Origin of the sequence: Kitasatospora sp. NBC_01560, assembly GCF_045208415.1 — a bacterium.
GTDB lineage: Bacteria > Actinomycetota > Actinomycetes > Streptomycetales > Streptomycetaceae > Kitasatospora.
The window spans coordinates 7,305,532-7,363,202 of sequence record NZ_CP109364.1 but is presented as its reverse complement, the minus strand read 5'-3'; the positions used below and the strand labels follow the sequence as shown (position 1 = coordinate 7,363,202).

Genomic DNA, 57,671 nt, shown 5'->3' with positions numbered 1-57,671 from the left:
ACGGCCGCCGGGAGGAAGCCCAGGCCGGCCTTCATCGGCGAGTAGTCGAGCGCCTGCTGCAGGTAGAGCGACAGGAAGTAGAAGGCCGTGGAGAGCGAGCAGCCGAGCACGAAGGCGGTGCCGCCCGCCGTGGCGAAGACGCGGGAGCGGAACAGCGAGAGCGGCAGCATCGCGTGCTCGGCGCGGCTCTCGACCACCAGGAACGCGGCCAGGCCGACGGCGGCGAGCACGAAGGCGCCGATGATCAGCGGCGACGTCCAGCCGCGCGAGCCGCCCTCGATGACGGCGAAGGCCAGCGAGAAGGCCCAGACGATGCCGAGGACGACCCCGGCCACGTCGAGGCGGCGGCCGCGCTGGGCCTGGGTGGCGGGGATGGCCTTCCAGGCGCAGAACAGGACGATCGCGCCGAGCGGCAGGTTGATGCCGAAGATGGTCCGCCAGCCCGCGACGTCGACGAGCGTGCCGCCGATCACCGGGCCGAGGGCGATCGCTATGCCGGAGAGGGCGCTCCAGATGCCGAGCATCTTCACCCGTTCGGCGGGCTCCGGGAAGAGGTGGGCGATCAGCGCCATGCACCCGGGGACGAGGACGGCCGCGGCGGAGCCCTGGACGGCGCGGCCGGCGATCAGCGCGGCCAGGTTCGGGGCGACGGTGCAGACGGCGGAGCCGACCACGAAGAGCGAGACGCTGAGCAGGAGCGCCGTCCGGTGCCCGAGCCGGTCGGAGATCAGGCCGCCGACCAGGAGCAGGCCCGCGAAGCAGAGCGTGTAGGCGTCGACCGTCCACTGGAGGCCGGAGAGCGACGCCTTCAGGCTGTCCTGGAGGGCGGGGAGCGCGACCATGCTGATCGACAGGTCGAGCATGGCGAGGAAGGCGGCTCCGAAGAGGGCCAGTCGTGCGGAGAGCGGGGGGGACGGCTTGACGGCCGCGGTGCCGGATTCGACGGCGGGCATGGGGACTCCCTGATGGGCAGCGGCCGTGCCGCTGCGAAAGGCTTGAGAATCAGCTTTGCAAAGTGTGTAGCTTTGCAAAGGCCCCCGTCAAGACGTGACGCCCCGTCGGACCGGACGGCCGGCCCGCGCTGAGGGTGCGTCAAACCGGCCGACGGCGTGGTGCCGTCGGCCGGGAGGGGGACTGCGGAGTCGGCGCCGGGCCGCTACTCCCCGGCCGGCCGGTCACCCGGCGCCGAGGGGATGATCGGGAAGATCCTGCTGATCACGGCCACCGGCGCGGCCTCCTGCGGCCGCGTCGAGGGCAGCCACTCGCGCGCCTGGTACGGGGCGAGCAGCCGCCGCACCTTGTCGCCGAGCTCCTTGATCTCGCCGGGCGTCAGGTAGAGCACCGAACTGAACGCGTCGTCCAGCCGCCACTCCTCGGGCGCCTGGTCGCGCTCGGCCAGCCAGCGCCGGTAACTCTCGTCCTCCAGGCCGCGGGTGAAGCAGGAGAAGCTCTCCGAGGCCTCCGGGCTCTCGGGGCTCTCCGGGTTCGCCGCGCCCGCCGGGCTCCCGCCCGCACTGCTCGCACCGGCCGCACCGGCCGCACCGCGGCGCAGCCGCCAGGGCCGCGCCCGGCCGCCCTGCTGCGGGACCTCCTCGATCAGCCCGGCCCGGCCGAGCTGGCGCAGGTGGAACGAGCAGAGGCCGGAGCTCTGGCCCAGCCGCCGGCCGGCCTCGTTGGCGGTCAGCACCTCGACCTGCCCCAGCAGTTCGAGCAGGGCGGCGCGCACCGGGTGGTCCGCGAGCGGAAGGGCGGCGGCGTCCGGGTCTCCCGCGGCGTGGCTGGGGTTCACATTGCCAGGGTCACCCTTTGCAAAGTAACGTGTCAAGCGGCCCAGCCGGCCCACTTTTCGTCTCCGCGCCGGCTGCCGCCCTTCTCCCGGGCGCGCACGGCGTCGAGGTCGAGCGCCCGCCGCATTCCGGAAAGGTTCTCGCGACCATGCCCAAGCCCCAGCCCGCCACCCCCGATGACCTCCGGGTTCGCGTCCAGGGCCAGCCCGTGGACAGCTACCCCGACTACGCGCCCGAGGCCAAGCGCGGCCGCGTGCTGCGCGTCACCGTGGTCGGTGAGGACATCCTCCACCGGCCCTGCAAGGAGGCGGCCGAGGAGTTCGGCACGCCCGAGCTGTCGCAGCTGATCGACGACATGTTCCTCACCATGTACGTGGCCGAGGGCGCCGGCCTGGCGGCCAATCAGGTCGACGTGGACCTGCGCCTGTTCGTCTGGGACTGCGGCGACGACGACGGCGTCCGGCACGTCGGGCACATCCTGAACCCGGTGATCGACGAGCCCGCGGGCCGCCGCCACCTGCTGGACGCCGGCGAGGGCTGCCTCTCCGTGCCCGGCCCCCGGCACGACCTGACCCGCGAGGAGCACACCGTCGTCCGGGGCTTCGACAAGGACGGCAACCCGCTGGTCATCGAGGGGGCGGGCTACTTCGCCCGCTGCCTCCAGCACGAGACCGACCACCTGAACGGCATGCTGTACGTCGACCGGCTCTCCCGCCGGCAGCGGCAGTCGGTGCTCAAGGAGATGGCCGTCGTGCGGGAGGACGTCTTCGCCGAGCGCCGCGCCCGCGCCGAGGCGATGGGCGTCCAGGACGCCCCGGCCGCCGGCTGATGCCCGTCGGGGCCGGGCCGCACCCGGCCCGGCCCCGCGAGGTCACCTCCGCAGCGGTGCGATGTTCAGCTCGCCGATCCGCTCGCGCAGCGCCGGGTCGGTGACGCCCAGCCCGGTCTTGGGGGCCAGGGCGAGCACGCCGACCTTGCCCACGTGCCCGTTCTGCTGCACCAGGCGCGCCGCCTCCTTGGCCTCCTCCATCGGGTAGGTGACGGAGAGCCCGGTCTTGATCGCCCCCTGGGCGATCAGCCGGTTGGTCTCCCACTGCTCCTGGAGGTTGGCGCCGTGGCTGCCGATCACGCGCTTGAGCCGCATCCACAGGTAGCGGTTGTCGAACTCGTGCGCGTAGCCGGTGCTGGAGCCGCAGGTGACCACGGTGCCGCCGCGCCGGGCGACGAACACCGAGACGCCGAAGGTGGCCCGGCCCACGTGCTCGAAGACCACGTGCGGGTCCTCGCCGACCGCCTGGCGGATCCGCTTGCCGAGCGCCTTGCCGACCACCATCGGGTCGGCCGGCTCACTGCCCGTCATCCCGATCTCCTGGCGGTTGATCACCGCGTGGCAGCCGAGGTCCCGGGCCTGCGCGGCCTTCTCCTCCGAGCCGACGACGCCGACCGCGATCCCGCCGCCGTTGCGGACGAACTGCGTGGCGTAGGCGCCGAGGCCGCCCGCCGCGCCCCAGATCAGCACGACGTCGCCCTGCTTGATCCGGGCACCGCGCTCGCCGACCAGCATGCGGTAGGCGGTGCCGGCGCACAGCGGGTTGGCGGCCGCCTCCTCCCAGCTCAGCGCCGCCGGCTTCGGCAGCAGCTGGTTGGCCCGGACGACGGTGTAGTGGGCAAGGCCGCCGAAGTTGGTCTCGAAGCCCCAGGCCCGCTGGTCGGAGCCCATCATCCCGTCGTGGTGCGTCGCCGGGTCCTCGTCGTCCACGTACGCCGTCCCGACCACCACGTGGTCGCCGACGTTCCAGCGCCGCACGCCGCTGCCGGCGCGCACCACGACGCCCGCGGCGTCCGAGCCGAGCACGTGGAACGGCTGGTCGTGCCGGGCCTGCCAGCCGCCCTGCTTGCCCATGTGGCGCAGGAAGCCGAAGGTCGGCGCCGGCTCGAAGGTGGCCGACCAGACCGTGTTGTAGTTGATGCCGCTGGCCATCACCGCGACCAGCACCTCGTCCGGCGCCAGCTCGGGCATCGGCACCGCGCCCAGGTGCAACGAGCGGCGGACGTCCTTGTCGTCCTCCCCGCTGCCCCGGAACATGTCGACGTCCTCGATCCGGGTGTGCAGCGCGGTGAAGTCCGCGGGCACCGGCAGGGCTTCGAGCTCTTCTCTGCCCGCGCCGTTCACCACGGCCTCGGCGAGTACATCCCTCATGCGTTCTCCTCAGTACGTTCCGTCTGTGCCATGTGTGCCGGGCCGGCCGGGGCGGGCAGCGCCGGGTGCGGCGGCGCGCACCCGTCCCGGTCCTCGTCCGGCAACCGGGTGGTGATCTCGATCCGGCCGGGGAGGTCTTCGCCCGGCAGCCGCGCGCGCAGTGCGGCGCGGACGGTGCCCGCGTCCACCGGCCGGGCCGCGTCGGCGGGCACGACGACCGCCGCCGCGGACGGGCCGCGCCTGGTCTCCCGCACCACCACCGCCGCCTCGTGGACGCCGGGCAGGCCGTGCAGCACCCGCTCCACCAGCGGGACGTCGATCACCCCGTGGTGACGCAGCCACCGCCCGCCGTCGGCGCCCAGGTACTCGATCCGCCCCTCGGCCGTGACCCGCCCCAGCCCGGTGCCGCCGGGCCCGCCGGCGGACGGCCCGTACGGGCCGCCGCCCGCGGTGATCCGGCCGGCCACGCCCTCGGGCAGCGGATCGCCGTGCTCCCCCCGGACCTCCAGAGGCACGCCGGCGACCGGCGTGATCCGCGGCGGGTCGAGCGGCCCGGCGCCGAGCTCCGCCCAGCCGGCCACTTGGTCCACGTCCAGGTACGGGGCCAGGTACGGGGCCTGGAGGAGGCCGCCGCGGGCCCGCCACTCCAGCAGCTCGCCCGCCGGGCGCAGCCCGTCGAGCGGGAGGACGAGCGCGCGCACGCCCCCGGGCCCGCCCGGGGCGGGCTGCCGCCGGACGACGGCCCGCAGGACGGCGAGCGGTCCGTACAGCCGGGCGACCGGCGCGGCCGGCCGGGCGGTGGCGTCCGGCAACAGCTCCAGGGCTGCGCCGCGGCGCCAGGCCGCGACCGCCTCGACGGCGAGCACGGCGAGCGGCGCCGGCAGGTGGGCCGCCGTCGGCGCGCCCTCGTCCGGGCCGGCCGGGGCCGCAGCGGAGGCAGAGGCCGCCCACAGGGCGTCCCGCCCGCCCGGCGGCCCGGCGAGCACCTCGCGCAGCCGGCCGAGCAGCCGGCCGGCCGCGCCCTCGTCGGCCGCTGCTCCCCCGGCTGCTTCTCCTCCGGCCGCTGCTCCCCGGCTGCCGGGGCGCCGGACGGCAGCAGCCGCGGCGCGAGGTCGGCGAAGGTGACCGCCCACCCCTCGCCGCGCAGGGCGACGGCGCCGGGCCGGTCGGCGGCGAGCCGCCGGAGCAGCCCGGTGAGCGCGGCACCGCCGTCCGCCCCGCCCGCGGGCGGGGCGGACGGCAGCGGCAGGCGCAGCGCGCGGCCGGACGAGCCCGGGCGGGTGACCAGGGCCTCGACCGCGCGGCAGAAGTGGTCGTTGAAGGCCGCGGCCTCCCGCGCGCCGGTGTTCTCCACCCGGTAGTCCAGCCGCACCCGGCAGTTCGGCCAGTCCGCCCTGACCTGCAGCGTCCGCTCGAAGGTCGAGGCGCGGTTGGGGGTGAAGAAGTCCCAGTCCAGCACCAGGCCGGGAACGGCCGGGTTGAGCCCGCGCGGCGGCCGGGGGAAGGAGACGCCGACCTGGCTCAGCAGCCGGGCCCCGCCCCCCGTCGGTAGCGACTTCACCAGCCGCTGGAACGGCACCCGGCGGAACCGCCCGACCCGCTCCAGGGCGTGTGCGGCCTCCTCGACCAGGGTCTGGCCCGAGGCGTCCGGATCGCTCTCCAGCAGCATCGGGACGACGTTGATCTGTGCCCCGGCGACCCCGGCCGTGCGGGCGTCGCTGACGTCCGCGGCGATGCCGAGCAGCGAGCGCCGGTTGCCGTAGCGGGCCAGCTGGAGGCCGAGCGCGGCCACCAGGGTGGTGAACGTGCTCACCCCCTGGCGTTCGGCCAGCGCGCGCAGCGCGGCCACGTGGGCCGGCTCCATCTCGACCAGCTCCGTCCCCGCCACCGGACCGCGCTGCCCGGTCACGGCGCCGGGCAGCGCCATCGGCTCCCGGACGTCGGCCAGCACCTCCGTCCAGTGCGCGACGGCCTCGGCGCGGACGTGCTCGTCGGCCTCGGGGGCCTCCGCCTCGGGCAGCGCCTCGCGGTCGAGCGGCTGCCCGGCGCGGACGGCGGTGAGGAAGCGGGTGAGGTCGGCCGCGACCAGGAACTTGCTCCGGCCGTCGAAGCCCGCGTGGTGGGCCGGCAGCGCGAGGGTCTGCCGCTCGCCGCCGTGCCGGAGCAGGACGAACTGCAGCGACCCCTCCGCGGCGAGGTCCCAGCGGCGCGGCGCCTCGTGGCAGGCCATCCACTCGCGCACCGACTCCCGCTCCGTGCCCGGCGGGCAGGGCAGCGGCACCGTCCGGAAGCGCAGCACTTCCGCGGCGTCGAGGACGAACCGCCGGAGCACGCCGTCGACCAGCCGGAGCACGGTGCGCAGCGGCTCGTGGCGGTGCAGGACGGCCTCGGCGGCCGCCCTCAGCTCGCCCTCGGCGACCCGGCCGGTGAGGGTGACGGCGAGGTAGCCGGAGTTGCTGCCGAGGTCGGCCACCTGCTCCTCCGCCCACAGCACCTGCTGGGCGGCGGTCGGTGGCAGGCCGGCCGTCCGGTCCCCCGTGACCGGGCTCACGTCGCCGACCCTCCGGGGCGACCGGCCGCCCCGGCCGCCCGGCGGCGGCGGATGTCCTCGGTGATCAGGCGCGCCACGGCGTCCCGGTCGGTCTTGCCGCTCGGGGTGCGGGGCAGCTCGGGCAGCACCGTCAGCGACAGCGGCACCGAGACGTCCGGGAGGACGTCGCGCAGGTGGGCGAGGGCCGCGGGCAGGTCGGGTTCCGGGCCGTCGGCGGACGCAGTGACGGCCGCGCGCAGGCTCCGCACGCCGGAGGCGCTCTCCACCACCACGCAGGCCGCGCCGTCGACGCCGGGGCGGCCGAGCAGCTGGACGTCGACCTCCAGCAGGTTGACCCGGATGCCCCGGATCTTCACGTCGCTGTCCAGCCGGTTGAGGAACTGCACCACGCCGTCCCGGATCCGGACGAGGTCACCGGTGCGGAACACCCGGGTGTGCCCCTGCGGGGTCGGGTCGACGGTGCGGAACCGCTCCTCGTTGAGCTCCGGCCGGTTCAGGTAGCCGAGCGAGACCGGAAGGCCCGCGACCAGCAGCTCCCCGACGCCGGGCTCGTCCTGCCCCGCCGGGTCGACGAGCAGCTCGCAGCCCGGCAGCGGCACACCGATCGGCGGCAGGGTCGGCCAGTCGCCGACCGCGGCCGGCAGGATGTGCGAGGTCACCATGGCGGACTCGCTCTGCCCGTAGTGGTTGACCAGCCGTGCCCCAGGCAGCCGCTCGAACATGGCGCGGATCTGCTGGGTGCAGACCACCTGCTCGCCGGCCGTGTTCACCTCGCGCAGCCGCAGGCCCGTCACGTCCGCCGCGGCGCCGACCGCGACGGCCAGCATCTGCAGGGCGACGTACGGCAGGAAGAGCCGCTCGATCCGGTGCTCGATCAGCCAGGCGAGCAGCTGGACGGGCTCCCGGCGCAGCCGCTCGGGGACGATCACCACGGTGCCGCCGCCGCGCAGCGAGCCGAGCACCTCCTGGAAGGAGACGTCGAAGTTGAGCGGGGCGAACTGGGCGGTGCGCAGGTCGGGCCGCGGCGAGTGGGCGGCCTGCCACTCGGCCATGTTGTCCAGGCAGCTGTGCGGGATCGCGACGCCCTTCGGCCAGCCGGTGGAGCCCGAGGTGTAGATGACGTAGAAGGGCAGGTCGGGGCGGCACTCGACGGGGCGCCAGGCGTCGCCGGCCCGGTACGGGCGGGAGCCCTCCGGCCCGGGGATCGGCACCCGCACCGCGGTGGACTCCAGCGCCGGCACGGTGCCGGTGTGCAGGAGCACCGCCGCGCCGCTGTCCGACAGCATGTGGGCCAGCCGGCGGACGGGGTACTCCGGGTCGAGCGGCACGTAGACGGCGCCCAGGGCGGCGGTGCCGAGCATCGCGGCCACCACCTCGGCGCCGCGCGGGCCGGTCACGCCCACCCGGTCCTCGGCCGTCACGCCGTGCCCGGCCAGCAGCGCGGCGATGTCCCGGGCCCAGCCGACCAGTTCGGCGTAGCTGACGGTGCGGTCGCCGTCGACCACGGCGATCGCGTCGGGCTGCTCGCGGGCCGTCTCCAGGAGGGCGTCGAGCAGGCAGCGGGGGTCGGCGGCGCCGCCCCAGAGGGAGAGGTCGCTCATGCCGCGGCCCCGGCCTTCAGGGCGGCGGCCAGCTCGGCGACGGTGGGGTGGTCGAAGATCATCCTGATCTGCACCTCGCCGCCGAGTTCGCGCTGGATCCGGGTGGCGATCGTGGTCGCCGCCATCGAGTCGCCGCCGAGGTCGAAGAAGTTCTCGTCCGGGCCGATGTCACCCATCCCGAGCGCCTCCTCCCAGATGCCGGTGAGGAGTTCGGCCAGGCCGGTGCCGGGCTGCGATGTCATTGCGTTCTGCCTTTCTGGTGGTTCGGGCGGGCGGACGACCGGCCGCCGCTGGGCGGGCCGGCCGGGGCCCGTCACTCGTCGAGGTCGCCCAGCGCGAGGCCGGGCGTGCTGGTCCAGTGCTCGGCGAGGGCGACGAGTTCCTCGACCAGCACCTCCGCCGCGTCCGGTTCGAAGAGGTCGGCCGAGAGCAGGAGCTGCCCAGACGACCGGTCGCGCCGGTGGTCCAGGTGGAGCTCCACCTCGAACCGGGTGACCAGCGGCGGGATCGGCCACTCGGCCACCGTCAGACCGTCGAACCCGGGCACCTCCGCGGGCCCGTGCAGGTCGAAGCCGACCTGGGCCAGCGGTGGCCGGTGCGCCTGGCGGGCCGCGCCGCTCAGCGCGACGACGCGCTCGAACGGCAGCGGGTTCTCCATCGCCCCGAGCAGCGCCTGCCGGGTGCCGTCGACCAGGTCGTCCAGGCTGGTGTCCGGCGTGCAGTGCAGGCGCACCGGGACGACGTTGACCAGGAACCCGACCAGCCCCGCGGCGTCCGTCCCGGCGGCGCGGCCAGCGGTCGGCACCGCGACGGTGATCTCCTCGGTGCCCGCGCACCGGCAGAGCATGCCCGCGTAGAGCGCCAGCGCCGTGACGAACGGCGTGCAGCGGTGGGCCCGGCCGAGGCCGGCCAGCCGCCGGCGCACCGGCTCGGAGAGGTCGAACCGCGCGAGGTGGGCGCGGCCGGTGCTCTGCCGGCCCGGGGGGAAGTCCAGCGGCAGGCCGGAGTCGGCCGGGGCGCCCGCCAGCGTCCGCCGCCAGTAACCGGCGGCCTCCGCGGGCTCCGGCCGGGACGCGGCCTGCTCCAGATGGGCCAGGAAGCCCGGCGCGGGCTCCAGCGCGGGCTCCGCCCCGGCCGCGAACGCGCCGTAGCAGGCGGCGAGTTCGCGGAAGAACACACCCATCGACCAGCCGTCGAAGGCGATGTGGTGGATGGTGAGCAGCAGCAGGTGCTCGCCGGCCCCGAGCGGGGCGAGCTCCACCCGCAGCAGCGGCCCGGCGGCCAGGTCGAACCGCCGGCCCCGGGCCTGCTCGACCAGCGTCCGGATCGCCTCGTCCTGCTCCGGGCCGGTGGCCGCGGCCACCGGTGCGCGCAGGTCGAGGACGTCCGGGCCGGCCGGGTGCACCTCCTGCCGGACGCCGCTCCCGGTCTGCCGGTAGGTGGTCCGCAGGCTCTCGTGCCGCTCCACCACCCGGGCGAGCGCCCGGCGCAGCGCGGGCACGTCCAGCTCGCCCGTCAGCCGGAGGGCGCGCTGGATCAGGTAGCCGCGGTTGCCCGGGGCGAGCTGCTCGCTGAACCACATCCGCTGCTGCGCGCTGCTGAGCTCCGCGGAGACGGCCGGGCCGGCCGCGCTCAAGCCGCGCCGCCCGGGAGCGGCGCGAGCCAGCCCGCCGCCAGGGCGGCGCCGTCCGGCTCGGTGCCCGCGGTCAGGGCGGCGAGCCGGCGCTGCGCGTCCGCCACCCGGTGCCGCGCCTCGGTGCAGAACACGTCGGCGAGGGCCTGGTCGTCCTCGTGGCCCCCGGCGCTCCGGCCGTCCTGGGCCGGGCGGCCGGCCGCGCGGGCGAGCACCAGGCTCATGGTGAGCAACTCCTCGATGGTCCGGCCGAGTTCGACGAGCAGCCGGTCCTGGGCAGCCAGCTCCCGGCGGTCCGGCCACTGCTCGACCAGCCCGGCGCAGGTACGGGCGAGGGCGAGGGCGCCCTCGGCCACGGCCCGCCAGTGCGCCCGGTTGCGCTCGGAGAGGCCCGTCGGGGCCTGCGCCGCCGCCGCGGGCTCCGCCTGCCCGGTGGGGAAGTAGCTGAGGGCGATCAGCGCGAGCCGGCCCTGCAGCAGCGACTCCACGCCGCCGGCCACCCGCAGGCCGCGGGCGTCGCGGTACAGCCGCTCCAGCGGGAGGGCCGCCGCCTTGCGGTCGGCCTTGCTGCCCGCGGTCTCGTAGCCCTCGCCGGCCAGCAGCGTCATGGTGCGCTCCACCGTCCGCCAGGCCAGCAGCGAGGTGATGTTCTTGGCCGCGAACCGGTCGAAGACCAGGTTGAGCGGACGGCCGCCGGCGTCGGCGAGAGTGCTCCACTCGACGATGCTCTCCAGCGCGTAGAGCTCGGCCAGGCTGCTCGCGACGACCCGCCGGATCTCGTCGTACTCCGCCAGCGGGCGCCCGTTCACCGTGCGCCGCCCGACGAAGTCGCGGGAGTGCTCCAGGCACTGCCGGACGATCGCGGCGGACGGTGCCGCGATGATCTGCAGCCGCCCGCCGGCGAGCGGGTAGCTGCGGTACGGCGTCCGCCAGACGCCCGGCTGCTCCTCGGCGAGGACCAGCTCGGCGGGGACGCGGACGTCCTCCAGGACGAGCAGCCCGCTGGGCATGCCGCGCAGCCCCATGTAGGAGTGGGTCGCGGCGACGCTGAACCCGGGCGTGGCGGTGTCGACGAAGAACTGCCGGATCCGCTTGCCGTCCGGCCCGTCCACGGTGGCCGTGACGGTGAGCAGGCCGGCGGTCGGCCCGTTCCCGATGAAGATCTTGCGGCCGTTCAGCAGGTAGGCGGCGCCGTCCTCGACCGGCGTGGCCGTCACCTGGCGCCCCGCGTTGGCGGCCCCGGCGGGCTCGGTGTCCGCGGCCCCGGTGAGCACGCCGTCGGCGATCGCCGCGCGCAGCCGGTCCAGCAGCGGCCCCTCCGCGAGCGCGGGGAGGTAGGCGGGCACGCCCAGGCCGTTGTGGAAGGCGAGCAGCAGGCCCGCCGCCGGGGACCAGCCGGCCGCCGCCTCGATCACCCGCAGCACGCCGCGGGGCGACAGGCCGGCCCCGCCGTGCTCGGTGGCGACCGCGAGGTGGAGCAGCCCGGCCGCCCGCAGCCGGTCGACCAGCCCGTCCGGCAGCGCACCCGTCTCCTCGACGGTCTGCGGGTCGCCGAGGTCGTCGAGGAGTTCGCGCAGCGCGGCGGCGGTCCGCTCGCTGTCGCTGCGGCCGTGCGCGTCCTCCTGCGGCCAGGGGTGGAGCAGGTCCTGGCGCAGGGTGCCGCGGACCAGGTCCTCGAACAGGCTGGGCAGGCCGGGGACGCTCATCGGGTTACGGGCGGGCTCGGTCATCGGCGTGGGCTCCGGGCTAGAGGTTCGGTTGCTGCTGACGGCGGCCGCCCTCAGCAGCGAGGAGGGGGCGGTTCGCCGCCTGGCAGCGGGTGAAGCGGGTGGTGGGCAGGCCGGGGGCGAGGACGGCACCGGGCCGCCGGCGCCGGCGCGCGGCGGCGCCGCGGCCGTTCACCAGGCACGGCTCCGGCTCGCCGTACGGGCGGGTGGTGACCACCCGCAGCAGGCCGCCGTGGCCGGGGCCGGCCTGCCGCGGGAAGTGCCGGCCCAGGCCGCCGTGCACGACCAGGACCACCGGGCCGCCGGCGTCGCTCAGCAGCTGGGCGCAGAACTCCTCGGCGTGCCCGGCCCCGGGGGCACCGGGCAGCGCGGCGAAGCGCAGCCCGCCGCGCCCGGTCACGGTGGAGATCAGGGTGACCGGCTCGGTGCCGGGGACGGCGGCGGAGCCCGCGAGGTAGAGCGCCCCGCCGTGCTGCGCCGCCTCGGCCCGCAGCTCCGGGAGCCGGTCGCGGCGCCAGTCGGCGAGCCAGTCGGCGTCGGCGTCCGGGGCCTGCTGCAGCGGGTGCCGGGGGGCGAGGCCGATCCGGTCCAGCGCGCGGCCCAGGGCCGCCGCGGACAGCTGCGCCCCGAGGACGTCGGCGGCGAGCCGGCCGACGGTCTCCCTCGTCCACAGCGCGCCGTCCAGCCCGTACTGCCTCGGCTCGCGGCCGATGACCATCGCGGCCAGTTCGCCGAGCCGGCCGGGCGTCAGGATCGGCGCCCGGCCCGGGGCCGGGCGCCGGTGCAGCGCCTGCTCGCCCTCGGAGCGGTACTTGGCCACCCAGGCGAACACCGCGGCCCGGGAGAACCCGAGCGCGGCGGCCACGTCCTCGGCCCGGACCCCGCTCTCCACCTGCTGGACGGCACGCAGCCGGATCGCTTCCAGCGTGTGCCGGTCGATCTTCCGGCCGTCGTTGTCTCGCATGCCCCGGGCCCCGCCGATCAGGAGGAGGCCGGGCCGGCGGTCTCGCCGAGCCCGAACTCGCGCATGACCTGGGCGAGCCGGCCGTAGGAGTTGCCGCCGTCCTCCTCGAAGCGCCGGATCACCCGCTCCTGGACCTCGGCCGACTTCTCCTGGCTGAGCTTGAACATGGCGTCCACCGACTCGATCTCCAGGTAGAACGCGCCGACCCCGGGGAGGATGCTGCGGAAGTAGTCCAGCGAGGTGCCGGCGTCCCACTTGTCGCCGAACCGCTCCTCCAGGGTCTCCACCGTCCAGCGGACGATCTGCAGCGTCTCCTCCTGGTCCTGGACGAGGCGCAGCCTGCCCTGGACGTGGACGGAGGTGAAGTCCCAGGTCGGGGCGGCCGGGTCGGTGCGGTAGACGGTCGGCGTGACGTAGCCGTACGGGCCGTCGAACATCATCCGGGCGCGGGTGCCGTCGGTGAGGGCCTGCCAGTGCGGGTTCGCCCTGGTCATGTGGCCGATCAGGGAGAGGCCGGCCAGCGGCGCGTCCTCGGGCGTGCCCGGCGGCAGCAGCGAGGGGACGTGGGTGGCGAACGGGGCGGCCTCGCCGTTGCTGGTCAGGGTGGCGAGCGGGTGGTCGAGCATGATCCGGCGCGGCCAGGCTTCGCCGTCCGCCCGGTAGAGGTCGGGAACGAACATCAGGTCTTTCCAATCGTGGGGGGTTCGGTGGGGCGTTCTGACGGCCCGTGGGGGCTCGGGGCGGTGGGCCCCGGCGGCTCAGGGCAGGGTGACGAGCTCGGTCAGCACCCCGAGGCAGTCCCGGGGGTGCAGGAAGGTCACCTTCGTGCCGCGCGAGCCGGTGCCGGGCGGGTCGAAGATCGGCCGGATGCCGCGGGCCTTGAGCCGCTCGGACTCGGCGTCCACGTCGTCCGTGCCGAAGGCGATGTGGTGGACGCCCGGCCCGTGCCGCTCCAGCCAGGCGGAGACCGCCGAGTCCGCGCGGACCGGCTCCAGCAGCTGGATGTACGACGCGGCGCCGTCACCGGTGGCGCCCACCCGCAGCATCGCCTCGCGGACGCCCTGGCTCTCGATGACCTCGACGTGGGTGAGCTCGAAGCCGTAGGTGGCGCGGTAGAACTCGACCGCCTCGTCGACGTCCCGGCAGACGATGCCGATGTGGTCGATCCGGCCGATCATCGGGCGTGCCCCGTCGCCGCGGCCGTCCGGGTGCCGGACAGGCCGAGGGCGATGGTGTCGGCGATCTCGCCGGCCCGGACGCCGATGTTCGACAGCAGGCCGGAGGAGATGCCGTGGCTGTGCTCGGTCGGGCCCTGGAGGTAGATGCCCGCCCGGAGGCTCTCCTCCGTCACCACCCGGTAGTCCCGGCCGACCTGGAGCAGCCCCCGGTCGTCCCGCTTGCACGAGGCGGCGAGGTCGCCGAGCAGGTCCACCGGGTCGCTCGGCCGGTAGCCGGTGGCGTAGACGACGGCGTCGGCGTCGAGGGTGGCGATCTCGCCGGTCGGCAGGTACTCGATCCGGGCCGAGACGCCGTCGTCGGTCGTCGCGACGTCCAGCAGGCGGGAGATGTTGCGGATGTGCAGGCGCCGGCGGCCCGTCACGTCCTCCAGGTACGAGCGCTGGTAGAGGTCCTGGATGAGGTCCAGGTCGACCACCGAGTAGTTGGTGTTGGCGTGGTAGCCGAGGAGCTTGCGCTTGACCTCCTCGGAGGCCTCGAAGTAGTGGTCCACCGCCGCCGGGTCGAAGATCCGGTTGGCGAAGGCGCTGTCGTCGGCGACGCTGTAGCCGTACCTGGTCAGCACGGCGTGCACCTCGGCCCGGGGGTACCGGTCGTGCAGGTGGGCCACCACTTCGGCGGCGCTCTGGCCGGCCCCCACCACCACCAGCCGCTTCGGGTCCATCGCGTCCAACTGCTCGGTGCGGCGCAGCAGTTCGCTGCTGTGCCAAGTCCGCTCGGCGTTGACCGCGCCCGGCGGGAGGACCGGGCTCAGACCGGTGGCGACCACCACGTTGCGGGTCCGCAGGGTGATCAGCTCGCCGCCCCGGCGCACCACCACGTCGAGGAGCTCGGTGACGCCCCGCTCGTCGGTGACGGGCCTGATCTCCTCGACCTCGGAGCCGTAGTCCACCTCGTCGGTGAACTGCGCCGCGGCCCAGTCCAGGTAGTCGTGGTACTCCACCCGGAGCGGGAAGAAGTTCTTGTTGTTGATGAAGTCGAGCAGCCGGCCCTTGGCCTGGAGGTAGGAGAGGTACCCGAAGGAGCTGGTCGGGTTGCGCACCGTGGCCAGGTCCTTGAGGAACGACACCTGCATCGTGGCGCCCTCGATCAGCATGCCCCGGTGCCAGCCGAACTGCGGCTGCTTCTCGACGAAGCGGGCCCGCACCGCCCCGCCCTCACCCGCACCGCCCTGACCCGCACCGGCGGCCTGCTCCCGCAGCGCCACCGCCAGGGCGAGGTTGGCGGGGCCGAACCCGATCCCCACCACGTCGGTCACCGTGTGCTCGCCCATCGACCGGACTGCCATTGATCCATCCCTCGTTTCGTTGCCCAGTGCGCATGCTCCAGCCGCACGAATGTCTGTTCCGCCCGCCGGGCATGCCGGCAACGGCCCTGCCGCAGGCGGGCCCTGACGTTGCGTCGGTCAGTGGTCGGTGGTCCGCCGGGGCACGCCGCGGGCGCACTGCCGCCGTGCCGGCGGCGCGGCGGCGGCCGTCCGGCCCACCGCGCCGGCGCCGTGCCGGGCCGGGGCGGCCGGCAGCCCCACGACGGGCGGCCGGGCAGCAGCGGGTGTCACAGCGGGGCTCCTCAACGGTGAACGGGTCGGTCGGTCCACGAACGCCACAAGGAGCGTCGGGAGGGGGCGCACACGAACCGGTGGCACGACCGACGGCAGCGGCGCAGCACCCGGGAACCGGCCGTCCGCCCGTCACAGGACGGGTCCGGCCGGCCCGGTCCGGCCGTATCCCCCGATCAGAAGCCTGCCGGTGATCAGCAGCGCCCCTCGTGGCCATCCTGCCGGGAGCTTGCAGACCAGGGCATGTTCATGGAGGATCGACCTCGCGCATGACGGGGATGCGAGGGGATCAGAAAGTATGTCCAATCCGGACTTTTACGATGTCATTGGGGTGCCGGCGCTCACGGATGTCGATGCGGCGGTCTACCACCACATCGCGGAGAGCAGCACCTCGGGACTGGCGCAGATCTGCGCCGACACGGGACTCGGCTTCGAACAGGTCGCGGACGCGATCGACCGGCTCAGCCGGCTCAGACTGGTCAGCCGCCTGTTCGAGGATCCGATCAGATTCACCGCTGTCTCACCGGACAGTGCCAAGGCCAAACTGCTCGACCACACCATCCGGGACCTCCTGGCGAGACAGCAGGAGGTGGACCAGGTCCGGACGGACTTCGACTCGCTGCGCGAGATCTTCGAGGCGAGCGAGCGGAGACGGCTGGAACAGCACGCCGTCGAGCAGCTGGACACCAAGGAAGACATTCGACTCACCATCAGACAGCTTGTGGCCTCGGTCACCTCCGAGCTGATCATCTGCCAACCCGGCGGGGCACATCCCGAGACCTGTATCGAACAGTCGCTCGCCACCACCGAGATGCTGCTCAACCGCGGCGTCCGCATCCGGACCCTGTACCAGCACACCGCCCAGTACAGCCTGCCGACCATCTCCTACGTGGAACGGGTCAGCAGCCGCGGGGCCGAGGTCCGCACGGTCAGTGACTACTTCGGCCGGCTCCTCGTCTTCGACAACGAGACGGCCGTCATCGAGCTGGCCGACAAGCCCGACGGCTTCGTCCTGGTCCGCGACCGGAGCCTCATCAAGTTCACCGTGGACGCCTTCGAGCACATCTGGAGCTACGCCAGGCCGTTCCTCGTCGACTCCGGGCCCAGCGTGGTGTCCTGGGCCCCCGACGCCACCAAGGCCACCATCGTCCGCCTTCTCACCGAAGGCCTGGAGGACAAGGTCATCGCCCGTCGCCTCGGCATCTCCCTGCGGACCTGCCAGCGCCACGTGTCGGAGATCATGGTCACCCTCGGCGCCAGGAACCGCTTCCACGCCGGCTACCTGATCCACCGGGCCGGCCTGCTCGACCAGATCGTCGCCTGGCCGCCGCTCAGGGAGCCCGCCCTGGCCCACGCCAAGGCCGGCTGACACCGCCGTCGCACCCGACGGGGAGGACCGGGGTACCACCAGCGCCACCACGGCTGCCATACCCCCGGCTCCTCTCCTCCACCAGTAGGAACGCAGCAGCACCGGCGCACGGTTCACCGTGCCCGCAGGAACGACCTCCCCCGGCGCAGGGCGGGTGGCCTGCCGTGTCGTCCTGCCGCGCCGGCCCGGCAGGACACCGCCGGGCCGGCGCCAGGACGGCACGGCAGGCCACCGGCTCACCCGGCGCCGCAGGGCGTTGCGGCCGCGGGGCGTCGGCCACTCGGCGTCACCCGCGTCACTCGGCACCGCCCGACATCACCCGACATCACCCGGCACCGCCCGGCGTCACTCGACGTCACTCGGCGACGAAGGTGCTGCCGCTCCACTCGAAGACGTCCAGCGCGATGCCCTCGTGGACGGCCGTCCGGCCGGTCCGCCGGAAGTGCTCGTACCGGTTGCCGGCGAGGACCTTGACCACGCTCTCGCGGGGGTCGGCCTCGTGCACGCGCGCGAACCGCGACCCCGCCGCGCCGCCCTCCAGCAGGATGTTCGCCTTCGGCTCCGTCATCGTGATACCTCCCGGGGGTGGCTTCGCCAGCGATACCTGACCTGAGCCCCGAACCTACGCAGCGCCCTGCGGCCGGATAACCCCTACCCGGGCCTTTGCCGGGTCGGTTAGGGGTTCCGGATTCAGCCGGTGGCGTCGGGCAGGAGGTGGGCCGGCAGGTCGGCCCGCCGGTTCACCCGCAGCTTGCGGTAGGCCCGGGTCAGGTGCTGCTCCACGGTGCTGACGGTGATGAAGAGCTTGTGGGCGATCTGACGGTTCGTGTGGCCGCGGGCGGCCAGCGCGACCACCCGGAGTTCGGCCCGGCTCAGCTCGCCGACCGGCAGCGGCTGCGGGGCCCGTGGGGCGGGCACCACCGCGAGGGGCCGGCGCCCGGCCGACCGGGGCATCCGGGCACCGGGCAGCAGCTCGGCCGGCCGGCCCGCCGGCGGGCCGACGGCCACGTGCGCGCTCCTGGTCGTGAGCAGCGCGCCGGCCACCACCGGCTCCCGGCCGCCGTCCCCGGACACCTGGCCGGCCCCGGCACCCGGCCCGGTCCGCGAACCCGCCCCGTGGCCCGGTCCCGCCCCGGTGGCGAAGGACGCGCCGGTGGGGACGGCCGCCCCGGCACCGGGGGCGCCACCGGCCCGTGGCACCGTGCCGGCGACCGCGCAGACGGGCTCGGCCGGGCCCGCGCTGCCGCCGACCGGTTCGGCCAGCCCGCACAGCTGGGCCAGCCGGTGCGCGCGGTCCTCCTCCGCCCGGGCCAGTGCGTCGACACCCAGCCGGGCGTAGGTGCGGCTGAGCTCCGTCGCCGCCACCATCTGCTCGTAGCGGTCGCCGGCGGCCTGGAAGTGGTCGAGCGCCTTGGCCAGCAGCCGGGCCCGTTCGCCGAGGTCGGCCGCGGCGGCGGCGAGCAGCGCCAGCACCCGCCCGTGGGTGCGGTGGTCGTGGCGGCCCGCGCCGGCCAGCTGCTCGTCCAGCAGCTGGCGGGCCTCCTCCTCGCGGCCCAGCCGCAGGTACGCGGCGGCGGCCTCGATCCGCCAGGCCACCAGATTGGCCGCGTCGAGGCCGAACTTCTCCATCAGCTCGCCGCAGCACAGGAAGTCGCTGAGCGCCGCCTGCACCCGGTTGTTGGCCAGGTGGTGGCGCCCGCGGGCGAGCAGGTAGAGCAGGCCGCAGGGGGTGCGGAAGACGATGTCGGGCACCGGGACGGCCAGGAAGCAGAGCGCCTCGGCGGGCCGGGTGGCCGTGGTGGCCAACAGCCCCACGGCCAGCGGGAGTCCGACGGCCGCGCCCCAGCTCTCGACCGGCACCAGGGCGAGCGCCTCCCGGGCGCACCGCTCGGCGGCCGGCAGCTCGCCGCGGCGCAGGTGGGTGAGCGACTGGAGGGCGGTGAGCAGCGCCGTCCACATCGGGGCGTTGCGGCTGGCGGCCTCCGCCGCGAGCTGTCCGCACCAGAAGGCGGCCCGCTCGCACTGGTCGGCGAGGATCAGCACGACCAGCGCGACGATGATCGCGCTCAGGGTGTCGTCGTCCAGCCGGGAGCCCTCCAGCACGGCCTCGGCGGTCTCCACCGCGTCGGAGCCGCCGTGCCCGGCCAGCACGCCGGCCAGCGAGCCCGCCGCGCGGACCTGGAGGCCGGAGCCGAGCTCGGGGTCGATCGGGTCGGCCCGCATCCCGGAGGGCAGCAGCCGGTCGGACAACTCCGGGTAGGCCTGGGAGATCATCAGGCAGACCGTCAGCTTGTTCCGGTCCGGGGTGAGGCCGACCGCGGCGAGGTGGCGGGCGATGGTGTCGAGGATCTCGGCGGCCTCGTCCAGCCGGCCGTGCCAGAGGAGCTGGCTCACCAGTGCGGACAGGTCACGGCAGTCGAGCCGGTCCTCCCGGGCGGCCGCGCACAGGTCGGTCAGGTGGCGGGCGGCCGCGCCCGGGTTGACCCGCCATTCGGTGCGCAGCAGCGCGGCCTGCACCTCGGCGCGCTCCTGGGGTTCGCGGCACAGCTCCAGGGCGCCGCGCAGGCAGTCGACGGCGAGGGTCACCTCGTCCGCCCGCAGCGCCTCCTCGGCGGCCCGGCGCAGCACGTCCGCGGCCCAGGGGGCGGTGGGCCGCTCGGCGGCCACCAGGTGGCGGGCGATGCGTTCCAGGGGTGCGCCGAGGTGGTGCAGCGCCTCGGCCGCCCGGGCGTGCAGGGCGGCCGAGCGGTCCGGCGGCATGCCGCGCAGGACGGCGGCGCGGACGCCGTCGTGCCGGTAGCGGCCGTCGCGCAGCAGTCCGACCGCCTCCAGGGTGTCCAGGGCGTCCGCCGTGGCCTCGGCGCCGAGGTCGAGGACGTCGGCCAGCACCGCGGTGCCGATGTCGGCGCCGAGCACGGCCAGGCCGCGCGCGACGACGCGGGTCGCCCGCTCGGAGTGGAAGAGGAAGGTGTCGAGCGCCCGGGCGAAGGCGTCGCCGAGCACCAGCCGGTCCGGTGCGGCGGCGGCCGCCCGGTGGTCGTCGGCGAGCGCCTGGACCAGTAACGGGCTGCCGCCGCTGATCCGGTGGCACTCGGCGGCCAGGGCGGCGCCGGCGACCGGCCCCAGCCGGCCGGCCAGCAGGGTCTCCACCCCGCCGGGACTGAGCGGGCCGAGGCGGATCGCGGTGCAGCCCGGCTGGTTCAGGAACTCGGTCTGCAGCAGCGCGTGCCGCAGGTGGGGCCGGCTGGACTGGGTGAGCACCAGCAGGATCGGGACGGTGCGCAGCCGGCGGGCGAGGTAGAGCAGGACCAGCATGGACGGGAAGTCGGCCTGGTGGGCGTCGTCGACGGCGATGACCACCGGACCGTCGGCGGCGAGGTCGAAGAAGACCTTGCAGAGCCGGTGCAGGGCCTCCGGGGCGATCCCCGGCACCTCGCCGCCGCAGCTGCCGGCGTCGAGCAGCTCGCCGGCGGCGGGGCGGCCGGGCTCGCCGCCCTGGCGGTCGCGGTGCAGGGCGGCGAGGATGCCGTCCAGGGTGGGCTGCAGCCCGCACGGGCCGTCGGTGGCGCGTCCCGCGCCGTACAGCAGGTGGCTGACCAGGCCCAGTGGCAGCGCCTGTTCGGCCTGGGAGCCGGTGGCACCGAGAAAGGTGCCGCCGGCCGCCACGGTTCGGTCACCGAGAACCCGTAGGAGTGCCGTCCTGCCGCTCGCCACCGGCCCGGTGACGATGGCGAGTCCGCCCGTCCCGCGCAGTGTTTCGTCGAGCAGCCGGCCGAGTTCGCCGAGTTCTCTGTCTCTTTCCACCAACCACATCAGCTACCATCCCCCGAATAGCATGTGTGACAGCATTATTTGACATTTGACTCGCACTTTACCGAATACATACGCGTGGAAGTCGCCGCGGCAACACTGCCGAAATTCGCCGGAACACCGTTGGTTCAACTGCGGTCCACCAGCCGTCCGTTCGGGAACTTTCCCATTCGTGCGTCCGGGCAGCATTCGGACCGGAACCCCGCCCCGACCAGCATCCGCACCGGAACGGAACAATCCCGGGAGCCGTGGTGATTCTGCCATGCATCCGGCGCGCGAATCCACCGACTCCGCAAACGAGTTCATTAACCATAGGCGGCGATTTCGGGCACATGCGCACACATCTTCCCCGGCCCGGACGCTTCGGTACGGCACACGAATGGTCCGTGGACTCCCCCGCGCCGGTGATCGCGACGGCACCGCCGGGAGCCTGGCAGAATGACCGCCGGAGGGGTGGTTACGTGCGCATCTGCATCCTGGGCCCGCTCGAATTGCTGGACGAAGCGGCCCGGCCCGTCGAGGTCAGCGGCCAGCGGCTGCGGGCGCTGCTGATCCGGCTCGCCATGGACGGGGGGCGCGCCGTCTCCACCGACCGCCTGATCGACGACCTGTGGGGGGACTCCCGGCCGGCCGTCCCCGGCAACGCGCTGCACACCCTGGTGTCGCGGCTGCGCGGCGTCGGCGGCCGCGACCTGGTCACCGCCGCCCCGGGCGGCTACCGGCTCGGCGTGGACCCGGGCGAGATCGACGCGGTGGCCTTCGAGCGGCTGGTGGCGGCCGTCCGCCGCTCCGCCGCCCCCGAGGAACGCGCCGCGACCCTGCGCCGGGCGCTCGACCTGTGGCGCGGGCCCGCACTGGCCGAGGTCGCCGACGCGGTCTTCGCCGGGGCCACCATCACCCGGCTGGAGGAGCTGCGGCTGACCGCCGTCGAGGACCGGGTGGACGCCGAACTCACCCTCGGCGACACGGCCCACCTGGTCGCGGAGCTGGAGGGGCTCTGCCTGTCGCACCCGCTGCGCGAGCGGCTGCGCGGCCTGCTGATGCGCGCCCTGCACGCCACCGGCCGGCAGGCCGCCGCCCTGGAGGTCTACCAGGACACCCGCCGGGAGCTCGCCGAGCGGCTCGGCGCCGACCCCTCCCCCGAACTCGCCGCCCTGCACCTGGCGATCCTGCGCGGCGACCTGCGCCCGCCCGCCCCGGCCCCCGCCGGCGGCCCCGCGCCGGGCCCGGGCAACGGCCGGCGCACCAACCTGCCCGCCCCGCTGACCAGCTTCGTCGGCCGCGAGGAGGAGTCCGAGCGGATCGGCAAACTGCTGCGCGAAGTCCGGCTGGTGACCCTCACCGGGCCGGGCGGCGCGGGCAAGACGCGGCTGGCCGGCGAGGTGTCCGCCACCCTGGTCGGCGAGTACCCGGACGGCGTGTGGCTGGTGCCGCTGGCCCAGGTCGGCTCGGCCCAGGACCTGCCGCAGGCCGTGCTCACCGCGATCGGCCAGGCCGAGCCCGCGCGGGTCACCGACGCCACCGCGGTGCTGCCGCCGACGAAGCGGCTCGCGGACTCGCTGGCCAACCAGCGGATGCTGCTGGTGCTCGACAACTGCGAGCACCTGGTCGAGGCGGTGGCCCGGCTCGCCGACCGGGTGCTGGCCGACGCCCCCGGCGTCCGGGTGCTGGCCACCAGCCGGGAGCCGCTGGCCATCACCGGCGAGACCCTCTGCCCGGTGCCCTCGCTGCCGCTGCCGCCGCCCGGGGCGGGCCCGGCCGAGGCCGCCGGGTACGCCGCGGTGCGGCTGTTCGAGGACCGGGCCGCCGCGGTGCGGCCCGGCTTCCGGGTCGACGCGGACACCGGACCGCTGGTGACGGCCGTCTGCCGCGCCCTGGACGGGCTGCCCTTCGCGATCGAGCTCGCCGCGGCCCGGCTGCGCTCCCTGACGCTCCCTCAGATCGCCGAACGCCTCGGCGACCGGTTCCGGCTGCTCGGCGCGGGCAGCCGGGCCGCGGTGCCCCGGCACCAGACGCTGCGCGCGGTGGTGGACTGGAGCTGGGAGCTGCTGGACGACACCGAGCGGGCCGTGCTGCGCCGGCTCTCGGTCTTCCGCGGCGGCGCCACCCCCGACAGCGCCGAGCGGGTCTGCGCGCCGGACGACGGCCACGGCTCCGGCGACCGGGACGCCGGCGACCAGGAGCTCGGCGGCCGCGACGTCATCGACGTGATCGCCGCGCTGATCGACAAGTCGCTGGTGATCGCCACCGGCCGGGGCGAGGTCCGCTACGGGCTGCTGGAGACGGTGCGGGCGTACGCCGCCGAACGCCTCGCGGAGGCCGGCGAGACGGCACGGCTGCGCGCCGCGCACGCCGCCGACGTGCTGGCCTTCGCGGAGCACGCCGAGCCCGGCCTGCGCGGCCGCGACCAGGAGGCGTGGGCGGCCCGGCTGACCACCGAGCGGGACAACTGCGCCGCCGCGCTCGGCTGGGCGGTGGAGCAGCGGGACGTGGAGACGGCGCTGCGGCTGGTCGGCGCGCTGATCTGGTACTGGATCATGCACAACCAGCTGGCCGAGGCGCACGGTTGGGCCCTCGCGGTGCGCGAGCTGGCCGGCGACCGGCCGCCCGCCGACGCGCCGGAACTGGCCGACGCCTATGCCCTGTGCACCTTCCTCGCGGTGCTGATGGTCGAGGGCCCGGACGGTCCGGAGGCCACCGCCGGGGCCCGCCTGGAGGCCGTGCGGACCGCCCTGGAGTGCCTGCCCGAGCAGCCCGGCCACCCCGCGCTGCACCTGGCCCGGCCGGTCACCGCGCTGTTCCTGAACGACGCGGCGGGCGCCGAACGGGAGCTGCTGGCCGTCCGGGAGAGCGTCACCGACCCCTGGGTGCAGGCCGTCACCCGGGTCTGCCTCGGCCACCTCGCGTTCAACATGGGCCGGATCGACGCCGCACTCGCCGAACTGCGCGGCGGCTACGCGGGTTTCCGCCGGATGGGCGAGCCCTGGGGCATGAACACCGCGCTCGGCGGGCTGATGGAGCTGGCCCTGATCCGCGGCGACGGCGCCGAGGCCGTGCGGCTGGGCCAGGAGGCCTACGCGTACGCCGCCCGGGGCGGGCCGGAGAGCGGCACGCTGGCGCTGATCCAGCTCGGCCGGGCCCGCGCCGAGGCCGGTGACGTGGCCCTCGGCGTGGAGGAGATCCGGCAGGGCGTGCGCACCTCGGAGCGGGTCGGGGAGTCCGGCAGCGCCGTGGAGGGGCACGTGGCGCTGAGCCGGCTGGCCCGCGCGGCCGGCGACCTCGGCGCCGCCCGGCCTCCGCTGACCCGGGCGCTGGAACTGCTGGACACCATGGCCGCCGGGAGCAACTCGATCCGGGCCACCGCCCTGACGTACGGTCAACTCGGCTGCCTGGCCGAACAGGAGGGGGACTTGGACGACGCGGCGCACTGGCACGCCGAGGCCGTCCGGGAGCTCGGCCGCGAGGGGATCGTCCACCAGCAGGCCGTGGCCGCGGTGCTGGAGGGCGTCGCCGCCCTGGCCGCCGCCCGCGGCGAGGCGGAGCGGGCCGCCGAACTGCTCGGCGCCGCCCACACCCTGCACGGCTACCGCGACGACCGCTGCCCGGAGGTGCTCCGGGCCACCGCGCGGATCGCGGCGGCGCTGGAGCCCGCGGTGTCCGAGGCCGCGTACGGGCGCGGCCGGCGCGTACCTCCCGACCGGGCACTGGCGCTGGCGTCGGCCGGCTGACCCGCGCAGGCCGGCCCGGCCGGACGGCATCGCCGCCGGCCGGACCGTCGTGGCCGCACCGAGCACGGCGGGTCAGACGAGCGACTCGCCCTGCTCCTGCGGGAGCGTGGCCGGGTCGGGCGACGCCGCCGTCGTCGAGCCCTTCGGGCCCTTCTTGTCCTTGCCCTCCTTGCTCTCCTTCTTCTCCGGGAACGCCGAGCGCGGCGGCACGAAGGCGGCGGCGAGCAGCGCGGCCAGCACGGCGACCACGCCGCAGGCCGTCAGCACCAGGTTGCTGCCGTGGATGAAGGCACCGTGAGCGGAGGCCAGCAGCCCCGGGTCGTTCAGCTGCCCGGCCACCGCGTTGGCGCCGGTCACCGAGTCCCGGGCAGTCCGGGCGGCGTCGTCCGGCAGGCCGCCGGTGGCGATCCGGGCGAGGTAGCCGGAGCTGAGCAGGCTCCCCAGGCCGGCGACGCCGAGCACCCCGCCGACCTGCTGAAGGGTCTCCAGCAGGCTGGAGCCGGCGCCGGTGCCCTCCTCGGGCAGCGAGCCGAGCACCATGCTGGTGCCGGGCACGATCGCCAGGCCGAAGCCGGCCCCGGTGACCGTCAGCCACAGCGCGGCGAAGCCGTAGCCGTCGGCGGTGCTCGACTGCGCGCCGAGCAGGGTGCCGCCGGCCAGCACCAGCAGGCCCAGCGGGATGATGACGCGCGGCCCGATCCGCGGCACGAAGGCCTCCGCGAGCTGGGCGCCCACCACCAGGCCGCCGATCAGCGGCAGCAGCCGCAGGCCGGTGCCGAAGGCGCTGTTGCCGAGCACCGACGCCAGGTACTGCGGCACCACGAACAGGATGCCCATGATGCAGAAGTTGACGAAGGTCGCGACGACCGTGCCCCAGAGGAACTTGCGGTTGCCGAACAGGCCCAGGTCGACCAGCGGCGAGGCGGCGGTGCGCTCGCGGAACACCAGCGCGATCAGCAGCACCACGCCGGCGCCCAGCGTGCCGAGCACCTTCACCGAGCCCCAGCCCGCCTCCGGCACCAGGATGGAGCCGTAGACGAGACCGGTGATGCCCAGGGCGCCGAGCAGCGCACCCAGACCGTCGAAGGCGGGCGCCGGGCCCGCCTCGGCACGGGCGGCGGCCGTCGGGTCGGCGGGCAGCAGGAAGGCCACCGCCACCAGGGCCGCCACCACCACGGGGATGTTGAAGACGAAGACCGAACCCCACCAGAAGTGGTTGAGCAGCCAGCCGCCGACCAGCGGACCGATCGGCATGCCGATCGAGGCGGCCGCCGTCCAGCTCCCGACGGCCTTGTCCAGCTCGTCCTTGGGGAACATCTTGGGCAGGATCGCCATGGTGAGCGGCATGATCATGGCGGCGCCGACACCCATCAGGGCGCGGACCGTGATCACCGAGCCGGGGTCGCTCACCAGGAACCCGGCCACCGAGGCGGCGCCGAAGATGGTGATGCCGGTGAGCAGCAGCTTCTTGTGGCCGAAGCGGTCGCCCAGCACGCCGATGGGGAGCATGACCGCGGCGAACGTCAGCAGGTAGCCGCCGCTGATCCACTGGAGCTGGGTGTTGGAGGCGCCCAGCTCCTGCGAGAGCGTGGGCAGGGCGACGTTGATGATCGTGCCGTCGAGTGAGATCACGAGGACGCTGAGCACCAAGGCGCCCAACCCCCACCAGCGGCGGGGTGAGGGTGGTGGGGTCGTCATGGCAAATCTCCAGAGAGGTGTTGCGGATCAGGTCGCTGAGTGAGCCGGGGCCCGCTCAGACTGGTCGGATTCCACCGTGGCGGGCCGTGCTGGTACGGCGCTTGCAGCCCGCTGGTACCGCCGCGCGGGCCCTGTCAGCGGGCTGGCACGGCCCGCGCGGCGCAGGCCGGGCCTACCGGCGGCGCAGCGACGCCTTCAGCCGGGCGGCCCGCCACATCAGGCCGATCACGGCCCTGCGCGGGTCGGGCCCGCCGCGCATCCGCAGCAGCGACCAGGCCATCCAGAGCCGGTTCTCCTCGGCGTGCGAGGGCGATGCGTGCACATCGTCGTGGACCAGCAGGCGCAGGTCACGGACGTGGGTGCGCAGCACGGCGAGATCGCCCGGCGGGATGATCTCGTCGCGCAGGCTCGCCACGTAGGCCACCGGGATGTCCAGGGCGCGCAGGCCCTCGACGGGGAGCGCCCAGTCGCGCAGGTCGTCGAGGCCGAGCCCGGTCAGGTGGGTCAGGGTGTCGACGGTGACGGCGGGCAGCCGCCGCTGCCGGGCGGTGTCGGTGAAGAACTCGCGGACCGGTGCGCCGGCCGTGATGATGCCGCGGATCCGCCGGTCCGCCATGGCGCAGCGCAGGGCGAGGTGGCCGCTGAAGCTCATCGCGAAGGCGTAGCTGCGGGAGACGTCGGCCCGGTCGGCGACGGCGTCCAGCACCGCGGAGAGGGTCCGCCAGGCCTCCGCGTCGTAGGGGGCCTCGTTCTCGCCGACGCCGGGCAGTTCGGTGGAGACGACGGCGAAGCCGAGCCCGGCGAAGACGGGCAGCGCGGGCGCCCACTGCTCCTTGACGGTGAGGTGGCCGCCCATGATGACGACCAGCGGGCGGGGCCGGTCGGCGGACAGGCCGGCCGTCCAGCAGCCGATCTGGCGGCCCTTGACGTCGATGTCCAGGCGGTGGATGTCCTGGCCGGAGCGCCAGCGGTCGAAGCCGGCCAGCGCCTTCTCGTAGGCGTCCTGGCGGGCCGCGCCGTCGACGTAGGGGAAGCGGGCCATCAGGTAGTGCCGGCCGGCCTCCAGGTGCTTGCCGCCGCCGGCGAGCCGGTCGCCCTCGGCGGTCCACTCGCCCGCCCAGGAGCCCGGGCCGGTGCCGTCGCCGGTGACGCGGTCGAGCAGCTGCTCCCAGCCGTCGATCTCCAGTCCGCGTGCGTGCACGCCGACGTACTGCTTGAGCTCCTCGACGTCGTTCACGACCGCTCCCCCGTACCGGCGGTGGCGGCGGCGGTGGCGGCGGCGTCCGTGCCGGCGGCGTCCGTGTCGTCCGCGGCGGGGAAGGTCTCCAGGGCCTGCTTGAGGTCGGTCAGCACGTCCGCGGCCTCGGCGCCGTCGATGACGCGGTGGTCGAAGGTGAGCGAGAGCCGCATCAGCGGGGCGACGGCGACCTCGGTGCCGCGCGCCACCGGGCGGTCGGCGATCCGGCCGACGCCCAGCGTGATCGTGGTGCCGCCGACGGAGTGGAAGCCGTCCACCGGGCGGTGGCCGAGCGAGGTCACCGCGAAGGTGCCCATGACGTCGGCGCGGCGGTTCAGCGGGCGGGTGCCCATCCGGAAGAGCAGGCTGCCGACCGGGCCGGGCAGCCGCTGGAGCAGCCGGGCCCCGGCGAACTCGGGCATCGAGGCCGGGTCCCCGTCGCGGAAGTGCTCCACCCGCTGCTGGATCTCGTCGAGGCTCGCCCGCTGGAGGTCCGTCAGCACCGTGGAGAGCACGATGCGCTGCCCGTTGAGGGTCCGGTCGAGGGTGAACTTGCCGTTGACGGAGGCGTAGCGGGCCACCCGGGGGCGCAGCCGTCCGTGCAGCGCGGCGTTGGCCTCGGGGTGGGCGGCCAGCACGCGGGCCGCGCTGTGGAGCACGTAACTCACGACCGAGTACTTGTGCTGGGTCTCCCGGTGCCGCACGACCGCGGTCATGTCGACGTCGGTGTCCAGGAAGACCGGGGAGATCGCCCGGATCTCTCGGAGGAAGTGGAGCGTGGGCCTGCGCTCCGCGGCAACGGCACTGATCTTCATGGCACCAGGGTTCGCCGCCCGGCCAAAGGGCCGCTTGCCACCCCCTAAAGCCCCTACCCGGTCCGGGTGCCCGCGGCGGGCCGGGGCCGGGGGCGGGCACCCGGACCGGACGGGGCGAGGTCCGGGCGGGAGCGCGCCGGGGCAGGGGTGCAGCGGAGGCAGGGGGTGCGGCGGAGGCAGGGGGTGCAGCGAGGGCAGGGGGTGCAGCGAGGGCAGGGCGGGGGTGCGGTGCGGCCTCGCGGCCCGGCGCGGCCCGGCTTTGGCAGGACCTTAGCCGGCCCTCCGAAGCTGAACCGCGCCAACGACCGGCCGACTCGCACGGGCCGGACGGAGCCGAGCGAGGAGAGACAGCATGACCGGGACGAACACCGGACTGCTCGCCGAGGACGTACCGCAGCTCAGCGCCGCGGGGGTGCACGAGGCCCGACGGCGGCTGGGCGACCGGGTGCTGGACACACCGGTCGTCCGCTCCGAGGAACTGGACCTGGCGGCGGGCGCCCGTCTCTGGCTGAAGACCGAGAACCTGCAGCGCGGCGGGTCGTTCAAGATGCGCGGCGCGCTGCTGGCGGTGGAGCGGCTGGCCCGGGCCGGATCGCCCGGGGTGGTCGCGCAGAGCACCGGCAACCACGCGATCGCGGTCGCACTGGCGGCCGGGGAGGTCGGCATGCCGGCCGTGCTGGTGCTGCCGGTCGACGCCGCGCCGACGAAGGTGCGGCGGATCCGGGAGGCCGGCGCGGAGGTCCTGCAGGTCGGGACGACGCTGGCCGACCGGGTGGCGGTGGTCGACGAACTGCGGCTGCTGCGCGGCCTGGACGTCATCGACCCCTACCAGGACCCGGACGTGGTGCTGGGCCAGGGCACCGCGACCGCCGACCTGCTGGCCGGCGTGGCCGCGGCCGGCGGCCGGCTGGACGCGGTGGTGCTGCCGGTCGGCGGCGGCAGCGCGGTGGCCGGGGCCTGCCTGGTGACCGACGGGTCCGGCATCGAGGTGGTCGCCGCCGAACCGGCCGCCGTCCCGGCGCTCGGCGAGGCCCTGCGGGCCGGCCGGCCGGTGACGGTGGTGGCCCGGCCGACCATCGCCGACGGCCTGCGGCCGGACCGGATCGGCCAGTTGCCCTTCGACCTGGCCCGGGAGCGGGTCTCCCGGGTGGTGGCCGTGGAGGAGGAGGCGATCGCCGACGCGATGCGCCTGGTGCTCACCCGCTGCCGCCTGCTGGTGGAGCCGGCCGCCGCCACCGCCGTCGCCGCGGCGCTGCAGATCGCCGCCGAGGGCGGCCGGTCCGACATCGGGGTGCTGGTGTCCGGCGGAAACGTCGAGACGGCCCTGGTGACGCAGCTGCTGGCGGACCCGATCAGAACGTCCTGAGAAACGTGAAACGACCGAGAGGAACCGGGAGTCCCATGCGCCTGCGCATCGAGGGTTGGAAGAGAACGACCGCCGTGCTGGCCTCGCTGGCCGCCTGCGTCACCGTGACCACGCTGGACTCCGGCCCGGTGAGCGCCGCCACGGGCTCCGGCCCCGTGAGCGCCGCCGGCCCGGAGGCCGCTGTCCGGCCCCACCCGGGCTGCGTCATCTACCACTTCACCGAGGTGATGACCAAGCTGGAGACCAACGGCACCCCCGGCATCGACGTGCCGGCCGGTTTCGAGGCCACCTGGCTCGACTACCTGTACCCGTTCGGCGCCGAGACCGTCCCGGCCAACCAGCTGGGCACGGCGACCGGGAACATGGACATCCTGGAGGTGAAGGCACCCGGCGGCCACGGCATCGAGTACCAGTACGAGCTGTTCCACCTCGCCGACGGCGTCTTCACCGCGCAGAGCTCCTTCGACCGCGCCCTGGTGATCAACGGCTCGTGGATCACCCAGCCGGTCCAGGGCCTCACCGGCCGGTACGCGGGCTGGAAGGGCTCCTGGACGTGGCGCGCGGTGCCCGGCGACGGCGCCGACCACTGGCCGAACTTCGAGGACAAGTTCACCCTCTGCCCGCGCTGACGCCCCGCGCGGACCGTCGAACCACCTGTCCCGCCGACCGCGGTGTCCCCCGTCCGCGGACGGCGCGCCCCTACCGGCACCTCCCCGAGCCCTCCGGCGGCTCTAGGGGGTGCCGGTAGGGGCTTTTCCGGGGTTACCGCCGTCTTTCCCGCTTCCTAGACTTCCCAGCGTTCCACCACGCCGGCTCACCACGCCGGGTGACAACGGACGCGCAGTGAAAGGGAGTTACCGGTGACGGGGACGAAGAATTCCGGCGGGGAATGGGTACGGCGCTTTCATCCCGCCGCCGCGGGCGGCACACGGCTGGCGGCCTTCCCGCACGCCGGCGGATCGGCGAGCTACTGGTACCCGCTCTCGGAGGCACTGGCGCCCGCCGTGGAGACGCTGGCGATCCAGTACCCGGGCCGGCAGGACCGGCGCCACGAGGAACCGCTGCGCAGCCTCCCCGAACTCGCCGACCGGGCCTTCGAGGCGCTGCCGGAGTGCGCCGACCGCCCGCTCGTGCTGTTCGGGCACAGCCTGGGCTCGGTCCTGGCCTTCGAGGTGGCCCGCCGGCTCCAGGACGCCGGGCGGACCCCGGCCCACCTGTTCGCCTCCGGCTACCCCGCGCCGTCCCGGCTGCGCGGCGGGGACGTCCACCGGCGCGGTGACGAGGGCATCGTCGAGGAGCTGCGCACCGTCGGCGGCACCGACCCGGTGTGGCTGGAGAACGCCGAGTTCATGGAGTCCGTGCTGCCCGCCCTGCGGGCCGACTACACGGCCATCGAGACGCACGCGCGCGGCGACGCCGTCCTGGACTGCCCGCTGACCGTGCTGACCGGCGACGACGACCCGCACACCACCGTCGACGAGGCGAAGGCCTGGGGCGAGCACACCGCGGCCGCGTTCGACCTGCGGGTGTTCCCGGGCGGCCACTTCTACCTGGACCGGCACCTGCCGGAGATCACCGGGCTCATCGCCGACACGGCCGAGGGAATCACCGGCTGATCCCGCCGGAGAAGGAGGGCCGATCGGTGCGGTACGAACTCCTGGGAAGTCTGCGGGTGGTCGACGGGAACGCCATGTCCTCGATCAGCGCGCAGAAGGTCGAGATCCTGCTCGCCTCACTCCTCGCCCACGCCGACCACGTGGTGTCGGTCGACCAGTTGATGGGCGAGATCTGGGGCGACCGGCAGCCCCGCCGCGCGCTCGCGGGGCTGCACGTGTACGTGTCCGAACTGCGCAAGTTCCTGCACCGCCCCGACCGGGCCGAGGGCCCGATCGTCACCCGCTCCCCCGGCTACGTGCTGCGGCTGGACGGCGGCGGCCTCGACGCGCAGGAGTTCCTGGACCTCGTGGGGCTGGGCCGCCGGCTGCTGCGCGAGCAGCGCCACGAGGAGGCCGGCGACGCCTTCGAGCGGGGCCTCGCGCTGTGGCGCGGTCCCGCCCTGGGCGACATCGGCCAGGGGCCGGTGCTGCGCAGCTTCGCCACCCGGCTGAGCGAGGCCCGGATGGAGTGCATGGAGATGCTGGTGGACGCGCAGCTCCAGCGCGGCCGGCACCGGGAGGTGGTCGGGCTGCTGTACACGCTGGCCGCCGAGAATCCGCTGCGCGAGGCCTTCCACCGGCAGCTGATGCTGGCGCTCTACCGCTCCGAGCGGCGGGCGGACGCCCTGAAGGCCTACCAGTCGGCGCGGCGGACCCTGCTCGACGAACTGGGTCTGGAGCCGTGCACCCCGATGCAGGACCTGCACCGGGCGATCCTGCGCTCGGACGACCTGGACGGCGCGGCGGCACTGGCCGCCGTGTGAGCGCCGGGCACGACGGAGGGCCCGGCCCCGATCACCAGAAGGTGATCGGGGCCGGGCCCTCCGCGCCGAACCGTACGGGGGCGTCGGACGGCCCGCCGCCCGCCGCCCGCCGTCAGACGGCCGGGCGGGCCGCGCGGACCACCGCGGCGAGCTCGGCCGGGGTCGGCTCGGCGAAGAGGTCGGCGAGCTTCACCGTCACCCCGAACTCCTCCTCGACCCGCTGGACCAGCTTGGCGGCGAGCAGCGAATGGCCGCCGGAGGTGAAGAAGTTGGACGAGCCGGAGAGCTCCTCGCGGCCCAGCAGCTCGCGCCAGAGGCCGACCAGCGCGTTCAGCACCGGGTCGGCGGAGTCGTCCGGGCGGGCCGCGGCCGACGCCCCGGAGGCGTCGTCGGGACCGGCAGCGGGGCCGGCAGCGGGGCCGGCGACCGCCAGCGCCTCCAGGGCCAGGTAGTCGACCTTCTCGTTGGCGTTCGTCGGGAGCACGTCCAGCACCACGAAGTCCTGCGGGACGGCGGCGCGCGGCAGTTCGGCGCGGGCGAACTCCCAGAGGCTCTCCACCAGGCCCTCCACCTGGGTCTCCGCCGGGGTCTCCGCGGCTCCTCCCACCAGGCCCGCCACCGGGCCCGCGTCCCCGCCGGTCTCCTCGACGAAGACCACCAGCCGGCCGTCCGCGCTGCGGTCGCCGACCACCACGGCGGCGGCGCCCCGCACCCGCGGGTGCCCGAGCAGGGCCGCCTCCACCTCGCCCAGCTCGATCCGGTTGCCGCGCAGCTTCACCTGCCGGTCGGCGCGGCCGGACAGCTCCAGGGTGCCGTCCGGCAGCCACCGGCCGACGTCGCCGGAGCGGTAGAACCGGCCGTACCGCGGGTGCTCGCCGAACCGCTCCGCGTTCAGCTCCGGGCGGCCGTGGTAGCCGTGCGAGACGCCGTCACCGGCGATGCAGACCTCGCCGCGGACGCCGACCGGCAGCTCCCGCCCGTCCGGTGCCAGCACGAACATCCGGGTGTTCCGGATCGGGCCGCCGACCGAGATCCGGTCGCCCAGGTCCGCCGGGACGACGCCCCAGGTGCACCAGGTGGTGGTCTCGGTGGGGCCGTAGGCGTTGACCACCTCGCAGCCCGCCGCCAGCAACCGCCTCGCCAGCGTCACCGGCACCGGCTCCGCGCCGGTGACCACCCGGCGGCCGGCCAGCCGGTCGGCCACCTCGTCGTGGACCATCCGCAGCGTGGTCGGGGTGGCCTGCAGGATGCCCGGCTCGTACCGGTCGAGCAGCGCGCGCAGCACCTTGCCGTCGGTGCGGGCCTCGTCCGGGGCGACCACGATCCGGCCGCCCGAGTACAGCGGCACGTAGTGCTCCAGGTTCGCCATGTCGAAGGCGAACGTGGTCATCCACAGGGTGGCGTCGGCGGGGGTCGCGCGCAGCCGCACGGTGTAGTCGGCGGCGATGTTGGAGATCGCGCGGTGCGGCAGCACGGCGCCCTTGGGCCGGCCGCTGGAGCCCGAGGTGTAGATCAGGTAGGCGGTGCCCTCCGGGTCGAGCCGGACCGGCAGGTCGCCGATCGGCCGGTCCGGGGCGCCGTCCGGGAGGGCCGGGAGCGGCAGCCGCGGCAGCCCGTCGGCGCCGGGCAGGGCGAGCTCGCGGTCGGTGAACACCGCCTTGGCGCCGGAGTCCTCCATCAGGTAGGAGACGCGCTGCGCCGGGTGCTCGGGGTCGACCGGCAGGTAGGCGGCGCCGGTGAGCCAGACGCCGAGGACGGCGGCGGTCAGTTCGGGCGAGCGGGCGGCCGCGACGGCGACCACGTCACCGGCGCCGATCCCGGCCTCCTTCAGCGTGGCGGCGGCGTCCAACGCGCCCTCCCAGAGCCGCCGGTAGCCGATCTCGCGGTCGCCGTGCTGCACGGCCACCGCCTCCGGGGTGGCCGTGGCGTGGCCGTGCACGGCCTCCAGGACGTCGGCCGGGCCCGCCGCGGCGTCGCGCGCCCCGGTGTCGTTGGCGGCGTCGATCACCGCGTGGTCCTGCTCGCTCCACACCAGCAGCTCGCCGGTCGGCCGGTCGACGTCCGCGGCGACGGCCAGCAGCAGCGCCTCGTAGCGCAGCAGCAGGGCCTCGGCGTCGGCGTGGTCCAGCTTCTCGGTCGAGTACCGGGCGGTGACCTGGATCGTCTCGGCCGAGGAGGCGACGAAGAACTCCAGGTCGTACTTGCTGAAGCCGTTCTCCACCACGACCGGGCGCGCCTGCAGCCCGCCGATCCCGAACTGCGTCATCTCCAGCTGCGGGAAGTAGTTGAACAGGTGCCGGCTGAGCCGGTTGCGCCAGGACGAGCCGGCCCGGGGCGCGACGCCGGCGATGGTCTCCTCCGGGACGCCGGCGTGCGCCAGCGCGCCGAAGTACCGGTCCCGGGCCTGCCGGACGAGGGCGCGGAAGCCGTCCTCCGGGTTCACCAGCACCCGCAGCGGCAGCACGTTGGTGTGGTGGCCCACCGTGCGCGGGGCGTCCTGCGGGCGGACGCTGACCGGGCAGCCGACCACGATGTCCGGGCCGACCCCGTGCGCGGCGAGCAGCAGGTCGAAGGCGCCGAGCAGCACCACGGCCTCGGGGGCCCGCACCTCGCGCTGGAGTCGCCGCACGACGTCGCGGGCCTGCGGGGAGAGGGTGTGGACCAGCTGACCGCCCTTGAGGGTGGGCTCGGCGCTGTCGGGCGCCCCGCACCAGAGGTCCAGGGCGGCCGGGTCGAAGCCGTCCAGCTGGCCGCGCCAGAACTCGATGCTCTCCGGCTTCGGCTCGGGCTCGGCGAACGCCGGTACGGTCGTGAGCAGTTCGGCTGCCACCGGCTGCCCGGCGACCAGGGCGCCGTACACCGCGACGATCTCCTCCAGCAGCGCGGTGCCGGAGATGATGTCGTAGTCGAGGTGGTGGAAGGTCAGGCAGAGGACGTCGCCCTCGGGGTGGTGGAACAGCCCGGCCCGGACGAGCGGGCGGCCGTCGAAGACGAACCGGCGGTTCACGTACGGCAGCAGGGCCTCGGCGATCGCGTCCCGCGGCGGCCGGAAATCGTCGACCTCCTCGACCGGGACATCGAATTCCGCCGGCGGCACGACGCCTTTCAGCAGTTCGGCGCCGGTCGCGAAATAGACCGTGCGAAGCACGTCGTACCGGCGGAAAAGCGTCGCCAGGGTCTCGCGGAGCACCGGGACGTCCAGTTCTCCGTCGACCTGGAAAGCCAGTGCCAGATTGTTCGCGGAACTTTCGGGAACCAATCGCTCCAACAACCACATGGCCTGTTCCTTGCGGGTGGCCACGGAAAGATCACGTGTCGTCCGGACGACGGGCTGCGCTGCGGGTCCCAATGGGTCCTCCCCTACAGGGCCGGGCGCGAGACGGTCCACGCCCTGCTTGCGGTTGCCGGTTTGAGCACACGTTACGAGCCGCCCGCCCGGCCCGGGCACCCCTATCGGGGGGGCACCCCGGCTTTTTCCGGGGTGCCCCGCGGGACCCCCTAGGCGTCCCCAGAAGGATCTCTAGGGGTACAGCGACACAACCCGGCCGACCTACGCTGCTTGCGGTTCTGGAGTCCACGACCGAGGAGTGACGGTGACCGCAGGAAGTGCGTGGAAGAGTCTGACGACGGGCGGGAATTCCCGGGGAATTCTGTTGGCCGTCGACTTCGACACCACGGGCCGGCCGGAGGCCCGATTCGCGGACCTCCTGACGAATCTGGTGAATCTCGCGACTCCGGCGGACCCGGCGTCTCCTGCCTCTCCGACGGAGCCGGTGACCGCGGCGGACCCGGCGTCACCGGGGGATCCGGTGAATGCCGGTCCGGCCTTCGCGGCCTGGGAGACCGTCCCGCCGCCGGCCACCGCCGAGGCGGCCCGCAGCGGCGCCGGTTACCTCGACCACTGGACCGGCGGCCTGGCGGGCCTCGGGGGCGCCGGCGGCACCCGGCCCGAGGTGCACGCCGTCCTCGGCTTCTGCGGCGGCGCCATCTACGCCGCCGCGCTCGCCGAGCGGATCGCCGAACAGCAGGACCGCGCCCCGCTGCTGGTCCTGTTCGACCCCGAGCTGTCCACCGCGCAGACCCTGATCTGGCAGTTCCACAAGGTGATCGGCTTCCTGTCCGCGGTGATCTCCGAGGAACAGATCGCGGTGGCCCGCGAACTGGGCCAGAAGGCCTTCGACGGGATCCCCGACGTCATGGCACTCAAGGACGAACTGCTGCGCCTGATGAGGGAGTTCGGCGAGCCTGCGCTGATCGCGGCCGGCCTGGACGAGACCCGCCGCGAGGAGCTGTTCGCCGTCTTCGAGTCCTTCCTGTGCTACCTCGCCGCCGCCAGCCAGATCGACCCGCTGCCGCAGTGGCGCTCCGCCGTCGCCTACAGCTCCACCAGCCCGCTCAGCGGCCTCAACGCGATGCGCAGCGCGGGCCTGGAGATCGAGATCGGCGAGGAGATCCGGGTGGACACCGACCACGGCGTCATGCTCGCCGACCGGGACCTCGCCTCCGCCGTCGCCCGCCTGCTGGCCCGCTGAGCCGATGCCGACGAGGCCCGCCACCGCCGACACGCCCACCGCGACGCCCTACCTGCCGCCCGCGGCGGCCGCCACCGGGGCGGACGTCCGGCTGTTCTGCTTCCACCACGCCGGCGGCGCCGCCTCCGCGTACACCGGCTGGCAGGAGCGCCTCGGACCGCGCGTCGCCGTCCTGCCGGTCCAGCTGCCCGGCCGCGAACGGCGCGCCGCCGAGGCCCGGTTCACCCGCATCGACGCCCTGGTCGCCGACCTCGACCGGCACCTCGACCCGCTGCTCGACGAGCCGTACGCCTTCTACGGGCACAGCATGGGCGCGATCGTCGCCTACCGTCTCGCCCTGCTGCGCGCCGCCCGCGGCCGCAGCCTGCCCGTCCGGCTGATGGTCGGCGCCTACCCGCCGCCGCACCGGCTCGCCCCGATCGCCGACGCCCTGAACCTCGACGACCGGGAGCTCACCCGCTGGCTGGTCGACACCGGCGGGATGTCCGAACTGGTGCTCCGCTACCCCGACTGGGTGCGGTCCGCCCTGGAGCTGCTCCGCGACGACCTCCGGGTCTGCCAGAGCCACCGGCCGCCCGCCGACCCGCCGCTGGCCTGCCCCATCGACGTGTTCGCCGGCGAGCAGGACCCGCTGCTGCCGCTCGACCAGGTGCACGACTGGGCCCGGCACACCACCGGCGGGTGCCGGGTGCACACCGTCCCCGGCGGGCACTTCTTCCTCCACGAGTCCTCCGCGGTGCTGCTGCGCACCGTGGGCCTGCTGCTGTCCGACCGCGAGCGCCGGCCCAGCCGGATCTGACCGCCGGCCGGCCCGGGCCCGCCACCGCCGCTGCTACCACCGCTGCTCCCTCCGCTGCCGCTCCCACCGCCGCTCCCACCGCCGCTCCCTCCGAGGGTGACCGGTGGCCGTCCGCCGCCCCGGCCGGCCACCGGTCGCCACGGCGCGCCGTCCTGCGGCGCCTCCACTGCCGAACGACATGGGGATCTCATGCCTACCGACGCTGTTGCCATCATTGGTCTGTCCTGCCGGCTCCCCCAGGCCCCGCACCCCCGCGCGTTCTGGGACCTGCTGCGGCGCGGCGCCTCCGGGATCACCGACGCACCGGCCGAGCGGTGGAGCGGCCCCGCCACCGACGGGACACCGGGCCGCGGCGGCTTCCTCGACCGGATCGACACCTTCGACCCGGTCTTCTTCGGGATCTCGCCCCGCGAGGCCACCCTGATGGACCCCCAGCAGCGGCTGATGCTCGAACTCGCCTGGGAGTGCCTGGAGGACGCCGGCGTCGTCCCCGACCGGCTCCGCGCCACCCAGACCAGCGTCTTCGTCGGCGCCATCGCCGCCGACTACGGCACCGTGCTCCAGCGCCACGGGCTGGACGCGATCACCCCGCACACCGTCACCGGCCTCAACCGCGGCATCATCGCCAACCGCGTCTCCTACACGCTCGGCCTGGAGGGCCCCAGCCTCACCGTCGACGCCGCGCAGTCCTCCGCGCTGGTCGCCGTCCACATGGCCTGCGAGAGCCTGCGCAGCGGCGAGTCCGACCTCGCCCTCGCGGGCGGCGTCAACCTCATCATCGCCCCCGAGAGCACCCTCGGCCTGACCAGGTTCGGCGGCCTCTCCCCCGACGGCGTCAGCTACACCTTCGACGCCCGGGCCAACGGCTACGTCCGCGGCGAGGGCGGCGGCGCCGTCCTGCTGAAGCGACTCGACCGCGCGCTCGCCGACGGCGACCACGTGTACGCCGTGATCCGCGGCACCGCCGTCAACAACGACGGCGCCACCGACGGCCTCACCGTGCCCAGCCCGCAGGCCCAGGAGAAGCTGCTGCGCCGCGCCTACCAGCGGGCCGGCGTCGACCCCGGCGAGGTCCAGTACGTCGAACTGCACGGCACCGGCACCCGGGTCGGCGACCCGATCGAGGCCAGGGCGCTCGGCGCGGCCCTCGGCACCGCCCGCCCCGACGGCTCACCGCTGCTGGTCGGCTCCGCCAAGACCAACGTCGGCCACCTGGAGGGCGCGGCCGGCATCGTCGGGCTGCTGAAGGCCGTCCTGGCCATCGAGCACCGGGAGCTGCCGGCCAGCCTCAACTTCGCCGAGCCCAACCCCGACATCGACTTCGCCGGGCTGAACCTCCGCGTGCAGACCGCGCTCGGCCCGTGGCCGGCGGGGACGCTGCGGGCGGGCGTTTCGTCGTTCGGCATGGGCGGCACCAACGCCCACGTCGTCCTGGAGGAGGCGCCGGCCGCCGTCCGGGCGGAGCCCACCGGGCCGGACACCGCCGATGCGGCCGGGCCCGCCGTCCCGGCGGTGTGGCCGCTGTCGGCGAAGTCCGCGCCCGCCCTGCGCGACCAGGCCCGGCATCTGCTGGACTGGCTCTCCCAGCACCCCGAGACGGCGCCCGCCGACGTCGCGCACGCGCTCGCCACCGGGCGGTCGCTCTTCGAGCACCGAGCGGTCGTCCTGCCCGACGGGCGCGAGGACGCGCTGCGCGCCGTCGCCGAGGCCACGCCGCACCCGTCCGCGGTGACGGGCAGCGCGGCGGACGCCGGGAAGCTGGCGTTCCTGTTCACCGGACAGGGGTCGCAACGGGTCGGTATGGGTGAGGAGTTGTACGACGCGTTCCCGGTCTTCGCGGCTGCGTACGACGAGGCCCTGAGCCACTTCGACCCCGGATTGCGGGAGATCGTCGCGTCGAACCCGGACGGCCTGCTCGACACCACCCTGCACACGCAGCCGGCCCTGTTCGCCCTGGAGACGGCGCTGTTCCGGCTGTTGGAGAGCCACGGCCTGGCCCCGGACTACCTCGCCGGACACTCGATCGGTGAGATCGCCGCCGCCCACTGTGCCGGGGTGTTGTCGCTCGCGGACGCCGCGACGCTCGTCAACGCCCGGGCCCGGCTCATGCACGGCACCGGCGAGGGTGCCATGGCGACGCTCCAGGGCACCGAGGCGGACATCCTGCCCCAGCTGAGTGACGGCGTGGTGATCGCGGCCGTCAACTCCGCCGACGCCGTCGTCGTCGCCGGCGACGCCGAGGCCGTCCACGCGCTGGCCGAGTCGTGGAAGGAGCAGGGGCACAAGGCCAAGGTCCTCAACATTCGACACGCCTTCCACTCCCCGCACATGGACCCCGTCCTCGACGAATTCCTGGCCGTCGCCGAGTCATTGACCTACCACCCGGCGAGGATTCCGGTCGTCTCCACCCTCACCGGCGAGATCGGCAACGACCTCACCGAACCCGCCTACTGGGTACGCCAACTCCGCCACGCCGTCCGCTTCCACGACGCCCTCACCACCCTCGGCAGCAACGGCGTCACCACCTACCTCGAACTCGGCCCCGACGCCACCCTCACCACCCTCGCCCGCACCACCCGGCCCGGCACGGTCGCGTCCGCCCTCCTCGTGCCGAACCGCGCCGAGACGCACACCGTCCTCACCGCCCTCGCCACCGCCCACACCCACGGCCACCCCACCACCTGGCCCACCCACGGCGTCCCGGGCAGCCACACCCCCCTCCCCACCTACCCCTTCCAGCGTCGCCGCCACTGGATCGACAGCACCCCGGCCGCCGCGACCGCGCCGATCGCCCCGGAGAGCGCCCGGACCGCCCCCACCACCCCGGCGGAGGCGTCCGAGGAGCCCGCGGACACCACCGAGCTCACCCCCGCGCAGCGCTTGGCCCGGCTCAGCGGAGAGGCGCTGGAGGCCGCACTCCGCGACCTCGTCCTGACACACATGACGATCACCCTCGGCCACGTCACACCGGAGGCGGTCGACACCTCCGGCGCCTTCCGCGAACTGGGCTTCGACTCGGCCCTCTCGCTCGAACTGTGCACCCGGCTCTCCCAGTGGACCGGCCTCCGACTGCCCGCCGGCCTGCTCTACGACCACCCGACCCCGACCGCCCTGATCCGTTACCTCCAGGCCGAGTTGTCCGACGACGTCGCGGCCGCACAGGTCGTCGCGGCGGTCGCGCACGACGAGCCGATCGCCGTCGTCGCGATGGCCTGCCGCTACCCGGGCGGGGCCAACTCCCCCGAGGAACTCTGGCAGTTGGTCGCCGAGGGCCGGGACGCGATCGGCGGCTTCCCCGAGGACCGCGGCTGGGACGTCGACGGCCTCTACGACCCGGACCCCGACCACGCCGGCACGACGTACGCGCGAACGGGCGGATTCCTGTACGAGGCCGCCGAGTTCGACCCGGAGTTCTTCGGCATCTCACCGCGCGAGGCGGCGGCGATGGACCCGCAGCAGCGGCTGCTGCTGGAAACCTCCTGGGAGGCCCTGGAACGCGCCGGGCTGGACCCGGCGGACCTCGGCGGGCACCCGGTCGGCGTCTTCGTCGGCGCCATGTCCCAGGAGTACGGCCCCCGACTGCACGAGCCCGCCAACGGCATGGAGGGCTACCTGCTCACCGGCAGCACCGTGAGCGTGGCCTCCGGCCGGATCTCCTACACCTACGGCTTCGAGGGCCCGGCGGTGACGGTGGACACGGCCTGCTCGTCCTCGCTGGTCGCCCTGCACCTGGCCGCCCAGGCGCTCCGGCAGGGCGAATGCTCGATGGCCCTGGCCGGCGGCGCCGCCGTCATGGCGACACCGGGCATGTTCGTCGAGTTCAGCCGGCAGCGCGGGCTGTCACCCGACGGCCGCTGCAAGGCCTTCGCGGCCTCCGCCGACGGCACCGGCTGGGCGGAGGGCGTCGGCCTCGTGCTGCTGGAGCGCCTCTCCGACGCGCGGCGGAACGGGCACGAAGTCCTGGCCGTGGTCCGCGGCTCCGCGATCAACCAGGACGGCGCCAGCAACGGCCTCACCGCGCCCAACGGCCCCTCCCAGCAGCGCGTCATCCGCCAGGCCCTCGCCAACTCCCGCCTGGACGCGGCCGACGTGGACGCCGTCGAGGCGCACGGCACGGGCACCAAGCTGGGCGACCCGATCGAGGCCCAGGCGCTGCTGGCCACCTACGGCCAGGCCCGGCCGGCCGAACGGCCGCTGCTGCTCGGGTCGTTGAAGTCCAACATCGGACACTCCCAGGCCGCGGCCGGCGTGGGTGGCGTGATCAAGATGGTCATGGCGATGCAGAACGGGCAGCTGCCGCGGACGTTGCACGTCGACGAGCCCACCCCGCACGTGGACTGGGAGGCCGGCGCCGTCGAGCTGCTCCGCGAGAACCGCCCCTGGGAGACCGAGGACGGGCGCCCGCGGCGTGCCGCCGTCTCCTCGTTCGGCATCAGCGGGACCAACGCGCACATCATCCTGGAGGAAGCTCCTGCTGGCGGGGCGGAGGTGGTCGACGACGGGCCTGCGTCGGACCTGCCCGTCATGTGGCCCCTGTCCGCGAAGACCGAGGACGCCCTGCGCGACCAGGCCCGCCGACTGCACACCTGGATCACCGAACACCCCGACACCGACGAACGCGACATCGCCGCAGCCCTCACCCGCAAACCCGAATTCCCCCACCGGGCCACCGTGTTCAACACCGACGCCCTCGCAGCACTCGCCGACGGCCAGCCGCACCCCGACCTCGTCACCGGCACCACCGGCATCCACGGCAAAACCGTGTTCGTCTTCCCCGGCCAGGGCTCCCAATGGCCCGCCATGGGACAACACCTCCTCGCCACCAACCCCGTCTTCGCCCAACACATCACCGCCTGCACCGAAGCCTTCGCCCCCTACACCACCGACTGGAACCTCACCGACCTCCTCACCCACCCCAACCCCCAACTCCTCGAACGCGTCGACATCGTCCAACCCGCCCTCTTCGCCGTCATGACCGGCCTCGCCCAACTCTGGAAACACCACGGCATCACCCCCCACGCCGTCATCGGCCACTCCCAAGGCGAAATAGCCGCCGCCCACACCGCCGGCGCCCTCACCCTCCACGACGCCGCCAAAACCGTCATCCTCCGCGCCCAAGCACTCACCCAACTCACCAACACCGGCGCCATGGCCTCCATCCCCCTCCCCCCCAACGCCCTCGAACCCCACCTCAACAACGACCTCCACATCGCCGCCCACAACTCACCCACCACCACCATCATCAGCGGCACCCCCCACGCCATCGACACCCTCATCACCACCCTCCAAAACCAAGGCACCGACGCCCGCAAAATCCCCGTCACCTACGCCAGCCACTGCCCCCACGTCGAACCCCTCCAACACCAACTCCTCCACGCCCTACGAGACATCACCCCCCAAAACGCCGACACCACCTTCTACTCCACCGTCACCGCCACCCCCCTCAACACCACCCAACTCGACCCCCACTACTGGTACAACAACCTCCGCAACCCCGTACAACTCCACCAAACCCTCACCCAACTCCACACCGACGGCTACCGCCACTACATCGAAATCAGCCCCCACCCCGTCCTCCTCCCCACCATCCACCAAACCCTCGACAACCAACCCACCACCATCCACCCCACCCTCCGCCGCCACCACGGCCACCACTTCCCCCACGCCCTCGCCCACACCCACACCCACGGCCTCACCCCCACCACCAACAACCGCACCACAGGCAACCACCCCACCCTCCCCACCTACCCCTTCCAACACCAGAGCTACTGGCTGCCGACTCCGCGGTCCGTCACCGACCCCGCCCACCTGGGCCTCACCGCCACCGAGCACCCCTTGCTGGCCACCGCTGTCACGGCGGCGGAGGACGGCACCACGCTGTTCACCGGTGTGCTGTCCCGGCAGGCGTACCCCTGGCTGGTCGACCACGCCGTGGCCGGAACGGTGCTGCTGCCGGGCACCGCGTTCGTCGAACTGGCCGTCGCCGCCGGCGACCACGTGGGTGCCGGCGTGCTGGACGACCTGACGCTGGAAGCCCCGCTGGTGGTGCCGGAGAGCGGCACCGTCCGGCTTCAGGTGCAGGTCGGTGTCACGGACGACCGGGGCCGGCGGACGATCGCCGTGCACTCGCGGCCGGACGACGAGAGCCCCTGGACCCGCCACGCCACCGGCGTGCTCGGCGAATCGCCCGCGCAGCCCGTCGAGTTGACCGCCTGGCCGCCCGCCGACGCGGCCGCGGTGAGCACGGCGGAGGCGTACGAGCGACTCGCGCTCCACGGCTACGAGTACGGGCCGGTGTTCCAGGGCCTGCGGGCGCTGTGGCGGCGCGGCGGTGAGCTGTTCGCCGAGGTCGAGCTGCCGGCGGATACCGAGGTCGACGGGTTCGGCCTCCACCCGGCCCTGCTGGACGCCGCCCTGCATCCCGCCGTGCTGGAGCCGCTCGCGGACCTCTCGGCGCCGTCCGGGGAGATCCCGCTGCCCTTCGCCTGGTCGGGCGTCCGGCTGTACGCCACGGGTGCGCGCGAACTGCGGATCGCCCTCACGCCCGCTGCCCCGGGCACGTACGCCCTTGCGGTGGCGGACGGCACGGGCGCACCCGTCGCCTCGGTGGACTCTCTGGTGCTCCGCCCGATCGCGGCGGGCGCGCTCGGTGCCCGCCCGGACGACTTCTTCACCGTCGACTGGCAGCCCGTCCTGCTGCCCACGGACCCCGAGCCGCTCCGCGACTGGGCCCTTCTCCCGGAGGCCCTGGCCACGGACGGGGCCGCGCCCGCGGTGCTGCTCCACCTCCTGCCGGCGCCGTCGGCCGGGCCGGACGGCGACGTCCCGGCGGCTGCCCGCGCGGCCGTGCAGGAGACCCTCGCCCTGGTACAGCGCTGGCTGGCGGAGGAGCGGTTCGCGGACAGCCGGCTGGTCGTGGTGACCAGGCGCGCGGTGTCCGTCCTGGACGGTGAGGACGTGCCCGACCTCGTGCACGCCCCCGTTCACGGCCTGCTGCGCACCGCGCAGACCGAGCACCCGGGCCGGATCGTCCTGCTGGACACGGAGGAGCCCGGGGACGCCGCCGGGACGGTCACCGAGCCGCTGCTGCGCACCGTCGCCGCAGCTCTTGCCGACGGCCGGGAGCCCGAACTCGCCCTGCGCGACGGCCAGGCCCGGGCGCCGCGGCTCGTCCGCGCCCTACCGCTCGAAGCGCCCACCACCACGTCGCCCGCCACCGCATCGCCCGCCCGGGCCTTCGAGCCCGACGGCACTGTCCTGATCACCGGTGCGACCGGCACCCTGGGCCGGCTGCTCGCCCGGCACCTGGTGACCGGGCACGGCGCACGCCACCTGCTGCTCGTCTCCCGCAGCGGACCCGCCGCCACGGGCGCCGCCGAGCTGCGCGCGGAACTGGCCGGGCTGGGCGCCGAAGCCACCCTGGCCGCCTGCGACATCGCCGACCCGGACGCGCTGGCGGCCCTGCTCGCCGGCGTTCCGGCCCCGCACCCGCTCACCGCCGTCTTCCACACGGCCGGAGTCCTCGACGACGCCACCCTCGCCGGGCTCACCCCCGGACAGGTCGACACGGTGCTCCGCCCCAAGCTCGACGGCGCCTGGCACCTTCACCGCCTCGCCGGTGAACTCGATGCGTTCGTCGTCTTCTCGTCCGTCGTCGGCGTCATCGGCGGCGCCGGCCAGGCCAACTACGCGGCCGCCAACGTCTTCCTCGACGCCCTGGCCGCCCACCGCCGCGCCGCCGGCCGCCCCGCCGTGTCGCTCGCCTGGGGCCTGTGGGAGCAGGCCAGCGGCATGACCTCGGCCATGACCGACGCGGACCGCGCCCGGATGGCCCGCACCGGCATCGCCCCGCTGCCCTCCGCGCGCGGCCTCGCCCTGCTGGACGCCGCCCTCGCCGGCCCCCACGCCCTCACCGTGCCCACCCGGGTCGACCTCGGCGCCCTGCGGAAGCTCCCCGACGTCCCGGCCGCGTTCCGGGCCCTCGTCCGGACGCCGGCCCGGCGCGCCGTGGCAGCTGGTCAGGGCGGCGTCACCTGGACCGAGCGCACGGCCGCCCTGCCCGCCGACCGGCGGGCGGAGGCCGTGCTCGACCTCGTCCGCACCCAGGTCGCGACCGTCCTCGGACACGCCACCCCGCAAAGCATCGACGCGGAACGCGCGTTCAAGGAGCTGGGCTTCGACTCGCTGACCGCCGTCGAGCTGCGCAACCGCCTCATCTCCGCGACCGGGCTGCGACTGCCCAGCACGCTCGTCTTCGACCACCCCACCCTCAGCGCCGTCACCGGCCACCTCCTGCGCGAGGTCACCGGCGCCGGGAGCGACGCCGCCGTCACCGTGCACGCCCGCACCGGCCTCGACCAGGACCCGATCGTCATCGTCGGCATGGCCTGCCGGTTCCCCGGCGGGGTGCGCTCGCCGGAGGACCTGTGGCGGCTGGTCGCCGACGGTGTCGACGCCATCGCGCCGTTCCCCACCAACCGTGGCTGGGACCTCGACGACCTCTACGACCCGGACCCCGACAAGGAGGGCAAGGCCTACGCCAAGGAGGGCGGATTCCTCTACGACGTCGCCGACTTCGACGCCGAGTTCTTCGGGATCTCCCCGCGCGAGGCCCTCGCCACCGACCCCCAGCAGCGGCTGCTGCTGGAGACGGCCTGGGAGACCTTCGAGCGGGCCGGCATCGACGCCGCGGCCCTGCGGGGCAGCCGGACGGGCGTGTTCGCCGGCGTCATGTACAACGACTACCGGTGGCGGCTGCGCGACGAGGCCCCCGAGGGCTTCGAGGCGTACCTCGGCAACGGCAGCGCGGGCAGCGTGGCCTCGGGCCGGGTCTCCTACACCTTCGGCTTCGAGGGCCCCGCCGTCACCGTCGACACCGCCTGCTCCTCCTCGCTCGTCGCCCTGCACCTCGCCGCCCAGGCCCTGCGCAACGGCGAATGCGACCTCGCGCTCGCCGGCGGCGTGACCGTGATGGCCACCCCGGCACCGTTCATCGAGTTCAGCCGGCAGCGCGGCCTCGCACTCGACGGCCGCTCCAAGTCGTTCTCCGCGGAGGCCAACGGCGCCGGCTGGGCGGAGGGCGCCGGCCTGCTCCTCGTCGAACGCCTCTCCGACGCCCGCCGCAACGGTCACCACGTCCTCGCCGTCGTCCGCGGCTCCGCCATCAACCAGGACGGCGCCAGCAACGGCCTCACCGCCCCCAACGGCCCCGCGCAGCAACGCATGATCCGCCTGGCGCTGGCGAACGCCGGCCTGACAACGGCCGACGTCGACGCGGTGGAGGCGCACGGCACGGGCACCACGCTCGGGGACCCGATCGAGGCACAGGCGCTGCTCGCCACGTACGGGCAGGACCGTCAGGGCGAACAGCCGCTGTGGCTGGGCTCGTTGAAGTCCAACATCGGCCACGCCCAAGCCGCGGCCGGCGTCGCCGGCATCATCAAGATGGTCATGGCGATGCAGAACGGCGTCCTGCCGAAGACCCTGCACGTCGACGAGCCCACCCCGCACGTCGACTGGGAGGCGGGCGCCGTCGAGCTGTTGACGGAGGCCCAGCCGTGGGAGACCGACGAGGGACGCCCGCGCCGCGCCGGCGTCTCGTCGTTCGGGATCAGCGGCACCAACGCGCACGTCATCCTGGAGGAGCCGCCCGCGGCCGAGGAGACCGCCGAGGCCCGGCAGGAATCCGAACTCCCGGTGCTGTGGCCGCTGTCCGCGAAGTCCGAGGACGCGCTCCGCGACCAGGCCCGGCAGCTGCTGGGCTGGCTCACCGAGCACCCGGACACCGCCGACGCCGACATCGCCCACACCCTCACCGCCGGCCGCTCGCTCTTCGACCACCGGGCCGTCATCCTGCCCGGCGACCGCGCCGAAGCACTGCGCGCACTCGCCGAAGGCACCAGCCACACCGGCGCGGTCACCGGCACCGCCTCGGCGGGCGGCAGGCTCGCCTACCTGTTCACCGGACAGGGATCACAACGCGTCGGCATGGGTCAGGAGCTGTACGCAACGTTCCCCGTCTTCGCCGCCGCGTACGACGAAGCACTGAGCCACTTCGAGCCCGGGTTGCGGGAGATCGTCGCGTCGAACCCGGACGGGCTGCTCGACACCACCCTGCACACCCAGCCCGCCCTGTTCGCCCTGGAGACGGCACTGTTCCGGCTCCTGGAGAGCCACGGCCTCGCCCCCGACTACCTCGCCGGACACTCCATCGGCGAAATCGCCGCCGCCCACTGCGCCGGCATCCTCTCCCTCGCCGACGCCGCCACCCTCGTCAACGCCCGCGCCCGCCTCATGCACAGCACCGGCGAAGGTGCCATGGCCACCCTCCAGGGCACCGAGGCGGACATCCTGCCCCAGCTGAGCGACGGCGTGGTCGTCGCCGCCGTCAACTCCGCCGACGCCGTCGTCATCGCCGGCGACACCCACGCCGTCCACGCACTCGCCGACTCCTGGAAGGAACAGGGGCACAAGGCCAAGATCCTCAACACCCGCCACGCCTTCCACTCCCCCCACATGGACCCGGTCCTCGACGAATTCCTGGCCGTCGCCGCATCGTTGACCTACCACCCGGCGAGGATTCCGGTCGTCTCCACCCTCACCGGCGAGATCGGCAACGACCTCACCGAACCCACCTACTGGGTACGCCAACTCCGCCACGCCGTCCGCTTCCACGACGCCCTCACCACCCTCGGCAGCAACGGCGTCACCACCTACCTCGAACTCGGCCCCGACGCCACCCTCACCACCCTCACCCGCACCACCCACCCCGAAGCCACCGCAACAGCCACCCTCATCCCCAAGCAACAGGAACAGACCACCACCCTCACCGCCCTCACCACCGCCCACACCCACGGCCACGCCACCACCTGGCCCACCCACAGCACCCACAGCACCCCCGCACCCCTCCCCACCTACCCCTTCCAGCACCGCACCTACTGGCTGGAGCCGTCCGCCACCCGCCGGGGCGGGAACGTCGCGGCGGCCGGGCTCGGAACGCAGGTGCACGGGTTGCTGAGCGCGGCCGTGGAGTTGGCCGAGGGCGACGGTGTGGTGTTCACCGGTCTGGTCTCGCTGCGGACGCACCCATGGCTGGCGGACCACGCCGTGCTCGGCACGGCGCTGCTCCCGGGGACGGCCTTCGCCGAACTGGCGCTGCACGCGGGCGATCAGCTCGGGTGCGGCAGCGTCGACGAGCTGACCATCGAGGCTCCGCTCGTCCTGCCCGAGGACGCCGCCGTTCGGCTCCAGGTCTCCGTCGGCGCGCCGGACGACGCGGGCCGCCGTACCCTCGCGGTGCACTCCCGCCCGGACTTCGGGGACGGCGCCGTCTGGCAGCGGCACGCGGTCGGGCAACTGGCCGAGGTGGACGGCTCCGATCCGGCGCCGTTCGTCTGGTCGCCCGCCGGGTCGGCCGTGGACGTGGCGGAGCTGGCGTCGCGGGCGGCGGACGCGGGGCTGGACTACGGACCGGCGTTCCAGGGGCTCACCGCCGCCTGGCAGAACGGCACGGACACCTGGCTCGACGTGACGCTGCCCGAGGACCAGGGGGGCGAGGCGGCCCTGTTCCGCCCGCACCCGGCGCTGCTGGACGCGGCGCTGCGGACGCTGGCACTCGGCGCCGAACCCGGCACCGTACGCCTGCCGTTCAGCTGGTCGGGTGTCCGGCGGCACACGCCTCCCGCCGGCCCGGTGACCGCCCTGCGGGTGCGGCTCACCGAGCGGGGCGAGGACGTGGTGGCCGTGGCGGTCGCCGACGGCGAGGGCGTCCTTCTGCTCGAGGCCGAGGCGCTGACGCTGCGCACGGTCCGCCCCGAACAGCTCACCGGCGGCCGGCTGCCGCTGTACGAGGTGCAGTGGACGGCCCTCCTTCCGTCCGGCACGGACGGCTCGCCCGCGGTCGACGCGACGGAGCACCGGATCGTCGAGGCCCCGATCACCGGCGCCCCCGACGTCACCGGCGCCGCCGACGACCCGGTGGCCGCGACGCACGACGCCGTCGGGTGGCTGCTGGCGCTGCTGCAGGACGGTTCCGGTCCGGACGACGACGAGGCGCCGCTCGTGCTCGTCACCCGCGGCGCGGTCGGCAGCGGCCCGCGCAACGCGCCGCACGCCGCACTGTGGGGCTTCGTCCGCGCCGCTCGGGCCGAACGCCCGGGCCGCTACGTACTCGTGGACACCGACGACGCCGAGTCGTCGCGACTCGCACTCCCCGCGGCGCTGCGGACCGGGGAGCCCGAGCTGGTGATCCGGGACGGCGAGGTCCGCGTGAGCCGCCTGGCGCCCGCCGGGACCGCCGCCGAGGTGCCCGCCTTCGACCCGGACGGCACGGTGCTCCTCACCGGCGCCACCGGTGCGATCGGCCGCGAGGTGGCCCGCCACCTCGTCACCCGGCACGGGGTGCGCCGCCTGCTGCTGGTCGGCCGCCGAGGCGCGGAGGCGCCCGGCGCGCCCGAGCTGGCCGCCGAGCTGACCGGGCTCGGCGCCCGGGTCACCCTCGCCGCGTGCGACGTGACCGACCGCGCGGCCGTGACCGCGCTGCTGGCCGAGCACCCCGTCCGCGCCGTGCTGCACGCGGCCGGCGTCCTGGACGACGGTGTGGTCGCCTCGCTCACCCCGGAGCGGCTGGCCGGGGTGCTGCGCCCGAAGGTGGACGCGGCCTGGCTGCTGCACGAACTCACCGACGGGCTCACCCACTTCGTTCTCTTCTCCTCGGTCGCCGGGGTGCTCGGCAGTGCCGGCCAGGCCGCCTACGCCGCCGCCAACGCCTTCCTCGACGCCCTCGCCGAGCAGCGCGCGGACCAAGGGCTGCCGGCCTCGTCGTTCGCCTGGGGTCTCTGGGACACCGGGACCGGCATGGCGGGGCAGCTCGCCGCCCGCGACCGGGCCCGGCTGGCCCGCGCCGGCCTGGCGCCGATGCCCGTCGACCAGGGCCTCGCCGCCCTCGACGCGCGCCTGGGTGCCACACTCACCACGGCCGCCGCGCTGGACGCGGTGTCGCTGCGCGACCAGGCCGGCAAGGGCCGGCTCCCCGCCCTGCTGAGCGGGCTGTTCCGGGCGCCGCGCCGCCGGACGGGCGCGGCCGCCACCAAGCCCGCGGTGTCGATGCTGGAGCTCGTCCTCGCCACCGCGGCGGACGTGCTCGGCCACCGCGACACCACCGCCATCGCCCCCGAACGGCCGTTCAACGAGCTCGGATTCGACTCGCTCACCGCGGTCGAGCTGCGCAACCGGCTCAGCACCGCCACCGGCCGCCGGCTGCCCACCACCCTGGTCTTCGACCACCCCTCCCCCGCCGCTCTCGCCGCCGAACTGGACGGCGCGCAGGAGGCGGCCGCCGCCCGCACCGCCGCCGCATCGGCCACCACCGGCACCACCACCCGTGCCGTCGACGAGCCGATCGCCATCGTCGGACTCGCCTGCCGCTACCCCGGCGGGGTCCGCTCGCCCGAGGACCTCTGGCAGCTGGTCGCGGGCGGGGTGGACGCCATCGGGGAGTTCCCGGTGGGCCGCGGCTGGTCGGACGACCTGTTCGACCCGGACCCCGAGCACGCCGGCACCAGCTACACCCGCAACGGCGGATTCCTGCACGAGGCCGCCGAGTTCGACGCGGAGTTCTTCGGGATCTCCCCGCGCGAGGCCCTCGCCACCGACCCCCAGCAGCGCCTGCTGCTGGAGACGGCGTGGGAGAGCTTCGAACGCGCCGGCATCGACCCGGCCGCCCTACGCGGCAGCCGGACCGGCGTCTTCACCGGCATCATGTACAGCGACTACGCGTCCCGCCTCCAGCACGCCCCGCGCGACTTCGAGGGCTACCTGAGCAACGGCAGCGCGCCGAGCATCGCCTCGGGCCGGGTGTCCTACACCTTCGGCTTCGAGGGCCCCGCCGTCACCGTCGACACCGCCTGCTCCTCCTCGCTGGTCGCCCTGCACCTCGCCGCCCAGGCCCTGCGCAACGGCGAATGCGACCTCGCCCTCGCCGGCGGCGCCACCGTCATGGCCACCCCGACCACCTTCATCGAGTTCAGCCGCCAACGCGGCCTCGCACCCGACGGCCGCTGCAAGGCCTTCTCCGCCGACGCCGACGGCACCGGCTGGAGCGAAGGCGTCGGCCTCCTCCTCGTCGAACGCCTCTCCGACGCCCGCCGCAACGGCCACCACGTCCTCGCCGTCGTCCGCGGCTCCGCCATCAACCAGGACGGCGCCAGCAACGGCCTCACCGCCCCCAACGGCCCCTCCCAGCAACGCGTCATCCGCGCCGCCCTCGCCAACGCCGGCCTGACGACGTCGGACGTGGACGTGGTCGAGGCGCACGGCACGGGAACCTCGCTCGGCGACCCGATCGAGGCACAGGCCCTGCTCGCCACCTACGGGCAGGACCGTCAGGGCCAACAGCCTTTGTGGCTCGGCTCGTTGAAGTCCAACATCGGCCACACCCAGGCCGCGGCCGGCGTCGGCGGCATCATCAAGATGGTCATGGCGATGCAGCACGGCGAGCTGCCGCGAACGCTGCACGTGAACGAGCCGTCGGCCCACGTCGACTGGACCACAGGGGCAGTCTCCCTCCTCACCGAGGCACGACCGTGGGAAACCGGCGACGGACGCCCGCGCCGGGCTGCCGTCTCGTCGTTCGGCATCAGTGGCACCAACGCGCACGTCGTTCTGGAGCAGCCCCCGGCCGAGGAGGCCGCCACCGCGGTGCCCGTCGAGGCGCCTGAACTGCCTGTCGTCTGGCCGCTGTCCGCGAAGTCGGAGGACGCGCTCCGCGACCAGGCCCGGCAACTGCTGAGCTGGCTCACCGAGCACCCGGACACCGCCGACGCCGACATCGCCCACACACTCACCGCCGGCCGCTCGCTCTTCGACCACCGGGCCGTCATCCTGCCCGGCAACCGCGCCGAAGCCCTCCGCGCACTCGCCGAGGGCACCAGCCACACCGGCGCGGTCACCGGCCGGGCCGGCCAACCCGGAAAGCTCGCCTACCTGTTCACCGGCCAGGGATCACAACGCGTCGGCATGGGCGAGGAGCTGTACGGCGCCTTCCCGGTCTTCGCCGCCGCATACGACGAAGCACTGAGCCACCTCGACCCCGGGTTGCGGGAGATCGTCGCGACCAACCCCGACGGGCTGCTCGACACCACCCTGCACACCCAGCCCGCCCTGTTCGCCCTGGAGACGGCACTGTTCCGGCTCCTGGAGAGCCACGGCCTGGCCCCCGACTACCTCGCCGGACACTCGATCGGTGAGATCGCCGCCGCCCACTGCGCCGGGGTGCTGTCGCTCGCGGACGCCGCGACGCTCGTCACCGCCCGGGCCCGGCTCATGCACAGCACCGGCGAGGGCGCCATGGCGACGCTCCAGGGCACCGAGGCCGACGTCCTTCCCCAGCTGAGTGACGGCGTGGTGATCGCCGCCGTCAACTCCGCCGACGCCGTCGTCATCGCCGGCGACACCCAGACCGTCCACGCACTCGCCGACTCCTGGAAGGGACAGGGACACAAGGCCAAGATCCTCAACACCCACCACGCCTTCCACTCCCCCCACATGGACCCGGTCCTCAACGAATTCCTGTCCGTCGCCGCATCGTTGACCTACCAGGCGCCGACCATCCCGATCATCTCCACCCTCACCGGCGAGATCGGCAACGACCTCACCGACCCCGCGTACTGGGTCAAGCAACTCCGCCACACCGTCCGCTTCCACGACGCCCTCACCACCCTCGGCAGCAACGGCGTCACCACCTACCTCGAACTCGGCCCCGACGCCACCCTCACCACCCTCACCCGCACCACCCACCCCGAAGCCACCGCAACAGCCACCCTCACCCCCAAACACTCCGAAACACACACCGCCCTCACCGCCCTCACCACCGCCCACACCCACGGCCACCGGACCACTTGGCCCACCCACGGCACCCACGCACCCCTCCCCACCTACCCCTTCCAACACCGCACCTACTGGATCGACCTCCCCGAGACCACCGGCTCCGCCGCGGATCTCGGGCTGGACGCGACCGACCACCCGCTGCTCGGTGCTTCGGTGCAGCTGCCGGACGGCGAGGGCGCCGTGTTCACCGGGCGGCTCTCGGTCCGCAGCCACCCGTGGCTGGCCGACCACGCCGTGCACGGGACGGTGCTGGTGCCCGGGACGGCGGTCGCCGAGATGGCCCTGTACGCGGGTGGCCGGCTCGGTTGCGAGCGGCTGGAGGAGCTGGCGCTCCAGGCGCCGTTGACGCTGCCCGAGCAGGGCGGTGCGGTCCGCGTGCAGGTGAGCGTAGGTGCTGCGGGTGCGGACGGGCGGCGATCGGTGACCGTCGAGTCACGCGACGGCGAGGCCGTCACCGTGCTCGCGAAGGGCACAGTCGCCCCGGGCGCCGGCGGGCCGGCGGCCGACCTGGCGGTCTTCCCGCCCGAGGGCGCCGAACCGTTGGACACGGCGGCGCTCCACGCCCGGCTGGCGGCCGCCGGGCTGGAGTACGGCCCGGCCTTCCGCGGCCTGACCGCGGCCTGGCGGCGCGGCGAGGACGTGTTCGCCGAGGCGGTCCTGCCGGAGGTGTCCGGCCCGGACGGGTTCGCCCTCCACCCGGCACTGCTGGACGCGGCCCTGCACCCGATGGCGTTCGCCGAGGACACCCCGGACGGCGAGGTGCGGCTGCCGGCCGGCTGGTCGGACCTGGTGCTGCACGCCACGGACGCCCGGAGGATCCGCGTCCGGCTGACACCGACCGGGCCCGGCACGATCGGGCTGACCGTCGCGGACGCGGAGGGACGTCCGGTGGCCGAGGGTGTGCTCACCGTGCACACCACCCGCCCGGAGCGCCTGGTCGCGCACGCCGCGAGGATCCGGGACAGCCTCTACCAGGTCGACTGGGCCGCGCTGCCCACGCCCGGCGTCCCCGCGCAGGCCGCGGCCGCCGCGGTCACCGTCGCCGACGCGGCGGCGCTGGCCGGGCTCGACCCCGCACCCACGGTGTTCGCGTACTGCCCGGCGCCGACGGACGGCGAGCTGCCCGAGCGGATCGGCGCCGTGCTCGAATGGACGCTGGAGCTGGCGCAGGCATGGCTGCGCGACGAGCGGTTCGCGGACTCGCGGCTGGTGTTCGTCACCGAGGACGCCGCCGGCGAGCGGCCCGGCAACCTCGTGCAGGCCGGCGTCTGGGGCATGATCCGATCGGCGCACGCCGAGAACCCCGGCCGGTTCGCGCTGCTGGACGTGGACGGCACGCCCGAGTCGGCGGCGCTGCTCCCCGTCGCCCCGCTCGACGCGGAGCCGCAGCTCGCGGTGCGCGGCGGTGCGCTGTTCGCGCCGCGGCTCGTGCGGGCAGTGGTCGCGGACCCGGCCGACGACGCGGTACCGGTGTTCTCGCCGGACGACTACGTCCTGATCACCGGCGCCACCGGCGAACTCGGCAAACTCCTCGCCCACCACCTCGTCACCACCCACCACATCAAACGACTCCTCCTCGTCAGCCGCCGCGGCCCCGACGCCCCCGGCGCCACCGAACTCCACCACCAACTCACCACCCTCGGCGCCCACACCACCATCACCGCCTGCGACCTCACCGACCCCCACGCCACCCACCAACTCCTCACCAACCACCCCGTCACCACCATCCTCCACGCCGCCGGCACCCTCGACGACGCCACCATCACCACCCTCACCCCCCAACGCCTCCACACCGTCCTCCAAACCAAAATCACCACCACCCACAACCTCCAACAACACGCCACCCACGCCCACCACCTCATCCTCTTCTCCTCCATCGCCGCCACCATCGGAAGCCCCGGCCAAGCCAACTACGCCGCCGCCAACGCCTACCTCGACGCCCTCGCCACCCACCGCACCACCCACGGCCACCCCACCACCTCCTACGCCTGGGGACTCTGGAACACCCAAGGCGGCATGACGGGCGGCCTCGCCCGGGCCGACCACGCGCGGATGACGCGGATGGGCATCCTGCCCATCGACCCGGCCCTCGGCCTGGAGCTGTTCGATGCGGGCCTGCGGGCCGAGCGCGCCGTCGTCGTCCCGTCCCGCTTCGACCTGGCCGCACTGCGGGACCCGGCGCCGCTGTTCCGCAGCCTGGTGCGCACGCCCCTGCGGCGCGCGGCCGCCGGGAGCGGCAGCGGCGCGGCCGGCGGTCACGCGGACGGCGGCAGCGACGGAACGGCGCTGGCCGACCGGCTCGCCGGGCTCGACCGCGAGGAACGCCGGACCGTGCTGCACGAGCTGGTGCTCACCCACGTGGCGGACGTCCTCGGGCACACCGGCACCCACGCGTTGGACGCCGGACGGGGCCTGCTCGACCAGGGCCTGGACTCGCTCACCGCCGTCGAACTGCGCAACCGCCTCGGCGCGGCCGTCGGCCACCGTCTGCCCAGCACCCTGATCTTCGACCACCCCACCGTGCTCGCCCTGGTCGGCCACCTGGACACCGAGGTGCTGCCCGCACCCCGGGTCGGGCTAGCCGAGTTGGACCGCCTGGAGGAGCTGCTGCTCACCCTCCCGTCGGACGGAGAACAGCACGAGCAGCTCACCCGGCGTCTGCAGGAGGTCCTGGCGAAGGCGGGCTTCGCGCCGGCCGACGCGACCGGCCGGCTGCTGGAGACCGCGTCCGACGACGAGCTCTTCGACTTCATCGACAGCGAGCTCGGCAGCTGACCGGCTCCTCCCCGCACCGGCCGCGTGCGGCCCGCCCCTCCGCTCCTGCCCTCCGCCTCCCGGCCGGGACCAGGAACTACCAGGAATCCAAAGGAAGCAGACGTCACCGTGGTGAATGAAGACAAGCTCCGCGACTATCTCAAGCGCGTGACCGCCGACCTCCAGCGGACCAGGCAGCGCTTGCAGGACGTCGAGGCCAAGGACCGCGAGCCGATCGCGATCGTCGGCATGGCCTGCCGCTACCCGGGCGGCGTGAGCTCGCCCGAGGAGCTGTGGGAGCTGGTCGCCGAGGGCCGCGACGTGATCGGCCGGTTCCCGACCGACCGCGGCTGGGACCCGGACATCTACGACCCCGACCCGGAGAAGGTCGGCAGCTCCTACGCCAAGGAGGGTGGATTCCTCCACCACGCCGCCGACTTCGACCCGGAGTTCTTCGGCATCTCGCCGCGCGAGGCCCTGTCCATCGACCCGCAGCAGCGCCTGCTGCTGGAGACCGCCTGGGAGGCCGTGGAGCGGGCCGGCATCGACCCGGCGGCGCTCCGCGGCAGCCGGACCGGCGTGTTCGCGGGCGTCATGTACAACGACTACGGCTCCCGGCTCAACCCGATCCCGGACGGGTTCGAGGGCTACGTCGGCACCGGCAGCGCCGGCAGCATCGCGACCGGCCGGATCTCCTACACCTTCGGGTTCGAGGGCCCCGCCGTCACCATCGACACGGCCTGCTCGTCCTCGCTGGTCGCCCTGCACCTCGCCGCCCGCGCGCTGCGCAACGGCGAATGCTCACTGGCCCTGGCCGGCGGCGTCACCGTGATCTCCACGCCCAGCCTCTTCGTGGAGTTCAGCCGGCAGCGCGGGCTGTCACCCGACGGCCGCTGCAAGGCCTTCGCGGCCTCCGCCGACGGCACCGGCTGGGGCGAGGGCGTCGGCCTCCTACTGCTGGAGCGCCTCTCCGACGCCCAGCGCAACGGGCACGAGATCCTGGCCGTGGTCCGCGGCTCCGCGATCAACCAGGACGGCACCAGCAGCCAGCTCACCGCCCCCAACGGCCCCTCGCAGCAGCGCGTCATCCAGCAGGCCCTCTCCGACGCGGGGCTCGACGCGGCCGACGTGGACGCCGTCGAGGCGCACGGCACGGGCACCAAGCTGGGCGACCCGATCGAGGCACAGGCCCTGCTCGCCACCTACGGCCGCGAGCGCGATGCCGAACGGCCGCTCTGGCTCGGCTCGTTGAAGTCCAACATCGGACACTCCCAGGCCGCGGCCGGCGTGGGTGGCGTGATCAAGATGGTCATGGCGATGCAGAACGGGCAGCTGCCGCGGACCCTGCACGTCGACAAGCCCACGCACCAGGTCGACTGGTCGGCGGGTGCCGTCGAACTGCTCACCGAAGCCCAGCCGTGGGACGTGGACGGCGAACGGCTGCGTCGAGCGGGTGTGTCGTCGTTCGGCATCAGCGGGACCAACGCGCACGTCATCCTGGAGGAAGCGCCGACCGTCGAAGCGCCGACCGTCGAGGCGGAGGTGGTCGACGACGGGCCTGCGTCGGACCTGCCCGTCATGTGGCCCCTGTCGGCGAAGACCGAGGACGCCCTGCGCGACCAGGCCCGCCGACTGCACACCTGGATCACCGAACACCCCGACACCGACGAACGCGACATCGCCGCAGCCCTCACCCGCAAACCCCAATTCCCGCACCGGGCCACCGTGTTCAACACCGACGCCCTCGCAGCACTCGCCGACGGTCAGCCGCACCCCGACCTCGTCACCGGCACCACCGGCATCACCGGCAAAACCGTGTTCGTCTTCCCCGGCCAGGGCTCCCAATGGCCCGCCATGGGACAACACCTCCTCGCCACCAACCCCGTCTTCGCCGAACACATCACCGCCTGCACCGAAGCCTTCGCCCCCTACACCACCGACTGGAACCTCACCGACCTCCTCACCCACCCCAACCCCCAACTCCTCGAACGCGTCGACATCG

At 74.5% G+C, this 57,671-nt stretch carries 31 protein-coding genes (2 of these 31 only partly in view); 11 read left to right on the top strand and 20 right to left on the bottom strand.

Annotation, left to right across the window (positions count from 1 at the left end):
• Positions 1-953, bottom strand: the 5' portion of a protein-coding gene (locus tag OH807_RS31765; protein ID WP_406205867.1) for an MFS transporter. It extends 616 nt beyond the left edge of the window; 953 of the gene's 1,569 nt are visible here — the first part of the coding sequence; the start codon lies at positions 951-953; the stop codon falls past the left edge of the window.
• Positions 954-1,156: 203 nt separating this feature from the next.
• Entirely contained in the window at positions 1,157-1,789 is a 633-nt protein-coding gene (locus OH807_RS31760; protein WP_406205865.1) for an ArsR/SmtB family transcription factor, read from the bottom strand.
• 146 nt (positions 1,790-1,935) lie between these two features.
• On the opposite strand from OH807_RS31760, the gene def reads away from it, so the two are divergent.
• Positions 1,936-2,616: a peptide deformylase gene (gene def / locus OH807_RS31755; protein WP_406205862.1), complete on the top strand. Its 681-nt coding sequence runs from the start codon at positions 1,936-1,938 to the stop codon at positions 2,614-2,616.
• A 42-nt stretch (positions 2,617-2,658) separates the two neighbouring features.
• Here the strand turns inward: def and ccrA are convergent, their stop codons facing one another.
• The 12 genes from ccrA to OH807_RS31695 form a co-directional block, all read right to left on the bottom strand.
• Positions 2,659-3,987, bottom strand: a complete 1,329-nt coding sequence (gene ccrA, locus OH807_RS31750) for a crotonyl-CoA carboxylase/reductase (RefSeq protein ID WP_406205859.1) — start codon at positions 3,985-3,987, stop codon at positions 2,659-2,661.
• Entirely contained in the window at positions 3,984-4,310 is a 327-nt protein-coding gene (locus tag OH807_RS31745; RefSeq protein ID WP_406205856.1) for an AMP-binding enzyme, read from the bottom strand. The genes ccrA and OH807_RS31745 overlap by 4 nt, the downstream gene beginning before the upstream one ends.
• Positions 4,307-6,538 carry a condensation domain-containing protein gene (locus OH807_RS31740; protein WP_406205853.1) on the bottom strand — a complete coding sequence of 744 codons (2,232 nt, stop codon included), beginning with the start codon at positions 6,536-6,538 and terminating at the stop codon, positions 4,307-4,309. Before OH807_RS31740 ends, OH807_RS31745 begins: the two co-directional genes overlap by 4 nt.
• Positions 6,535-8,139: an AMP-binding protein gene (locus OH807_RS31735; RefSeq protein ID WP_406205850.1), complete on the bottom strand. Its 1,605-nt coding sequence runs from the start codon at positions 8,137-8,139 to the stop codon at positions 6,535-6,537. The genes OH807_RS31740 and OH807_RS31735 overlap by 4 nt, the downstream gene beginning before the upstream one ends.
• Positions 8,136-8,381 (bottom strand): acyl carrier protein, encoded by a 246-nt coding sequence (locus tag OH807_RS31730; RefSeq protein ID WP_406205847.1) that lies wholly within the window; start codon positions 8,379-8,381, stop codon positions 8,136-8,138. The genes OH807_RS31735 and OH807_RS31730 overlap by 4 nt, the downstream gene beginning before the upstream one ends.
• 71 nt (positions 8,382-8,452) lie before the next feature.
• Positions 8,453-9,775, bottom strand: coding sequence for a condensation domain-containing protein (locus OH807_RS31725; RefSeq protein WP_406205844.1), 1,323 nt, complete (start codon positions 9,773-9,775; stop codon positions 8,453-8,455).
• Positions 9,772-11,502, bottom strand: coding sequence for an acyl-CoA dehydrogenase family protein (locus tag OH807_RS31720; protein ID WP_406205841.1), 1,731 nt, complete (start codon positions 11,500-11,502; stop codon positions 9,772-9,774). Before OH807_RS31720 ends, OH807_RS31725 begins: the two co-directional genes overlap by 4 nt.
• 16 nt (positions 11,503-11,518) lie before the next feature.
• Positions 11,519-12,463 carry a helix-turn-helix domain-containing protein gene (locus tag OH807_RS31715; RefSeq protein WP_406205839.1) on the bottom strand — a complete coding sequence of 315 codons (945 nt, stop codon included), beginning with the start codon at positions 12,461-12,463 and terminating at the stop codon, positions 11,519-11,521.
• 17 nt (positions 12,464-12,480) lie between these two features.
• Positions 12,481-13,143, bottom strand: a complete 663-nt coding sequence (locus OH807_RS31710) for an FMN-binding negative transcriptional regulator (RefSeq protein ID WP_406205837.1) — start codon at positions 13,141-13,143, stop codon at positions 12,481-12,483.
• Positions 13,144-13,221: 78 nt separating this feature from the next.
• Positions 13,222-13,641: a methylmalonyl-CoA epimerase gene (gene mce / locus OH807_RS31705; RefSeq protein ID WP_406205834.1), complete on the bottom strand. Its 420-nt coding sequence runs from the start codon at positions 13,639-13,641 to the stop codon at positions 13,222-13,224.
• Positions 13,638-14,987 (bottom strand): lysine N(6)-hydroxylase/L-ornithine N(5)-oxygenase family protein, encoded by a 1,350-nt coding sequence (locus OH807_RS31700; RefSeq protein ID WP_406205831.1) that lies wholly within the window; start codon positions 14,985-14,987, stop codon positions 13,638-13,640. The genes mce and OH807_RS31700 overlap by 4 nt, the downstream gene beginning before the upstream one ends.
• A 117-nt stretch (positions 14,988-15,104) precedes the next feature.
• On the bottom strand, positions 15,105-15,257 hold the full coding sequence (locus OH807_RS31695) for a hypothetical protein (RefSeq protein WP_406205828.1): 153 nt from the start codon (positions 15,255-15,257) through the stop codon (positions 15,105-15,107).
• Positions 15,258-15,588: 331 nt separating this feature from the next.
• Here OH807_RS31695 and OH807_RS31690 point away from each other — a divergent pair, with 331 nt between their 5' ends.
• On the top strand, positions 15,589-16,626 hold the full coding sequence (locus tag OH807_RS31690) for a LuxR C-terminal-related transcriptional regulator (RefSeq protein ID WP_406205825.1): 1,038 nt from the start codon (positions 15,589-15,591) through the stop codon (positions 16,624-16,626).
• A gap of 355 nt (positions 16,627-16,981) precedes the next feature.
• Here the strand turns inward: OH807_RS31690 and OH807_RS31685 are convergent, their stop codons facing one another.
• Together OH807_RS31685 and OH807_RS31680 are read right to left on the bottom strand one after the other, a co-directional pair.
• Positions 16,982-17,194, bottom strand: coding sequence for a DUF5988 family protein (locus tag OH807_RS31685; protein ID WP_406205822.1), 213 nt, complete (start codon positions 17,192-17,194; stop codon positions 16,982-16,984).
• 122 nt (positions 17,195-17,316) lie between these two features.
• Positions 17,317-20,430 carry an AAA family ATPase gene (locus OH807_RS31680; protein WP_406205819.1) on the bottom strand — a complete coding sequence of 1,038 codons (3,114 nt, stop codon included), beginning with the start codon at positions 20,428-20,430 and terminating at the stop codon, positions 17,317-17,319.
• 467 nt (positions 20,431-20,897) lie between these two features.
• On the opposite strand from OH807_RS31680, the gene OH807_RS31675 reads away from it, so the two are divergent.
• Positions 20,898-24,164: a BTAD domain-containing putative transcriptional regulator gene (locus OH807_RS31675; protein ID WP_406205816.1), complete on the top strand. Its 3,267-nt coding sequence runs from the start codon at positions 20,898-20,900 to the stop codon at positions 24,162-24,164.
• Between the two features lie 72 nt (positions 24,165-24,236).
• Here the strand turns inward: OH807_RS31675 and OH807_RS31670 are convergent, their stop codons facing one another.
• The 3 genes from OH807_RS31670 to OH807_RS31660 all read right to left on the bottom strand — a co-directional run bounded on the left by OH807_RS31670 (position 24,237) and on the right by OH807_RS31660 (position 27,914).
• Complete coding sequence (locus tag OH807_RS31670) at positions 24,237-25,862, bottom strand: MFS transporter (RefSeq protein ID WP_406205814.1); 1,626 nt, start codon at positions 25,860-25,862, stop codon at positions 24,237-24,239.
• Positions 25,863-26,034: 172 nt separating this feature from the next.
• Positions 26,035-27,099, bottom strand: coding sequence for an alpha/beta fold hydrolase (locus OH807_RS31665; protein WP_406205812.1), 1,065 nt, complete (start codon positions 27,097-27,099; stop codon positions 26,035-26,037).
• Positions 27,096-27,914, bottom strand: a complete 819-nt coding sequence (locus tag OH807_RS31660; RefSeq protein ID WP_406205809.1) for a 2-oxo acid dehydrogenase subunit E2 — start codon at positions 27,912-27,914, stop codon at positions 27,096-27,098. The genes OH807_RS31665 and OH807_RS31660 overlap by 4 nt, the downstream gene beginning before the upstream one ends.
• Positions 27,915-28,266: 352 nt before the next feature.
• Between OH807_RS31660 and OH807_RS31655 the strand changes: the two genes are divergently transcribed.
• The 4 genes from OH807_RS31655 (at position 28,267) to OH807_RS31640 (ending at position 31,699) form a co-directional block, all read left to right on the top strand.
• A complete protein-coding gene (locus OH807_RS31655; protein ID WP_406205807.1) occupies positions 28,267-29,280 on the top strand; it encodes a threonine/serine dehydratase in 1,014 nt (337 codons plus the stop codon).
• Positions 29,281-29,315: 35 nt separating this feature from the next.
• On the top strand, positions 29,316-29,909 hold the full coding sequence (locus OH807_RS31650) for an allene oxide cyclase barrel-like domain-containing protein (RefSeq protein WP_406205804.1): 594 nt from the start codon (positions 29,316-29,318) through the stop codon (positions 29,907-29,909).
• 231 nt (positions 29,910-30,140) lie between these two features.
• Positions 30,141-30,896: a thioesterase II family protein gene (locus OH807_RS31645; RefSeq protein WP_406205802.1), complete on the top strand. Its 756-nt coding sequence runs from the start codon at positions 30,141-30,143 to the stop codon at positions 30,894-30,896.
• A 26-nt stretch (positions 30,897-30,922) separates the two neighbouring features.
• Positions 30,923-31,699 carry a BTAD domain-containing putative transcriptional regulator gene (locus tag OH807_RS31640; protein WP_406205799.1) on the top strand — a complete coding sequence of 259 codons (777 nt, stop codon included), beginning with the start codon at positions 30,923-30,925 and terminating at the stop codon, positions 31,697-31,699.
• Between the two features lie 112 nt (positions 31,700-31,811).
• On the opposite strand, the gene OH807_RS31635 is transcribed toward OH807_RS31640, so the two are convergent.
• Positions 31,812-35,000: a non-ribosomal peptide synthetase gene (locus OH807_RS31635; RefSeq protein ID WP_406205797.1), complete on the bottom strand. Its 3,189-nt coding sequence runs from the start codon at positions 34,998-35,000 to the stop codon at positions 31,812-31,814.
• Positions 35,001-35,508: 508 nt separating this feature from the next.
• On the opposite strand from OH807_RS31635, the gene OH807_RS31630 reads away from it, so the two are divergent.
• From OH807_RS31630 to OH807_RS31615, 4 genes are all read left to right on the top strand, one after another.
• Positions 35,509-36,231: a hypothetical protein gene (locus OH807_RS31630; protein WP_406205794.1), complete on the top strand. Its 723-nt coding sequence runs from the start codon at positions 35,509-35,511 to the stop codon at positions 36,229-36,231.
• Positions 36,232-36,235: 4 nt separating this feature from the next.
• Positions 36,236-37,030, top strand: coding sequence for a thioesterase II family protein (locus OH807_RS31625; protein WP_406205792.1), 795 nt, complete (start codon positions 36,236-36,238; stop codon positions 37,028-37,030).
• A 189-nt stretch (positions 37,031-37,219) separates the two neighbouring features.
• Positions 37,220-55,690, top strand: coding sequence for an SDR family NAD(P)-dependent oxidoreductase (locus OH807_RS31620; RefSeq protein ID WP_406205789.1), 18,471 nt, complete (start codon positions 37,220-37,222; stop codon positions 55,688-55,690).
• 45 nt (positions 55,691-55,735) lie between these two features.
• Positions 55,736-57,671: the 5' end (the start) of an SDR family NAD(P)-dependent oxidoreductase gene (locus tag OH807_RS31615; RefSeq protein WP_406211297.1), read on the top strand. 12,551 nt of this gene lie beyond the right edge of the window; the window shows 1,936 of its 14,487 coding nt (coding positions 1-1,936); the start codon lies at positions 55,736-55,738; the stop codon falls past the right edge of the window.

What these genes read in the sequence shown, in the direction of transcription:
- OH807_RS31710 (WP_406205837.1), bottom strand. Translation starts at nt 13,143, where the DNA reads ATGTTCGTTCCCGACCTCTACCGGGCGGACGGCGAAGCCTGGCCGCGC.
- OH807_RS31720 (WP_406205841.1), bottom strand. Translation starts at nt 11,502, where the DNA reads ATGACCGAGCCCGCCCGTAACCCGATGAGCGTCCCCGGCCTGCCCAGC.
- OH807_RS31650 (WP_406205804.1), top strand. Translation starts at nt 29,316, where the DNA reads ATGCGCCTGCGCATCGAGGGTTGGAAGAGAACGACCGCCGTGCTGGCC.
- OH807_RS31655 (WP_406205807.1), top strand. Translation starts at nt 28,267, where the DNA reads ATGACCGGGACGAACACCGGACTGCTCGCCGAGGACGTACCGCAGCTC.
- OH807_RS31735 (WP_406205850.1), bottom strand. Translation starts at nt 8,139, where the DNA reads ATGAGCGACCTCTCCCTCTGGGGCGGCGCCGCCGACCCCCGCTGCCTG.
- OH807_RS31700 (WP_406205831.1), bottom strand. Translation starts at nt 14,987, where the DNA reads ATGGCAGTCCGGTCGATGGGCGAGCACACGGTGACCGACGTGGTGGGG.
- def (WP_406205862.1), top strand. Translation starts at nt 1,936, where the DNA reads ATGCCCAAGCCCCAGCCCGCCACCCCCGATGACCTCCGGGTTCGCGTC.
- OH807_RS31625 (WP_406205792.1), top strand. Translation starts at nt 36,236, where the DNA reads ATGCCGACGAGGCCCGCCACCGCCGACACGCCCACCGCGACGCCCTAC.
- OH807_RS31620 (WP_406205789.1), top strand. Translation starts at nt 37,220, where the DNA reads ATGCCTACCGACGCTGTTGCCATCATTGGTCTGTCCTGCCGGCTCCCC.
- OH807_RS31670 (WP_406205814.1), bottom strand. Translation starts at nt 25,862, where the DNA reads ATGACGACCCCACCACCCTCACCCCGCCGCTGGTGGGGGTTGGGCGCC.
- OH807_RS31660 (WP_406205809.1), bottom strand. Translation starts at nt 27,914, where the DNA reads ATGAAGATCAGTGCCGTTGCCGCGGAGCGCAGGCCCACGCTCCACTTC.
- mce (WP_406205834.1), bottom strand. Translation starts at nt 13,641, where the DNA reads ATGATCGGCCGGATCGACCACATCGGCATCGTCTGCCGGGACGTCGAC.
- OH807_RS31685 (WP_406205822.1), bottom strand. Translation starts at nt 17,194, where the DNA reads ATGACGGAGCCGAAGGCGAACATCCTGCTGGAGGGCGGCGCGGCGGGG.
- ccrA (WP_406205859.1), bottom strand. Translation starts at nt 3,987, where the DNA reads ATGAGGGATGTACTCGCCGAGGCCGTGGTGAACGGCGCGGGCAGAGAA.
- OH807_RS31715 (WP_406205839.1), bottom strand. Translation starts at nt 12,463, where the DNA reads ATGCGAGACAACGACGGCCGGAAGATCGACCGGCACACGCTGGAAGCG.
- OH807_RS31730 (WP_406205847.1), bottom strand. Translation starts at nt 8,381, where the DNA reads ATGACATCGCAGCCCGGCACCGGCCTGGCCGAACTCCTCACCGGCATC.